General features: G+C 53.0%; 48 protein-coding genes and 1 pseudogene (1 of these 49 running past the window's edge). 23 read left to right on the top strand and 26 right to left on the bottom strand.

Features of this window, described 5'->3' with window-relative positions; all coding sequences use genetic code 11:
- Positions 1–145 precede the first annotated feature (145 nt).
- The 3 genes from ACYCZJ_RS07425 to ACYCZJ_RS07435 all read left to right on the top strand — a co-directional run bounded on the left by ACYCZJ_RS07425 (position 146) and on the right by ACYCZJ_RS07435 (position 2,049).
- Complete coding sequence (locus ACYCZJ_RS07425) at positions 146–295, top strand: lmo0937 family membrane protein (protein WP_461553594.1); 150 nt, start codon at positions 146–148, stop codon at positions 293–295.
- A gap of 142 nt (positions 296–437) precedes the next feature.
- Positions 438–1,085, top strand: coding sequence for a c-type cytochrome (locus tag ACYCZJ_RS07430; protein ID WP_461553595.1), 648 nt, complete (start codon positions 438–440; stop codon positions 1,083–1,085).
- 22 nt (positions 1,086–1,107) lie between these two features.
- A complete protein-coding gene (locus ACYCZJ_RS07435; RefSeq protein ID WP_461553596.1) occupies positions 1,108–2,049 on the top strand; it encodes a c-type cytochrome in 942 nt (313 codons plus the stop codon).
- 378 nt (positions 2,050–2,427) lie between these two features.
- On the opposite strand, the gene ACYCZJ_RS07440 is transcribed toward ACYCZJ_RS07435, so the two are convergent.
- Positions 2,428–2,682: a hypothetical protein gene (locus ACYCZJ_RS07440; RefSeq protein WP_461553678.1), complete on the bottom strand. Its 255-nt coding sequence runs from the start codon at positions 2,680–2,682 to the stop codon at positions 2,428–2,430.
- Between ACYCZJ_RS07440 and cls the strand changes: the two genes are divergently transcribed.
- From cls to ACYCZJ_RS07490, 10 genes and pseudogenes are all read left to right on the top strand, one after another.
- The gene (cls, locus tag ACYCZJ_RS07445) at positions 2,591–3,868 is read left to right on the top strand and encodes a cardiolipin synthase (protein ID WP_461553676.1); all 1,278 of its coding nucleotides are present in this window, start codon (positions 2,591–2,593) and stop codon (positions 3,866–3,868) included. The genes ACYCZJ_RS07440 and cls overlap by 92 nt on opposite strands.
- 202 nt (positions 3,869–4,070) lie before the next feature.
- A complete protein-coding gene (locus tag ACYCZJ_RS07450; RefSeq protein WP_461553597.1) occupies positions 4,071–4,229 on the top strand; it encodes an entericidin A/B family lipoprotein in 159 nt (52 codons plus the stop codon).
- A gap of 60 nt (positions 4,230–4,289) precedes the next feature.
- Positions 4,290–4,957: pseudogene (locus tag ACYCZJ_RS07455) on the top strand (IS5 family transposase).
- A 347-nt stretch (positions 4,958–5,304) separates the two neighbouring features.
- Positions 5,305–6,489: an AI-2E family transporter gene (locus tag ACYCZJ_RS07460; RefSeq protein ID WP_461553598.1), complete on the top strand. Its 1,185-nt coding sequence runs from the start codon at positions 5,305–5,307 to the stop codon at positions 6,487–6,489.
- 285 nt (positions 6,490–6,774) lie between these two features.
- Positions 6,775–6,972, top strand: a complete 198-nt coding sequence (locus ACYCZJ_RS07465) for a hypothetical protein (RefSeq protein WP_461553599.1) — start codon at positions 6,775–6,777, stop codon at positions 6,970–6,972.
- A gap of 94 nt (positions 6,973–7,066) precedes the next feature.
- Positions 7,067–7,408, top strand: coding sequence for an ElaB/YgaM/YqjD family protein (locus ACYCZJ_RS07470; RefSeq protein ID WP_461553600.1), 342 nt, complete (start codon positions 7,067–7,069; stop codon positions 7,406–7,408).
- Between the two features lie 247 nt (positions 7,409–7,655).
- A complete protein-coding gene (locus tag ACYCZJ_RS07475; protein ID WP_461553601.1) occupies positions 7,656–8,417 on the top strand; it encodes a Crp/Fnr family transcriptional regulator in 762 nt (253 codons plus the stop codon).
- A 255-nt stretch (positions 8,418–8,672) separates the two neighbouring features.
- Positions 8,673–12,497 (top strand): hybrid sensor histidine kinase/response regulator, encoded by a 3,825-nt coding sequence (locus ACYCZJ_RS07480; protein WP_461553602.1) that lies wholly within the window; start codon positions 8,673–8,675, stop codon positions 12,495–12,497.
- Between the two features lie 2 nt (positions 12,498–12,499).
- The gene (locus ACYCZJ_RS07485; protein WP_461553603.1) at positions 12,500–13,456 is read left to right on the top strand and encodes a diguanylate cyclase domain-containing protein; all 957 of its coding nucleotides are present in this window, start codon (positions 12,500–12,502) and stop codon (positions 13,454–13,456) included.
- A 53-nt stretch (positions 13,457–13,509) separates the two neighbouring features.
- Entirely contained in the window at positions 13,510–14,361 is an 852-nt protein-coding gene (locus tag ACYCZJ_RS07490) for a response regulator (protein WP_461553604.1), read from the top strand.
- Between the two features lie 76 nt (positions 14,362–14,437).
- Here the strand turns inward: ACYCZJ_RS07490 and galE are convergent, their stop codons facing one another.
- From galE to ACYCZJ_RS07610, 24 genes are all read right to left on the bottom strand, one after another.
- A complete protein-coding gene (gene galE / locus ACYCZJ_RS07495; protein ID WP_461553605.1) occupies positions 14,438–15,457 on the bottom strand; it encodes a UDP-glucose 4-epimerase GalE in 1,020 nt (339 codons plus the stop codon).
- Between the two features lie 61 nt (positions 15,458–15,518).
- Positions 15,519–18,626, bottom strand: a complete 3,108-nt coding sequence (locus ACYCZJ_RS07500; protein ID WP_461553606.1) for a DUF4838 domain-containing protein — start codon at positions 18,624–18,626, stop codon at positions 15,519–15,521.
- Between the two features lie 371 nt (positions 18,627–18,997).
- Positions 18,998–19,831, bottom strand: a complete 834-nt coding sequence (locus ACYCZJ_RS07505; protein ID WP_461553607.1) for a glycosyltransferase family 2 protein — start codon at positions 19,829–19,831, stop codon at positions 18,998–19,000.
- Between the two features lie 92 nt (positions 19,832–19,923).
- Complete coding sequence (locus ACYCZJ_RS07510) at positions 19,924–20,913, bottom strand: glycosyltransferase family 4 protein (protein ID WP_461553608.1); 990 nt, start codon at positions 20,911–20,913, stop codon at positions 19,924–19,926.
- 53 nt (positions 20,914–20,966) lie between these two features.
- Positions 20,967–21,803, bottom strand: coding sequence for a glycosyltransferase family 2 protein (locus ACYCZJ_RS07515; protein ID WP_461553609.1), 837 nt, complete (start codon positions 21,801–21,803; stop codon positions 20,967–20,969).
- Positions 21,800–22,825, bottom strand: coding sequence for a glycosyltransferase family 4 protein (locus ACYCZJ_RS07520; protein ID WP_461553610.1), 1,026 nt, complete (start codon positions 22,823–22,825; stop codon positions 21,800–21,802). Before ACYCZJ_RS07520 ends, ACYCZJ_RS07515 begins: the two co-directional genes overlap by 4 nt.
- On the bottom strand, positions 22,822–23,997 hold the full coding sequence (locus ACYCZJ_RS07525) for a hypothetical protein (protein WP_461553611.1): 1,176 nt from the start codon (positions 23,995–23,997) through the stop codon (positions 22,822–22,824). The genes ACYCZJ_RS07520 and ACYCZJ_RS07525 overlap by 4 nt, the downstream gene beginning before the upstream one ends.
- A complete protein-coding gene (locus tag ACYCZJ_RS07530; RefSeq protein ID WP_461553612.1) occupies positions 23,994–24,890 on the bottom strand; it encodes a hypothetical protein in 897 nt (298 codons plus the stop codon). Before ACYCZJ_RS07530 ends, ACYCZJ_RS07525 begins: the two co-directional genes overlap by 4 nt.
- Position 24,891: 1 nt before the next feature.
- Positions 24,892–25,989, bottom strand: a complete 1,098-nt coding sequence (locus ACYCZJ_RS07535) for a glycosyltransferase family 4 protein (RefSeq protein WP_461553613.1) — start codon at positions 25,987–25,989, stop codon at positions 24,892–24,894.
- Positions 25,990–26,676 (bottom strand): serine O-acetyltransferase, encoded by a 687-nt coding sequence (locus ACYCZJ_RS07540; protein ID WP_461553614.1) that lies wholly within the window; start codon positions 26,674–26,676, stop codon positions 25,990–25,992.
- On the bottom strand, positions 26,673–27,860 hold the full coding sequence (locus tag ACYCZJ_RS07545; protein WP_461553615.1) for a glycosyltransferase: 1,188 nt from the start codon (positions 27,858–27,860) through the stop codon (positions 26,673–26,675). Before ACYCZJ_RS07545 ends, ACYCZJ_RS07540 begins: the two co-directional genes overlap by 4 nt.
- Before the next feature lie 33 nt (positions 27,861–27,893).
- The gene (locus ACYCZJ_RS07550; RefSeq protein WP_461553616.1) at positions 27,894–28,505 is read right to left on the bottom strand and encodes a serine O-acetyltransferase; all 612 of its coding nucleotides are present in this window, start codon (positions 28,503–28,505) and stop codon (positions 27,894–27,896) included.
- Positions 28,506–28,831: 326 nt separating this feature from the next.
- Positions 28,832–29,977 carry an acyltransferase family protein gene (locus ACYCZJ_RS07555; RefSeq protein WP_461553617.1) on the bottom strand — a complete coding sequence of 382 codons (1,146 nt, stop codon included), beginning with the start codon at positions 29,975–29,977 and terminating at the stop codon, positions 28,832–28,834.
- On the bottom strand, positions 29,974–31,107 hold the full coding sequence (locus ACYCZJ_RS07560; protein WP_461553618.1) for a polysaccharide pyruvyl transferase family protein: 1,134 nt from the start codon (positions 31,105–31,107) through the stop codon (positions 29,974–29,976). Before ACYCZJ_RS07560 ends, ACYCZJ_RS07555 begins: the two co-directional genes overlap by 4 nt.
- A gap of 62 nt (positions 31,108–31,169) precedes the next feature.
- The gene (locus tag ACYCZJ_RS07565) at positions 31,170–32,618 is read right to left on the bottom strand and encodes an oligosaccharide flippase family protein (protein ID WP_461553619.1); all 1,449 of its coding nucleotides are present in this window, start codon (positions 32,616–32,618) and stop codon (positions 31,170–31,172) included.
- Positions 32,619–32,666: 48 nt separating this feature from the next.
- Positions 32,667–33,791, bottom strand: coding sequence for an acyltransferase family protein (locus ACYCZJ_RS07570; RefSeq protein WP_461553620.1), 1,125 nt, complete (start codon positions 33,789–33,791; stop codon positions 32,667–32,669).
- 67 nt (positions 33,792–33,858) lie between these two features.
- A complete protein-coding gene (gene epsG, locus ACYCZJ_RS07575) occupies positions 33,859–34,671 on the bottom strand; it encodes a chain length determinant protein tyrosine kinase EpsG (RefSeq protein WP_461553621.1) in 813 nt (270 codons plus the stop codon).
- A gap of 67 nt (positions 34,672–34,738) precedes the next feature.
- Positions 34,739–36,148, bottom strand: a complete 1,410-nt coding sequence (epsF, locus tag ACYCZJ_RS07580) for a chain length determinant protein EpsF (protein ID WP_461553622.1) — start codon at positions 36,146–36,148, stop codon at positions 34,739–34,741.
- Between the two features lie 13 nt (positions 36,149–36,161).
- Entirely contained in the window at positions 36,162–36,950 is a 789-nt protein-coding gene (gene epsE, locus ACYCZJ_RS07585; protein ID WP_461553623.1) for a polysaccharide export protein EpsE, read from the bottom strand.
- Positions 36,951–37,002: 52 nt separating this feature from the next.
- Positions 37,003–38,247: an XrtB/PEP-CTERM-associated polysaccharide biosynthesis outer membrane protein EpsL gene (epsL, locus tag ACYCZJ_RS07590; protein WP_461553624.1), complete on the bottom strand. Its 1,245-nt coding sequence runs from the start codon at positions 38,245–38,247 to the stop codon at positions 37,003–37,005.
- Positions 38,248–38,292: 45 nt separating this feature from the next.
- Positions 38,293–38,637, bottom strand: a complete 345-nt coding sequence (locus ACYCZJ_RS07595; protein WP_461553625.1) for a hypothetical protein — start codon at positions 38,635–38,637, stop codon at positions 38,293–38,295.
- Between the two features lie 92 nt (positions 38,638–38,729).
- Positions 38,730–40,091 carry an undecaprenyl-phosphate glucose phosphotransferase gene (locus tag ACYCZJ_RS07600; RefSeq protein WP_461553626.1) on the bottom strand — a complete coding sequence of 454 codons (1,362 nt, stop codon included), beginning with the start codon at positions 40,089–40,091 and terminating at the stop codon, positions 38,730–38,732.
- A 408-nt stretch (positions 40,092–40,499) separates the two neighbouring features.
- Positions 40,500–41,018, bottom strand: a complete 519-nt coding sequence (locus ACYCZJ_RS07605) for a hypothetical protein (RefSeq protein WP_461553627.1) — start codon at positions 41,016–41,018, stop codon at positions 40,500–40,502.
- Positions 41,019–41,543: 525 nt separating this feature from the next.
- Positions 41,544–41,927: a hypothetical protein gene (locus tag ACYCZJ_RS07610; RefSeq protein ID WP_461553628.1), complete on the bottom strand. Its 384-nt coding sequence runs from the start codon at positions 41,925–41,927 to the stop codon at positions 41,544–41,546.
- A gap of 386 nt (positions 41,928–42,313) precedes the next feature.
- On the opposite strand from ACYCZJ_RS07610, the gene ACYCZJ_RS07615 reads away from it, so the two are divergent.
- The 6 genes from ACYCZJ_RS07615 to ACYCZJ_RS07640 all read left to right on the top strand — a co-directional run bounded on the left by ACYCZJ_RS07615 (position 42,314) and on the right by ACYCZJ_RS07640 (position 50,793).
- A complete protein-coding gene (locus ACYCZJ_RS07615; protein ID WP_461553629.1) occupies positions 42,314–43,420 on the top strand; it encodes an S-(hydroxymethyl)glutathione dehydrogenase/class III alcohol dehydrogenase in 1,107 nt (368 codons plus the stop codon).
- A gap of 10 nt (positions 43,421–43,430) precedes the next feature.
- Positions 43,431–44,276, top strand: coding sequence for an S-formylglutathione hydrolase (gene fghA, locus ACYCZJ_RS07620; protein ID WP_461553630.1), 846 nt, complete (start codon positions 43,431–43,433; stop codon positions 44,274–44,276).
- A gap of 4 nt (positions 44,277–44,280) precedes the next feature.
- Entirely contained in the window at positions 44,281–44,916 is a 636-nt protein-coding gene (locus tag ACYCZJ_RS07625; protein WP_461553631.1) for a phosphatase PAP2 family protein, read from the top strand.
- Between the two features lie 327 nt (positions 44,917–45,243).
- Entirely contained in the window at positions 45,244–46,722 is a 1,479-nt protein-coding gene (locus ACYCZJ_RS07630; protein WP_461553632.1) for a glucan biosynthesis protein G, read from the top strand.
- Entirely contained in the window at positions 46,695–49,283 is a 2,589-nt protein-coding gene (gene mdoH / locus ACYCZJ_RS07635; protein ID WP_461553633.1) for a glucans biosynthesis glucosyltransferase MdoH, read from the top strand. Before ACYCZJ_RS07630 ends, mdoH begins: the two co-directional genes overlap by 28 nt.
- Positions 49,213–50,793 (top strand): OpgD/OpgG family glucan biosynthesis protein, encoded by a 1,581-nt coding sequence (locus ACYCZJ_RS07640; RefSeq protein ID WP_461553634.1) that lies wholly within the window; start codon positions 49,213–49,215, stop codon positions 50,791–50,793. The genes mdoH and ACYCZJ_RS07640 overlap by 71 nt, the downstream gene beginning before the upstream one ends.
- Positions 50,794–50,811: 18 nt before the next feature.
- Here ACYCZJ_RS07640 and ACYCZJ_RS07645 read toward each other — a convergent pair whose 3' ends face one another.
- Positions 50,812–51,444 (bottom strand): histidine phosphatase family protein, encoded by a 633-nt coding sequence (locus tag ACYCZJ_RS07645; RefSeq protein WP_461553635.1) that lies wholly within the window; start codon positions 51,442–51,444, stop codon positions 50,812–50,814.
- A gap of 65 nt (positions 51,445–51,509) precedes the next feature.
- Here ACYCZJ_RS07645 and recJ point away from each other — a divergent pair, with 65 nt between their 5' ends.
- From recJ to ACYCZJ_RS07665, 4 genes are all read left to right on the top strand, one after another.
- On the top strand, positions 51,510–53,201 hold the full coding sequence (gene recJ / locus ACYCZJ_RS07650; protein WP_461553636.1) for a single-stranded-DNA-specific exonuclease RecJ: 1,692 nt from the start codon (positions 51,510–51,512) through the stop codon (positions 53,199–53,201).
- 60 nt (positions 53,202–53,261) lie between these two features.
- Positions 53,262–54,473 (top strand): MgtC/SapB family protein, encoded by a 1,212-nt coding sequence (locus ACYCZJ_RS07655; RefSeq protein WP_461553677.1) that lies wholly within the window; start codon positions 53,262–53,264, stop codon positions 54,471–54,473.
- A 19-nt stretch (positions 54,474–54,492) separates the two neighbouring features.
- Positions 54,493–56,277 (top strand): ABC transporter ATP-binding protein, encoded by a 1,785-nt coding sequence (locus tag ACYCZJ_RS07660; protein ID WP_461553637.1) that lies wholly within the window; start codon positions 54,493–54,495, stop codon positions 56,275–56,277.
- Positions 56,278–56,570: 293 nt separating this feature from the next.
- Positions 56,571–57,671 carry the 5' portion of a sensor histidine kinase gene (locus tag ACYCZJ_RS07665; RefSeq protein ID WP_461553638.1) on the top strand. It continues 243 nt past the right edge of the window, so the window shows 1,101 of its 1,344 coding nt (coding positions 1–1,101); it begins with the start codon at positions 56,571–56,573; its stop codon lies beyond the right edge, outside the window.

The following is a 57,671-nucleotide window of genomic DNA, read 5'->3' on the forward strand; positions in this document are numbered from 1 at the left end:
AAAAAAATGGACCATGCCCATCCAGAACTGGCGCAATGCAATGAGCCGATTTATTATCGCCTTCGAGGATCGACTTCAAGGACATATTTAAACGCGGGGCAGTTACACAGAATTATTTACAGGCTCTTAATGAGGGAGCATTGTCATGCTATATACAATCGCAGTTGTGTTAATTATTTTATGGTTGCTGGGTATGGTCACATCCTACACATTAGGCGGATTCATTCACATTCTTCTTGTGATTGCTATAGTCGTAATATTGCTCAGAGTGATCAGTGGCCGGCCTCCGATATAACCGGCCGGCGGCGGAGATATTATGCATACAGGACCGGTAGTCAAACTGGTGCTGTCTCGCCATGTTTCCAAATAATCCGGCCATGCCTGGAACCTGCATGCGCGATATCTGGTGATATGAAGATGACAAAATGGTGAATGAAATGAAATTCGCGCGAGGCTTATCAGCCAGTGCCTTACTTGCTTTACTGATGTCGAGTCAGGCAAGTTTGAGCCACGCCGATGCGCAAGCAGGGGCGGCAATTGCAAAAAACGGAACGGGTGCCGTGTCGGCATGCATGCAATGTCATGGCGCAAACGGCGAGGGTCAGGCCGCCGCCGGTTTTCCTCGGCTGGCTGGGCAAAACAAGGATTACCTGGTCAAGCAGTTGACGGATTTCAAGGCAAAATTGCGTAAAAATCCATTGATGGGTCCCATTGCCAATACGTTGGGTCTTGCGCAGATAAATGATGTGGCGGATTACTATGCCAGCCTGCCCCCTTGGAAAGCTGGCTCAAATCCTGTTCCTGTAACACCTCAAACAACTCATGGCGCACAATTGGCGCATCAAGGAAACTGGGATAAAGGCATGCCGGCGTGTTTTGCCTGCCACGGAGTGGATGGTAGCGGAATACCGCCCCACTTCCCGAGTATCGCCGGACAGAATGCCACTTACATAGCAAACCAATTAAATGAATGGAAAGCCGGAACGCGGATTAACGACCCTGATGGATTAATGAAGGCTGTTGCGGACAAACTCAGCGCCGAAGATATCCGTGCGGTGAGTGCTTATCTGGCGAATCCGAAATAATGACTATTGATGGAGACATGCCATGAATCGATTGATTAATCGACTGACTCAAAATGGCAAATTTCATCCCATGTGGATTGTGCTGGCAGTTATCGGGGTATTGATTGTGGCATCTCTGCTCCTTATTCCTGCCCGCTATGAAGCTGCCAAGGAACCTGCAAGAAACATCGTTGCAACCACTAAAACACCTGCTGTTGCCAATCTGCCGGAACCGGATGCCGGGCAACACGATCCCAAACAAATGTCCGTCAGTACTCAGCCAGTTCATTTCACCCCACCCCCAGAAAGCGATATGCCTTCAGGTGAGATGGGCGACATGATCAAACTCGGCAAAAACATTTTTGTGCATACGCAGATCTATGCAAAAAACCTGGTCGGCAATGGTCTGAACTGCGTCAATTGCCATCTCGACGCAGGGCGCAAGGCTGATTCAGCCCCGCTATGGGCTGCGTATGTATCCTTCCCTGCATACCGAAGCAAGAATCACAAGGTAAACAGCTTTGAAGACCGTTTGGCAGGATGTTTCCGATTCAGTATGAATGGCACACCTCCCGCTTATAACAGCAAGGAGATGCTGGCCTTGACCAGTTATAGTTACTGGCTCGCAACAGGTGCTCCTACAGGCAAAAGCCTTGCCGGCCGTGGTTACCCGAAACTGGACAACCCACCGCAACCACCTGACACTCGGCGCGGCGCCAAGGTTTTTGCGCAAAACTGCGCAATTTGCCATGGGGCTGATGGGCTGGGCACGAAAGTAAACGAACAATATGCGTTCCCGCCACTATGGGGCAAAGATTCCTACAATGCGGGGGCAGGCATGCATAAAGTAAAAAATGCTGCTGCCTTTATCAAAGCCAATATGCCACTTGGCAAAGGGAATTCACTCTCCATACAGGAAGCTTGGGATGTGGCCCAGTTTGTAGACAGCCACGACAGACCTCCTGACCCAAGAACAAAAAAATAATATGTCTATTTCTCCGTGTATAGCAGCTCATGGATGAGCGCAAAATATCCCACGCCTTGCCGGAGAAACCCTCACTTCAGCTGAGGTGCCCGGCCTGCCCTGCGTGCGGCGGCTCGGTAGCCCGCATACATCGCAGGCTCATCGACCGTTTGTTCAGTTTCGTGGTATTGCGTCATCGTTACCGCTGCCTCACATTGGGATGCGGGTGGGTGGGCAATCTCCCGCCGGTTAAGAAATATGCGCCATGAATAATAGAACGCACCAAAAAATGAACCTTGGAAATACCACCAAGCATAATGAGTGATTCAATCGCTGATGCCAAAGGGTAACTGCCAGCCTGTTCATATTGAAACATGCACACACATAAAATGCTGTTTGCTACATGATGATGACTCCAGCGCCACCCAATTCTCGTTTTTTTTCTGGCTGGTTACAACTTAAAAAATTGCTGATCGCTGTCACGGCAGGTTTGCTGATATTGGCTGGCTGCACCAACCTGCCCAATACCAAAACCACCCTGGCCGTGCCAGCGGTCCACGCTGTGCAATTTGATAACGCCAGCGGTGCATTATCAGTAAAGAAAAGCCAAGCCATCCTTACCCAGTTAAAACAGAAAGCCGGCAGCTTGAACATATTGCAAAAACATCTCGAGCTGGAACAGGAAATCAACCCTGACAATCCGCTGGTATTGGGCAACCACGTAACTTTGTTGCAGGATGGGCCATCCACTTACATAGCCATGTTTGCTGCCATCCGCAATGCACAGAACACAATCAATCTGGAAACCTACATTTTTGAGGATGGCAAGGTTGGCGATGAATTTGCAGCGCTGCTACTGGATAGACAGGCGCATGGTGTACAAGTCAACCTGATTTATGACAGCGTGGGCTCACTCGGCACCCCCAAAGATTTTTTCAAGGCTATGGCCGATCGGGGCATCCACGTGGTGGAATTCAATCCCGTAAATCCACTCGCGCCCAATTCTAAAACCTGGCGGTTTAATAATCGTGATCATCGCAAGTTAATGGTGATAGACGGTGAAATCGCCTTTGTAGGCGGCATCAATATTAGCAATGCTTACTCAAGCGGATCTGTTTTACGCCGCAAAAAAAGGAAAAGCGATCCCTCATTCGGCTGGCGTGATACTCATGTCGAAATTAAAGGACCTGCGGTGGCTGAATTCCAGAAGCTGTTTCTGAACGCCTGGCAAAGACAGGATGGCGCGCCGCTTACTCAGAATGACTACTTTCCTCAGCTCCACACGCGGGGAAATGAAATCGTCCGTGCCATGGGCAGTACCGCCAATGACACCACCAATCCTATCTATCAGACCTTGCTCTCTGCCATTAATCATGCAGAACGGCGGATACATCTTACCAATGCCTATTTTGTGCCCGATCCTCAACTGCTTGCGGCCTTGATGAAAGCTGCTCAACGAGGCGTAGATGTGAGGCTGATATTACCGAGCCATAGTGATTCATGGATAGTCTTTAATGCCGGACGCTCTCACTACGACAAATTACTGCGTGCCGGAGTAAAAATCTATGAGCGTCGCGGTTCCGTAATGCATGCCAAAACGGCCACCATCGATGGCGTCTGGTCGACCATCGGTTCAACCAACCTGGATTGGCGCAGCTTTCTGCACAATGATGAAGTTAACGCAGTCATCCTGGGCAGCGACTTTGCCAACCAAATGGAAACCATGTTTACCAACGACCTGAATCAATCCAATCAGATCGATTTGACGGAATGGAAGCATCGGCCATTTACCTCTCGTTTCAAGGAATGGTTATCCAGACTCCCGGAATACTGGCTCTAAAGTCTTTTTCAACACCTATTGAATATCATGCCCTCATAAATATATTCCGCATGGGAAACGCAATGATATTCAGACGAATTCACATTATGTTCGACAGCGTACAGACCGCATTCCCGCCCATCCATATGATCTCCCCAAGCTTGAAATTCGAACATCAGGTTTCAGGGTTTTAACGATGACCAAATCATTCAGGAGATCAATCATGACCAGAAAAATTTTATCCACATTGGTATTGGCTGGCACATTGGGTATGTTACTCAGCGTTTCCGCCTGCAACACTGTCGCCGGTGCCGGCAAAGATATGGAACGTGCGGGTGATGCGATTCACGACAAAGCCAAAGACGTGCAAAACAACAATTAAGTCATCCACAGACATAAAGATTAAAAGGCTCTGTATGACCAATATGAACGAATTGCGAGCATGCTGCCTGCGCAGCCAGGAGATCCTGGCCGCGAATCGGACAACCGGCTATTCCTGAGCGGCGCGCCATGGCGCGGCCTACCACCGGAATTCGGCGTATGGAACACCGTGTACCAACGGTTTGGCCGATGGTCGAAGAAAGGCGTCCGGCACGCAGTATTTGCCGAACTTGCCCGTGATGCCGACTTCGAGGAGGCTTTCATTGACAGCACCATCATCAAAGCCCACCAGCATGCCGCCGGTGCCTCAAAAAAACGGGCGGACAAGTGCTTGGCCGCTCGCGTGGCGGACTGACCACCAAGATTCATGCGCTGATCGAGGGATTTGGCACGCTGGACATTGGCTGCTGGTCAGACACACGACAGCAAACAAGCCGTTCCCTTGCTTGGCGGTCTACTCCCGTCCGCGGTGGTTGCAGACAAGGCTTGCGACGCCGATGCGCTGATTGCGCACATCCAGGAGATGGCGCTACCGCCGTCATCCCTCCTCGCACCAACCGGCGCGACCAACGTCTTTTCGACAAACATCAGTACAAGCATCGCAACCTCATCAAACGATTCTTTCTTCGCATCAAACATTTTCGCCGCACCGCCTCCCGCTACGACAAACTCGCCGAACGGTTTTCATCGTTCATCGCTATCGTCGCGTCCTTCTTGTGGCTAATATGAATGTCAACAGGCTCTAGCCAGCTGATCCCGGTTATTTTAAATCAGCATTAGGCCAGATTCGGCACCCGTCTGGCCAAACCACCCTTCGGTGTTATCAAATCCAACGCCAGCCATTCAATGACTTCGGCAAAAATACCGTTACCAATTTTAAGCGGCACTCTGGCTACAAAACATCCAGTTCTGTGCGGTATCGTACAGAACTGGATGTAGCAGACCGAATAAACTTGATGTGGATATGGCACTTTATATTAAACGCGTTGCACCCTCCGCGTTACCACCTGTAAAGCCCATGAACTTTCCCAACCAATAACAAACCATCCGTCTCATTAATATTCGGCATCATAAATATGGAAACACAATCTCAAGTCGAGTCGGCAAAGATAGCGAACGATATGGCATCCCTTTCCGATGTCGAACATTTAACCCTGCTTCCCAAGCATGAAACAATCATCGCCCACAGCATTCCGCTCATCATTCTTTCGGTTATCGCGTTGATATTTGTGCTCGATTGGGCGCAGGTTTTTGCCATTTCCATATTGCTCGGTATTTTGTTTGCCTACACACTGAACCCGCTCGTGGCATGGCTTGAATGGATCAAAATCCCGCGTTTAATCGGCGCCACTATGGTGATGCTGGCAGTGGTAAGCATGGTATTGCTGTGCTCCTACGCTTTGCGAGGGCAAATGCAAACCATCCTGGATCAGTTGCCCAAGGCTGCCAGCAAGCTGTCATCCGTGGCCAGCCATTTACCGCGTGGCCAGCTCAGCAACATGCAAAAAGTACAGATCGCCGCAAATGAAATTGAAAAAGCCACCAACCAGGTTGCCGCTACACCCGAGTCCAACAAACGAACCAAGACCTATGTTGTCTTAGACCCGTCTCCGTTCAAGCTGAACAATCTATTATGGTCTGGCTGGCTGGGGGTGATGGCTTTTTTCGGACAAGCCGTCATGGTGTTGTTCCTTACCTATTTTTTACTGCTGTCGGGCGACACCTTTAAACGCAAACTTGTACGCCTGGCCGGGCCGACACTGACTCGAAGGAAAATCACGGTTCATATCCTGGACGATATTAACAACTCCATCCAGAGCTACATGTTCATGTTGTTGATCACCAATGCCCTGGTGGGTATTTTTACCTGGGCAGCCTTTACCTGGCTGGGTCTGGAAAATGCCGGCGCCTGGGCGGTCGCGGCCAGTCTGCTACATATCATTCCCTATTTCGGTCCAGCCGTTACTGCCATGATTACCGGCCTGGCAGCATTCATCCAATTCGATTCCATTTCATTGGCGCTGCAGGTCGCCGGTGCATCATTGCTGGTAGCGACCCTCATCGGCATCCTGGTTACCACCTGGATGACCGGCAGGTTTGCAAAAATGAATACAGCAGCCGTGTTTATTTCCCTGCTGTTCTGGACCTGGCTGTGGGGGATATGGGGCATTTTGCTGAGCATCCCCATCATCGTCATTGTCAGGGTCGTGTCGCAGCATATCGAACAATTACATCCAGTAGCGGAGTTGCTGGGTGACTAAGTGAATTAAATGAGTCGTAAATATTTATAGAAATAATCAGAAAATGTGCGGTTATGTTCGATATCGCACAGAATCATCAGGATAAGTACAAGTAGCATTGAATCAGGAACTATATCTTGCCCCGTTTTTCAGGTCAGAAAATGGCCTTAGTTTAATCTGGAGAATTCACCCTATAGCACTGTAGCCGCGTAGAACCATCTTGTAATGAGTGGTTGCTGGTTGCCAGTCCTCCCCTTCATCAATAAAAACATCGCTACAGGAAAAGACAAAATGAATGCAGTCAAAATGTTAGCAATTGTACTGATCATAGCCGGCGGCTTGGGGCTGGCGTATGGTGGCTTTACCTACACCAAGGAAACGCATCAGGCCAAGGTGGGCCCGATAGAGCTATCAGTCAAGGATACGCAGACTGTAAACATTCCCATCTGGGCTGGCATAGGCGCCATAGTGGCAGGCGTGTTCCTGCTGACCCTTCGCAAGTAGCATGGTGCCTGCCGCCAGTTTGAAAGATAGTTGACCGGTTTATTTCGTTAAGCAGCCAACCGTATCGTAAAAAAGACAGGAATTGACCATGAACATGCTGGAACTGGAAACAAAAGAAAATATGAATAAAACATCAGACCAAGTCACCAGGAAACAGTTAATCGCCGATTTCAAAGTGGTGATTGCCGATGCGGAGGCGCTGCTGAAAGCAACTGCCAGCCAAGGCGGTGAAAAACTGCTTGAATTGCGGGCCAGGGCGGAAGAATCCATCAGAGTTGCGAAAATCAGCATGGTGGAAACCCAGGCAGCACTACTTGTCAAAGCCAAAGTAGCTGCCAAGGCGACTGACGCTTATGTCCACGAATATCCCTGGCAAGCCATCGGAGCAGTCGCTGGTGTCAGTCTGGTAATCGGCATACTTATCGGTCGCCGGTAACTGTTTCATTCTGACCGAGCCGCCTGACACGGGGCAATGGATCGACTTGTGGTTAAGCTGAGTTGGCGCAGTTCAACTGGAAGCTACACACATCCGAAAACGCGGGTGCAACTGAGGAACATGGCACATGCAGCGTCAACTGCGCGCAAGCTACCTCTAATCAAGTCCAACAGGCTTTTAGGGTGCAAAACCTGTATGCTGTCCACGTGATAGTCGAGCTTTCCGGCCGATTATTCGGAGACCACATATGAATACCCCGCAGAGCCCCAATCAAAATCATCTGCTCGCTGCCCTGCCTACCGCCGAATTCGAGCGCATCCTGCCTCATCTTGAATTGGTCGCGATGCCACTGGGTGATGTTCTTTATGAATCCGGCGGCCAGTTGCAGCACGTCTATTTTCCAACGACCGCAATCGTATCCCTGCACTATGTGACCGAGAGCGGTGCATCTTCTGAAATCGCTGGCGTAGGCAATGAAGGTGTACTCGGCATTTCGCTTTTCATGGGTGGGAATACCACACCGAGCCGGGCCATTGTGCAGACAGCAGGCCACGGTTACCAGCTCAAGGCACAGTTACTGATGAAAGAATTCAATCGTGTCGGGGGGCGGCGCGCCGGTATCATGCAGCACTTGTTGTTGCGCTATACGCAGGCGCTGATTACACAAATATCCCAAACCGCAGTCTGCAACCGCCATCACTCGGTGGAGCAGCAGCTGTGCAGGTGGCTGTTACTGACCCTTGATCGACTACCCACCAATGAACTGACCATGACGCAGGAACTCATTGCCAGCATGCTCGGCGTGCGGCGCGAAGGGATCACCGAGGCCGCCGGGCATTTGCAACAGGCTGGATTTATTAGCTACCGGCGTGGTCATATCACTGTGGTCAATCGATCTGGCTTGGCATCGCGCGTATGCGAATGCTATGCGGTAGTCAAGAAAGAGCATGATCGACTACTGTGTGACGTGCGCAATCGCCAGGAATTTTCTTTAGCTGGTCATACTTAGCGCTTCGTATCCATCCAGGATTTACATAAACCCCGGCCAACTGTGCGATAACGCACGGATAACGACAGGCCCACCCACTATGATGAAAGCTGATCTCACGTAACCCATTCACGCATTCGGTTACTCATTCATGGCTCCTGATGCAAAAGCATGCATTCTTTTCCTCCATATAAGCGTATAAGTAGATCGGGTGCTGCTTGCATCTTCGGGCACGCGATCCGCCAAACCAATTCGCGCTTTAATATGAGGACGGCCATGCCCGAAAAGATTCATGATTCCAACATACACAGCCCAGCCACAGGACTGACGGAAGGTATCATCGAGCTCCGCCGCCAGGAGGTTTTGCTTAAAACCGGGGCCTTGCAGAAAGCGATTTTCAACAGCGCCAATTTCTCGAGCATCGCCACCGATGCGAAGGGCGTGATTCAAATATTCAACGTCGGCGCCGAGCGCATGCTGGGTTACAGCGCCGCCGACGTGATGAACAAGATCACCCCGGCCGACATTTCCGATCCGCAGGAAGTCATCGCGCGCGCCAAGGCATTGAGCGTCGAAATCGGAACCTCTATTGAGCCGGGTTTCGAGGCCTTGGTGTTCAAGGCCTCACGCGGCATCGAGGATATTTATGAGCTGACCTACATCCGCAAGGACGGCAGCCGCTTTCCGGCTGTCGTGTCGGTCACCGCGCTGCGCGACGATGAAAACGCCATCATCGGCTACCTGCTGATCGGCACGGATAACACCGCGCGCAAACAGGCAGAAGAAGCGCTGCTCAAGGCAGGCGCGTTGCAGAAAGCGATTTTCGACAGTGCCAACTTCTCCAGTATCGCGACGGATGCGAAGGGCGTGATCCAGATTTTCAACGTCGGCGCCGAGCGCATGCTGGGTTACACCGCCGCCGACGTGATGAACAAGATCACCCCGGCCGACATTTCCGATCCGCAGGAAGTAATCGCGCGCGCCAAGGCATTGAGCGTCGAACTCGGAACCTCTATTGAGCCGGGCTTTGAAGCATTGGTGTTCAAGGCCTCACGCGGCATCGAGGACATCTACGAGCTGACCTACATCCGCAAGGACGGTAGCCGTTTCCCGGCGGTCGTGTCGGTCACGGCGCTGCGCGACGATCAAAACGCCATCATCGGCTACCTGCTGATCGGCACGGATAACACCGCGCGCAAACAGGTCGAGGCAGAGCGACAGCATTTGCTCGATATTCAGGAGGAGACGCATAAACAACTGCAGCAGGCCAACGTCACCTTGCAGGTCAGCGAAGAAAAGCTCGCGGTTACGCTCAACTCCATCGGCGATGCTGTGATCGCCACCGATGCTAGCGCGCGCGTGACACTCCTGAACCCCCTTGCCGAACAGCTTACCGGTTGGACGCAGGCGGGAGCCAGTGGTCGCCCGGTGGACGAGATTTTTCACATCATCAACAAAGAAACCCGTCAACCCGCCACTATCCCGGTACTGGAAACCTTGGCACATGGCACGATACAGGGCCTGGCCAACCACACCGTATTGATTGCACGCGCTGGGCGCGAGTGCGATATCGCCGACAGTTGCGCACCGATTCGCGACCGCGACGGTCAGGTGATCGGTGCCGTGCTGGTGTTCCGCGATGTCACCGGGGAATATGCGATACAGCAGACCTTGCGCGACAGTACCGCGCAGATCCAGACGATACTCAATACCGTGGTTGACGGCATCATCACCCTCCATGCCATCGGCGGCATCGTCGAGACAGTTAACCCGGCCGCCGAGCGAATGTTTGGCTATACCGCCGCAGAACTCATCGGACAAAACTTCAGCCTGCTGATACCCGAGCTTGATCGAGACCAGAGCAATGGTAATGGTTCCCTCGAGTATTACAGTGCTAGCGATGAGGCGCGCGCCAGCGGCCTCGGACGCGAGGTCGTGGGCCGGCGCAAGGATGACAGCATTTTTCCAATGGAGATGGCGGTAAGCGAGATGTGGCTGCGCGGCCAGCGTTACTTCACCGGCATTTTACGTGATATCACCGTGCGCAAGCAGGCGGAAGAGGCGCTGCTCAAGGCAGGTGCCCTGCAGAGCGCGATTTTCAACAGCGCCAATTTCTCGAGCATCGCCACCGATGCGAAGGGCGTGATTCAAATATTCAACGTCGGCGCCGAGCGCATGTTGGGCTACACGGCCGCCGACGTGATGAACAAGATCACCCCGGCCGACATTTCCGATCCGCAGGAAGTCATCGCGCGCGCCAAGGCATTGAGCGTCGAACTCGGAACCTCTATTGAGCCGGGCTTTGAGGCATTGGTGTTCAAGGCCTCACGCGGCATCGAGGACATCTACGAGCTGACCTACATCCGCAAGGACGGTAGCCGTTTCCCGGCGGTCGTGTCGGTCACGGCGCTGCGCGACGATGACAACGCCATCATCGGTTACCTGCTGATCGGCACCGACAACACCGCGCGCAAGCAGGTCGAAGCCGATCAGAAAAAGCTCGATCAGCGCCTGCGCGACCAGCAGTTCTATACGCGCTCTCTGATCGAATCCAACATCGATGCGCTGATGGCTACCGATCCGGCCGGGATCATTACAGACGTCAACAAGCAGATGGAGGCGCTCACCGGTTGCACGCGTGACGAGTTGATCGGCGCGCCGTTCAAGAATTACTTCATCGATTCGGAGCGGGCCGAGGCAGCTATCAAGCGGGTGCTGAGCGAAAAAAAGGTCACCGATTACGAGCTCACCGTGCTCGCCAGGGACGGTCAGGAAACGGTGGTGTCCTACAATGCGACCACCTTCTACGACCGGGATAGAACGCTACAGGGTGTGTTCGCCGCAGCGCGCGACGTCACCGAACGCAAACGCCTGGATCAGGCGCTACAGGAAACGAACGCCGAGTTGGTGAGCGCCAAGTTCGTGGCGGAAAAAGCCAACCTCGCCAAATCGGATTTCCTTTCCAGCATGAGCCATGAGTTGCGCTCCCCGCTCAATGCGATCCTCGGTTTCGCCCAATTAATGGAGGCGGGTTCGCCGCTGCCAACGCCCACCCAAAAATCCAGCATCGACCAGATTCTCCATGCGGGATGGTATTTGCTGGAGTTGATTAACGAAATCCTCGATCTCGCGTTGATCGAGTCCGGCAAGCTGTCGCTGTCGCTGGAACCCATATCGCTGCCCGAAGTGCTGCTCGATTGCCAAGCCATGATCGAACCGCAGGCACAAAAAAGCGGCATCCGCATGATCTTTCCTCAGTTTGATAGCCCTTACTTTGTCAATGCCGATCGGACCCGGGTGAAGCAGGTTCTCATCAATCTGCTTTCCAACGCGATCAAATACAACCGCGCGGAGGGAACGGTCGAAGTGACGTGCAGCGCGCGCACCGCGGAGCGCATCCGTATCAGTGTGCTGGATACCGGCGAAGGATTGTCCCCCGAAAAACTCGCACAACTGTTCCAGCCGTTCAATCGCCTCGGACAAGAGGCCAGCGCCGAGGAAGGCACCGGCATCGGCCTGGTGGTGAGCAAGCGGTTGGTCGAATTGATGGGGGGCGAAATCGGCGCGGAAAGCACGGTTGGGGTGGGCAGTGTGTTCTGGATCGAATTGGACTTGGCGGGTACACCACAAGTTGTCATCGGCGCGGACGAACCGCTTGCGCTGCTTCAAGCGCGCGTTCAGCATGGCACAGCGCTGCGCACCCTGCTATATGTAGAAGACAATCGGGCGAACATGCAACTGGTCGAGCAAATCATCGCGCGTCGTCCCGATATGCGCTTGTTAAGTGCAGGGGATGGCATGCGCGGCATCACGCTGGCGCGCATCCATCAGCCGGAGGTGATTCTGATGGACATCAACCTGCCTGGCATCAGCGGTACCCAGGCGCTGAAACTCCTGCGTGAAGATCCGGAAACGGCGCACATCCCGGTGCTTGCCATCAGTGCCAACGCCATGCCACGCGATATCGAGAAAGGTCTGGCGGCGGGATTCTTCCGCTATCTCACCAAGCCGATCAAGGTCAACGAGTTCATGGAGGCGCTGAGCCTGGCGCTGGAATTCGCGGAAACAGGGATAGATAACGCAACGCAACTAATAACCTAGCAATGATAAGTGCCGCTGATATTCTTGCCGCCAGCATTCTGATCGTAGATGACAAGCAAGCCAATGTACTGCTGCTGGAACAAATGCTGCAAGAAGCCGGCTATAGCCGCGTAGCGTCGACGATGGATCCGCATTCCGTCTACGCGCTGCATCGCGACCACCATTACGACCTGATTCTGCTTGATCTGCAGATGCCCGGGATGGATGGTTTTCAGGTAATGGAAAACCTGAAGGAATGCGAAATGGACGGCTATGTTCCAATAATCGTGATTACGGCTCAACCGGGCCACAAGCTGCGTGCATTGACCTCCGGCGCGAGGGATTTCATCGCCAAACCCTTTGATCTGATCGAGGTCAAAACGCGCATTCACAACATGCTGGAAGTGCGCTTGTTGTATAAACAACTCGAGGATTACAGCCGTGCGCTGGAATCTCTGGCGCTGCATGACCCGCTGACCGGGCTACCGAACAGGCGGCTGTTAATGGATAGACTTTCATTAGCCATCGCCCATGCGCACAGAAACAATCGCATCATGGCTGTGATGTATCTGGACCTGGACGGGTTCAAATTGATTAACGATACTTTAGGCCACGATGCAGGTGACATCTTGCTGCAGATGGTCGCCGACCGCCTGGTGGCCGCAGTGCGCCAAGAGGACACTGTATCGCGCCTGGGTGGAGACGAATTTGTAATCGGATTGGCGGAATTGAATCATGCCGACGGCGTGGTCAATCTGGTATCAAAAGTAATAGAAGCCGTAGCTCAGCCGTATAGCATTCAGGGCCGCAATGTGAACATCACCGCCAGCGTCGGTGTCGGCATTTATCCCGCGCATGGCGAGCAGGTGGAGGCCTTGATGAAAAGCGCAGATATTGCCTTGTATGAGGCCAAGCGTGCCGGCAAAAATGCCTATCGTATCGCCGCACACACCAACTTGGTGGCGATGACAGGTAGTTAATGTGTAGTCCCCATGGACATGGGCAGTAATACAAATTAAGGAAAGTGGATTTTATGGTGCTTCCCACCGATATTCTGAATGCCAACATCCTGATCGTGGACGACCAGGAAGCCAATGTGATGTTGCTGGAGCAAATGCTGCGTGAAGCCGGCTATGGCTGCATCACGTCGACGATGGATCCGCACACCGTCAGTGCATTGCATCGCGACCATCATTACGACCTGATTTTGCTTGATTTGCAGATGCCGGAAATGGATGGTTTTGAAGTGATGGAGAACCTGAAAAAACTCGAAATTGACGGTTATGTTCCTATCCTCGTACTCACCGCCCAACCGGGCCACAAGTTGCGGGCATTGGCCTCCGGCGCAAAGGATTTCGTCGCCAAACCGTTTGACCTGATCGAGGTCAAGACGCGTATTCACAACATGCTGGAAGTACGCTTGCTGTATAAGCAACTCGATCATTTGAATCAGCAGCTGGAACAGACCGTGCTGGAACGCACAGCCGAATTACGCGAAAGTGAAGCACGCTTTCGCCGTTTGACCGAGCTGTCATCCGACTGGTATTGGGAACAGGACGAGCACGGCCATTTCACCAATGTTTACGGCCCGGTACTGGAAATGCTCAGCACGCCCCAAGCTGATTCTTTACCCGGCCAGACCACGCAAACACCAACCGCGCGCTGGAATGAAACCGAGCGCGCGGAACTCGCAGCGAACATCGCAGCACGTCGGCCATTCCTGAATTTCATTTACAGCCGGATTCATACCGATGGCGCGCAACAATATTTTCAGGTGAGTGGTGAACCAAAATTTGACGCCATCGGACGCTTTACCGGTTACCGTGGTGTAGGTAGAGACGTTACCGAAATCATGCTCGATATTGCCGCGCCAAATGCGGCGTAGTCCGGCAACCTGCACGCTTCAATAATCTGATCGGCATCATCTGCCCAAACTTCGAAAAACCAGAATGAGCACCTGACTATTCCTCATATCCCTGCGGATTTTGTGACTGCCAGCGCCACGCATCGGCACACATGACATTTACATCACGTTGCGCCTGCCAGCCGAACAGCTGTAGTGCAAGCGCAGGATCAGCGTAACAACTGGCGATATCTCCTACCCTTCGATCGACTATCTGATAAGGTATTTCACGCCCGCTGGCCGCTGCAAAAGCCCGCACCATATCCAGAACACTATAGCCGTGACCCGTACCCAGATTTACCGTCACCAAACCCTCGTGATTTTCCAGATAACGCAGCGCCGCTACATGTCCAAGCGCCAGATCGACCACGTGGATATAATCCCGCACACCGGTGCCATCCGGCGTCGAATAATCGCCGCCGAATGCCCTCAGGAAGGACAGCCTGCCTACAGCCACCTGGGAGATGTAAGGCATCAAATTGTTGGGGATGCCATTCGGATCTTCACCAATCAATCCGCTTTCATGCGCCCCAACCGGATTGAAATAGCGCAGCAAACCAATGCGCCAGTCTGGATCGGCAAGATGCAGATCACGCAGGATTTCTTCCACAATAAATTTGCTGCGGCCATAGGGATTGGTGGTGGCGCCCACCGGAAAGTCTTCCTGGATGGGTACCGCATGAGGGTCGCCGTAAACTGTCGCAGATGAACTGAACACGAGATTTTTCACCCCCGCCTCGGCCATTGCCTGGCACAAGGTTACCGTGCCACCAACATTGTTCTCATAGTATCGTAGCGGTTGTTCTACCGATTCACCCACCGCCTTGAGTCCGGCGAAATGAATCACAGCCTGGATAGCATGTTTTACAAAGATTTGATTCAGCGCCTCGCGATCACGCACATCCGCATGATAAAAAACAGGCTTTTTACCGGTAATTTTTTCTACCCGTTTCAGGGCAACCTGTTTGCTGTTACTCAAGTTATCGACGACCACGACTTCGAATCCTGCGTTCAGCAACTCCACGCAGGTATGGGAACCAATGTAGCCGGCTCCGCCGGTGATCAAAATAGTTGTCATGTTGTTTTCTCTATTATCAAATGGATTGTGCGCATTCATTTCCACCATGAAAATGGCGATTTCAATGTTTATCAGGTACCCGCACCGCAATGAACCGATCCACATAAATGTATTTCACATATTTTGAACCGGACGCCTGGACATAGATACCCTTGCTTTGATCGGTATCATAATGAAAGGGGCCGCCAGCTGCCTTGACCAGATGATACTGGCCATCATTCAAAGCGCCGACCAAACCTGAATTGAATAAACCCATCGGCGGAGATGAACCTACCCTCACACCTGCCTCCTGGTCATGGTTTGCAGCAGCATTTACACGAACACTTGCGTACAATTCCCAGCTCCCCTGTTTGGGCAGTTTGTTCAGTTTCAATTGCACCGCCCAGGTTGAGGAGTTTCCGTTCATTCTGGCTGCAGCCCCATCGGACGCCGCGTTATCCGGAACGATTAGCGCGGTATCGTAGAGATTGAAACTCAGGTCCTGATAATCCATCCAGTCCGGCTTGGGCATGTCACGCACCAATGCCGGCGGCGCTGGTGTATGCCGTTCTATTGCCAGCAATTCGTCCAGTTGCTTGATGCTACCCCCCTGACGATACTCGGTGACTTTCGCAGTACGGATGGTTTGATTGAGACGCGCCAGACGCTGCGCCGTATCCGGTTGCCAGTTGATACCTCGCCGTGCGGCTTCATCTGAATACTCTTTGCGGCGTACCAGAATGACATAATCCACCGGCATGCGCGCTTCTTTCACATGCTCCAGCAACACCGGGTTATTTGCCACTGCCGCTTCTGCTTTCTCGAACAGCTGGTCTGACTCGCGCACAAAATCCAGATTCAGCATCGCAATATCAACCTGGGTTTTCTCGCTGAGCATATCGCCGCTCTTTGCAATGGCCGCATGCATCAGATCGATATATTGAAGCAGATATGGACTCGCCGCACCAAAATAGTACCGGCTATATTCGGCGACAAGGGCGCGGACATCCTGCTTCGGATTCCATAGCAGCCGCGCAATCATCCACACGCGCAGACTGGCAAACTCGGCTGCCGGCGTATTCCAGCTGCCTTCGGCAAAGTAACCGTGGACATTGGGTAACGTAGCCAGCCATTGCAGACTGTAGCCGATCGGATAGATGTTGGGCGTGGGCTGGAGGAAACCGCTGAAATTGGTGATGTGATCCCATACCAGTATATGCTTCGCGATGGCATTCCAGCCGGCGATATCCTGGCCCAGTTTTTCGTTCCGTCCTTTGTTCAACGGAGAGCTGTAATCCACCTGTATGGTCATCGGGAATACCATGACATAGTCAGGCACCGTCATGCCCTTGGGTGGCGTAAAGCTCCAATGATAGGCATTGAACGCCAGCCGCGCGCCGGGCAGAACCTTGCGCACCCGATTGGCGATGTCGATGACCATATCGAGCCGGGGGGCGGATGGATCGCCACCATGCTTATTGGCAAACGCCCGGCTGGCCGGATCCATATCCCAGCCCCAATCCATATCGTGTAAATCAAACCAGGTTTTTTTGTAATCCGGCAACTGCTTCAATCGATTGATAATCGCGTCCGCCATGACCTGGCGCACTTCCGGATTCATCATCGCCACTTGTCCACCAGCATACCAGTCAGGATGCGCCTTGGCATATTTATTCTGCGGCATCAGCTCGTAGAAACTGGCTTCACCGCCCTTTGCATCCCAGCTGTGATCCCAGCTATCAATTTCGGCAGGTGATGCGCTGAATGATGGCCCGTGTGATTCGCCATTCAGCAAATTGTGCGCACGATAGGCTTTGTCCTGACCTTCATAGCTGAGCACTTCCCGATAGCTGAAGCGCGGCACTTGCAACTCATTCAGTGGCGCAACCTGCAGTTTTCGTGCAACAGGTACATAAGTGAAGGAAGGGCTCAGCCATTTGACACCGAGCTTGTGGTCAAGAAACCAATTGACGCCATACATGGTGCCGCGTGGCGTGGCACCGGCAATGACCAGATTCGGGCCCACTGTGCGAATAACAAAACCATCATCACCCAGCTTGTCATAGGGAATATCAGGGCATAGCCGTTGCGTCAGTACATTGTCTCTTCCGACTATCAGTAAAGGACCGGCCAGCGGATGTTCATCATCGGAATAAGAGGTAAAGCTGGCGTCACTGATCCGCTTCAGATAATCAGCCAGCGTGCTGGCTGCACCCAAAGTAATGGTGTCGGCATTGCGGGCCACATGGATGTGGTAGCGTGGCTTGCCATTGTCAGCCAGAACCAACATCTTGGACGGTTTTGCAGCACCTGCAGTGACAACTGCAGCGATGATTTTCTCCGCATTGCCGGTTTTCGCCACTGGCGCAAACATGGTCGCCGCCATCTTTTTCTGCTCCATGACGGCGGCAGTCATCACCGGATCATCCGTCTGGCTGATTTTGACCGCATCGAAATCGGCCGTACCCGGCGTACCTGCTTTCTTTCGCAAATACAGCAGTACCTCTTTCGCGCCTGGCGGTGCCCCAACCACGACCGAATAGGATTTCCATCCATGCGTCCCGCCGGTTACAAACAATACCGGCTCTGACGCAGCACCTGTATTGACCTGCTCTGGCCCACGCCATCCACCATCCACACCGGCACCACGAAAACTCAGCTGGGCGAATATCGAATTATCGGCAGCGTCGTTGGAGCGTATCTGCAAACTCACCCGATAGTGCTTGCCACCTTCAACAGGCCGCTTATCCTGAGCGGCAAACCCACCGGCAATTCTCAAAGCCTGGCGCCCTTCGGCCGCACCTTCCCTGATGATATTTCCGTCACCCCACCAGGGAGCCTTGCCTGTTTCAAATCCGCCATTCAGAATAATCTGGTCCGGCGCAACCGTTCCTGCCGGCAGTTGTTCGACGGATAAATCGTCGAAATAAGCTGTACCTTTGGGGGCTGACCCGGCATCGTGACGCAAATATATCTGCAAGGCTCTGGCATCGGATGCTATTTGCGACACAGGAATATCCACTGAATATGCCTTCCAGCCTACCGTACCGCCGAGTGACAGCAATGCCGGCGATTTCCCGCCATCCAGAACAAACGCGGGCTTTGTGCCCTCCAGCCAGCTACCGAGTATCCGCCCGAAGCTTCCGCTGTTCGCGGCATTGAAACCATCGCCATGAAACAATGCGCTCACTGCCACATCCTGCGCATTACAACCATCGCACCTGATCCAGATGTGAAGCCGGTAATCAAAACCCGGTTTGATCGGTATCATTCCGGCCGGCGACTGATATGCATAGCCGGATCCAAGCGCCAGTGAATATTTTCCTGCGTGTGGGTCAGTGCTGACTATATTTCCGCCGACCCAGGCACTTTGATCACCCTCGAACCCACCATCGACAACCGGTAAGAATTCACCTTGAACAGCCCATGCACGTGTGCATAAAAATAACGCAAACAACCCCGCTGTCAAGAAGTAAACCAGTCGATTCATGCTCCGTTCGGCACCATTACGCATGTTCAGCGTTCTCCATCAAAACCGGCACCATAAGCGGCTGATTGAATTCATCGCCAAAGTCCTGAAATGCCGGGTTGCCGAAACAACGGCACATGAAATTTTCTTCTGAATCGCATCAAGCTCTGCAGATGCAGTCGCCCGGCCCAACTGAGCGGTCCGGCCGCACTGGTGCGCTGGTGATCATGCACCAGTTTCACACCCGGAACACATACAACACGGAAACCGGCCTGCCAAACCCGTGCGCACAGATCGACATCTTCCATGTACAGAAAATAAGCTTCATCCATGCCGCCAATATCATTAAAGAGTGCACGTCGGACAATAAACCCCGTCCCCATCACCCATTCGGCATCGAAAGGCTGATCAGCATCCCATGCGGATCGCATCATATGCCGGTCGATACGCGGTTTGAACGGCCAGTACTGTCCGATCGGCAGCCGGCGCCCCGCCACATCCAGCAGACTGTAGAAACGTCTGGCGGAAAACTGCCGCGCCCCACCAGGATAGACCAGGTCGAGTCCGACGATTCCCACATCAGGTTCCTCGTCAAACAGGGCGATGATCCGTTGGATACTGAGATCTTCAAAGTAGGTATCCGGATTAAGCACCAGGACAAACTCGTGATTGCAGGCAGCCGCGCCAAGATTCACACCGGCACCAAACCCGCCGTTGGTAGCAGAGCGCACCAAGCGGATGCCCTGCATCAATTCACGGCTGAGCCGCTCATAAGAGTTATCCGGCGAAGCGTTTTCAACCACCACGATATCCTGCGGGGCCGCGATGCCCAAACGCACGATCGACTCTACACATTTCAGGGTGAGGTCTGGTGTGCGGTAGTTCACAATCACCGGATTAAAGACACCCAAATAGTTCGCTGGCAATTTATTTACCCCTCAAAATAAATGCATCGATCTGCAATCCGTAAGTTTTGTTGTCATGAGCCTCGCCAACTCCCAAACCTGATTCCGGTATCTCATGCCGATTCATACACGCGGCCGACAATATCCCAGAGTTCCTTTGCCGAGCGGTCCCAATCGAAACGTGTCACCTGCTCCCGCCCTTTGCCTACCAACTCCTGACGCAGTACCTCATCACTGGCCAGATCATTCAGGCCCTCCGCAATGGCGCCTATCGAGTACGGATCGACAATCAGCGCTGCATTGCCTGCCACCTCGGGCATGGCCGATACATCCGACGTCAATACCGGCACTCCTGATGCCATCGCCTCTACTATCGGCAGGCCGAACCCCTCGTAAAGCGAAACGAAGGCAACCAGCAAAGCGCCCTTATAAAGCTTTGGCAAATCCTCATCCTTGACGCGTCCCAAAAAATGCAGCCTGGATACCACACCCTGTCGCATGGCATGCTCAACCAGGGATTGATTGACAGAGCCGGTCATCACCAGATGAATATCCTGTTGCGGTAACGCCGAAGCCGCGAAGGCCGAGATCAAACGTTCCAGATTCTTGTAGCCGCGATGATTACCCGGATATAGCACATAACGATACGAAAGCTGGGCCGCTTCCTGGTTTTCCAGATACGCCTGATCCACGCTGTTATATACAACAGATACCTTGTCTGGCGGCATGCCTGACCAGTCAAGAAACTCCCTGCGTGTGTAATCCGAAACACAAACAATAGCGCTACAACGCCGATACAAAGGCTTGAGATAGTGGTTGTAATAAGCCGCATGAAAACGGCTGTAAAAATGCAGATGGGTCAGATCATGCACCGTCACGACACTGGGTATATTCATCAAGGCGGGCGGCACGAATCCCGCACTCCAGTAAACGCCATCACGGTCCGCTGCTGAACGCCGTAGGGCATGACTGATCGCAAAAGGTGAAAACGGGCTGCCGATACTTCCCTTTACTTCCAGGCCAATCAAATCCATACGCGAAGGTTTGCGTTCTATCATCGCTGCCATGACATTGCCGATACCGGTCTTGAGGGGCCAACGCATATCCGAATAAACGCTCAGATGTTTTCCCTGGGATGAATTCGCCATATGCATCGTCAATCGATCCAGCCGAGAAAACGCTGGGAAGCGGCAATCCAGTAATATCTGGCGCGCCTGTAATCCATTTTAAGCAAGGACAAAAAACCGCCGGCTACCGACCTGAAAATCAGATACAAAACAAAATAAAATGGATAACCGGATAGCCCGAGAACGCGTCCGAATCCGCGATTATATAAACGTGCGCGTGAAAACGCCTTCTCATCCATTTCCGTCAAGGGCTCAGGATGGAATATGCGCAGGCTTGGGTCATAACGCACATACATGGGTGCCTGGATTACCCGCAGCAGAAAGTTCACTTCCTCGCCTGCACCCCAACGCGTGCCGGCCCCTACACCCAGCGCCTCGTTGAACTGTCCGGCACGAATGACTGCCTCGGCGCGCAGGAAAATCGTATATGACGTAGCGCATTTCCAGACGTTGAACCGGTCCACCGTTAATATCCGATCCGACCAGCGTCCCTGTGACGACGCACCATTTCCATCCACGCTGCAGCCTGTCAAACCTTGCAGGCGAGAATCGGCCTGAAATTGTTTGACCACAAACTCCAGTACGTCCGACTTGTACCAGCAGTCATCATCAGGGAAGGCGACCAGTTCACCACGAACATGTTGCAAGCCGACATTTCTGGCTCGTGACAAGCCTTTTTCCGAGCGCAAATATACAAACTCGAGCCGATCGCGAAACTGCTCTACCAGCTTGATCACCCGGTCATCCTCATTCTGGTCAACCACGATCACTTCGAAATTTTTATATGACTGATCCGCGAGCGAGTTGAACAAGCGTTCAATCTCCACACTGCGACCCAATGTCGCCATTACGAGAGAAAACTTCATGATCTGTCTCCATCAGCGACCGAATCAACAATACTCCACAGCTGTGCCGCCGATTTTTTCCAATCGAACAGACGAACACGTTCAGTGCCGCGCGCAATCATCTGGCGACGCGCAGCTTCGTCCAGCGCCAAGGTATTGAGGCCTTCGGTGATTTCAGCTATCGAATAAGGGTCAACCAGCAATGCGGCATCGCCGGCAACTTCAGGCATTGAAGAGACATTGGAAGTCATTACCGGCACCTCCGATGCCATGGCTTCGACTATAGGCAAACCGAATCCCTCATATAAGGAAATGTAGGCGACGCCCAAGGCACCCCGGTAGAGCTTTGGCAACTCCGGCACATCCAGCCAGCCACAAAAATGCACCTTGTCGGCGATTCCCAAGACCGTCGACAGTGAATGCAGTCCTGCGTCAATATTGCCGGTCAATACCAGATGAATTCCATTCAGTGGCAACCGCGAACGGGCGTAAGCCTCCAGCAGTCTTGTCAGATTCTTATAGGTTCGGTGATTGCCCGGATAAAGCACATAGGGATAAGACAGTTCCAGTGTTTCGGTATTGGCCGCGTAATGCGGGCAAACACCATTCAAAACCACGTGTACCTTATTCGCGGCCATTTTTGACCAGTCCAGAAAAGTATCGCGAGTGTATTCAGACACGCAGATAATTGCAGCACAACGCCGGTAAAGCGGTTTCAGCACCAGGTCGTAATAGGCGCGATGCAGGTTGCTATAAAACAGGCGATGGGTTAAATCGTGCACAGTAACAATCGAAGGTATATGCGCCAATAGCGGCGGCACGAAACCCGGGTTCCAGAACACACCATCACGCAGAGGTTGCAATGCCCGAGTCAATTTCACAGGAGCAACAGGACTTCCCAAACTACCGGTCAAATCCAAATCGACAAGGTGAATATGCGGTGGTGCGGCGGCGCAGCAGGCCGCCTGTACTTTGGCAATACCGGTCATACGCGGCCAGCGTAAATCCGCATAGACCCGATAATCGGCGTGGGCAGGCCTCATGAGCTGCTGCCTCTGTTATCAAGTTTTGTGTTAGCCATTCGATTCTGTAGCCCCTGTGCAATCAGAAACCCCAAGAACAAATAAGTAATTTCGGATTGATGTAGTGGATTGATCAGTGACCATGCGGCAATGGGCAGTAACAGGCCGATGGAACGCAGACCGATTCCAAGAAAAAAAACACCCCAGAAAATCAGTCCTGGTATACCTGCGATCAGCAATAAATCGAGAGGCGCGGAAAATACGGAATTAACACCTGCACCCAAGCCCTTGATGACAAACCACAGATTGGTAAAATGCGCCTCTACAAAGCCGAAGCCGTAGCCCAACCAGTTGTCCGATAGCAATTGCACACTTTGCACAAAGGCCAGGCCACGTTCATCCTGCAGACGCACTTGCAGCAAGTGACCAGACAACTCACTGCCGAAAAGCCAGATATACAAGCCGGTCCCGGCGGCAACCAGCGATATCTTCAACCCCAGGCGACCAGGTACTTGCAGGAGCAAGACCATACCCACCGGTATCAGTATCGATTTGGATCCGGATAACACTGCCACACCTACCCCGATCGCAGCAAAATAAAGCACATCACGCGGCGTGCGTGTTGATTTCAGGAACAGTAGATAGGAAGTCAAAAAGAAATATATCGCCAGCCAGTTACGCTCTTTGAATGTGCCATAGAGCACGTCTTGCATAAAGCCCACCGGATGGTAGATAAACGGTACCTGGAAGTACTGCACGGCATACTGAAATATCAGCCAACCCCACAAAAATATATAGCCGTATGGCAGTTTGCGCTGCAGGTAGTGCATACCCAGTGCCCGCCCCACCAGATAAAATGCCGGGTATAGAAAACCGAATTTCATGATCTGCTCGGCCATCTTGATGTGCGGATAGCCGGAAAAAAACGTCGCTACAAGCGCAAATCCAAGGAACATGGCAAACATCAATGTTTCGGTCACGCCCGCGCGGATTTCTGCCCGCTGGATCAACACTACCAGTGCCAGTACCGCCCATAATTGCTGAAATTGCACGATGCTGACCTGCACCCATTGCAACGACATCAGCACCAGTCCCGCCAGAAACAGGCGGTTCCAATTCGTGTCACTAAGTGGTGTCACCCGCCATGACAATGCGGAATACGGGCCGCGTGTGTCTGCGCTGGATGAATTCATCTCCCTACGACACTTTCTTTAAGGCGTTTGACTCGACGGATAATGCGTATGGCCGCGTGTCCAAGGCGGCCGATTTCACCGCCATAACGCAGCGACTCAAAGGTATCGTGCGGCAAGGTTTGCGGCCGCAGCAGCGTCCGTGCCTCAATCTGATCGAACAGTTCTGCCAGATAGCTGCCTTCACATGGCAGCATGTTTTTAGGCACGTGCCAGCGACGCAGGAATTCATTCCACAGATGTACGCACACTGCATTCTGCGTGTCATTCCGGCAGCCAGCCTTATCTTCCGGACGGAAAAAACGTGCCACATCAAGATAGTGTATCGGGTAAAAATAATGCTGCGCCAATGCGGTAACTTGTTCTGGGTGGGCTGCCCGGTATTCAGTGACCAGCCCTGGACCGATGGCACCCCACTCAAACTGCCTGCCTTTGGCATTGGCGAGTTGTTCCAGCCTGCATGCAAGCTTGGTGTCCGAAATGTACATCACCGCACCATTCACTTTTCCGGTTTCTTCGAAACCGATCAGCAGCCCTTTGGACTGACGTTCCAGCGCGGCATAATGCAATGCATCTTTCAGACAGAACACGTCCGTATCGAACCACCAGCCTGGCTCCTGTCCCAGCACCCGATAGCGAAAAATATCAGTGAACGCCGCGATGGAGGCGACATGCCCACCCTGGGTATAGGCCAATACCTCATCCTGATGCGCCAATGCGCTGGCATCGACCAGTTCCACACCTTCCGGCACGGCAAGCTGCAAGTTAAATGTATGCAGCCGCACTGATAAGCCGTGGCGCACAAACGAAGACAGGCAAGCCGATTCGTATAGACTCAAAGTAGGGCCATGCCAGAAAAAATTTGCCTTGATCACGTCGTACTTCTCCTCACTCATTTCAGATGGCCCCCAACAGTTCAGCCAGGCGCGCGGCGATGACCGGCCAGGCCAGTTGCGATACGGTGCGGGTTCTGGCACGTTCAGAACGGGTCACGCATTCCACGTAGTTGTCCACGCTCCACGCCAGTTTATCGACGGCGTGCTGGCCATGTTTGGCCGTTAAAAATACCGCATCGTCCTCGTTAACGTAGTCCACCACACCGCCAATACGGGATACCACCATCGGCAGGCCGCATGCCATTGCCTCCAGCACCGAATTGTTGGCTGTGGCATCAATAAGTGGCAAAAACAGCAGGTGTGCGCGCCGATATAAGTCACGTAACTCGGCATCTGTCACGCCGGCATACCAATGCACGTTATCGTGTTGCGCGAGGCGATAATGCTGTTCGAAATTACGCGCAAATCTTGGCACCACAAGATGAAATACATAGCGCCTCGGCGCGCTTTCCAGCACCTCCAGCGTTTCGCTCAATTGCTGGAAATCACGCAGCCATTGGCCGCAAAACAACACCTCGACAGGCGCGTCTACCGCCAGTTCGCGCGGTGTGTTCATGGTAAAAAATTCGGCATCGACACCATGTGGCACAAACTGCACATTGGCATGTCCGGCCTGCTGCAGATATGCCTGGGCAGGGCGTGATAGCGCAATGACCATATCGACGGCGGCAAAAACGCTACTGCGACTGGCATACAGGCGCCACCAGGCCGGGGGCTGATGGGATACACCTGCCACCTGCGTACGCTTTAACCATTGGCGCGCATCGGCAAAGGCATCGAAGTGATCTTCCAGCGCCTCAAAGAAAATCACATCGAAATGCTGTGCCTGCGCCATACGCCGCGCGGCGGTTTCCAGCAGCAAACCATGGCGGTTATAAAATGGATTCCAGCCACGCCGCCTAGGTGTGCCAAACAGGCGCTCGCGTAACATTCCCCACGCGATTTGCATATTCACTCGAATTTTGTCGATCACATTCGGCACCACACGCCGCACCTCAAAGTGCTGCTCCAAATGCTTGCCCAGTGGTGCCAGCCCGCTGTGCCCACCGAGGTGATCCCAGCGCGCACTTACCAGTAATAGTTTTTGTTGTGCGCCCATTTATTTGGAATGCTTTCGAATCAGTATTGGCATTTCCGTGTGGTTTGATTTGGCCGCACTATCATGAGTCTCTTTATTCTGCGGTGCCGTATTATCAAGCGGTGCTGTCCCACTCAAATAAATGAACCCGGGTGCGGCAACCTTGGCGCCTTCCGCCAGACTGCAATGCACCACGGCATTAGCACCCACCTTGACACCATCGCCCACCATGATTCGGCCAAATAATTTGCAGCCAGCACCAAGATAAACATTGTCGCCCAGTACCGGCACGCCGCGCTTGTTTCCCGAACCGCCAACGCCGATAGTCACGCCTTGCGAAATGAAACAATTACGCCCGATAACCGCATGCGCGCTGACAAAAATTCCACTGAAATGGCCGATGTAGAAACCCGGCCCGATACGCGCGCTGCGCGGAATATCGATACCCCAAAGTATCTTGATCAGTTCGTTAAGCACCATATAAATCGGCGTCAGCAGCCAGCGTAATGGCATCACTTGTTTTGCAGCCCATTGCCCGAAGCGCAATACCGTCACCGCATGAATGCCGGGCGCGCGCAGGCAATCGAACAGCCGCCGCACGCGCGAGCCTTCACACACGTGATAATACTGTGCCCAGTCGGCGCGCAACGGCGTGCCGTTGTCATCGGTCTGGCGTCCAGTCAACACCTCACCTGGTTTGGTTGTCATACGCGGGCGGCTTTCTGGATTGCCCAAGGTGAAGACGGTTGCAAAGTGGTAGCCAGATTGGCAAGTTGCGCGGCGTTCCACTCACGGGCGGCGGCAAGTGCCTCATGCACCAGGCTGGCACGCAACTCCGGATCACGCAGCACGCGGATCACCCCTGCCGCCATGGCCGCCGCGTCGTTATCCGCCACAGCCAAAAAAGCACGCCCACGAAGATTTTCCAGGCCGCGGCTGCCTGATTCGGTTGCGACCAGCGGCACTCCCAAGGCCAGACATTCCATGGTCTTGATATTCAAACCTGTTCCCATACGCACCGGATTCACTGCCAACATCCCCTGCGCGTAGGTTTGCGCTACTGAATCCACGCGTCCCATTTTGTGCACACCGGGTGCATCCAGCGCGTCTAGACACACATCACCCGCCAGCCACAATTCAAAATCCGGCAAGTCGGCCAGAATTAAAGGCAAAGCGTCCGCAATAAAGCTATTGGCGGCATCGACATTGATACTGTTAGCCGAGGCGACGAAGATCGCCCGTGGTACATTCACCATCAGTACTGACTGCGACATATCGAGCAGATGACCCACCGTCGTCACCCGCGTATGTCCGGCTAATGCGGCCGCAAACATGCGTGCTTCACTTTCCTGTATCGCCACTACCACATCCGCACGTGCCAGGCCTTTACGCTCACCCGCCTGCGTAGTGGCAAACCATTCCGGCTGTTTCCCTGCCCTCAAGTAGTGCAGATGCCGATCCGCGAAGCGATCATGCGTATCAATGACTTTCACCACCTCTGCCGGGAATATCTCCAGTGCTTTGGACATAAAAACGTATTCCACGAATACAGCCTCAAACTTGTGTTGCGCTTGCAGCACCCTCAGCTGATCCGTCAATCCTGAGTCGTACCAATCATCCACGCCCCACACATGCGCCGATGCATGCCTCATTCGCCGCAAAACTCCACGCCGCCAACGTGCCGCTACACCATTCACGGTTTTTGGCGTGCGGTACATTAACTCGATAAAACGGCCATCGAAATACTCCATCATCGCAATGCAATCACCGTCTTCCAGCGCAGCCCAAGCAAAATGCAGTTCATGCCCCGCCGCCATCAGGCCATTCGCCAGCGTGAGAATTCGCGCCCGATTGCCTGCAATCGGGGGATGGGTAGGGACGGGGGAAACCATCAAAATCTTCATGTTTCCGATAAATACCCTTTCTTAAAGGGGCTCCTTTAGTTTCACGCCATTTTTCCTGACGATATATGCAGGCACGCCGACAACCGTGCAGTTTGGCGGCACGTTCTTGACGACCACTGCATTGGCACCCACTTTGGAATTCGATCCAATAACGATATTTCCGATAACCTTTGCCCCTGCATTAATGGTCACGTTATCCTCGATTACGGGGCCTCCGGTCTTATCTGCCCAACCTATCGTCACCTGCTGATTGATCCAACAATTGCTTCCAATTTCTTCCGCCCCGATGATGGTTGCGAATCCATGTTGAATGAATAAACCAGGACCGATTTTTCCGGCCTGAATGTACAGCGTTGGTAGAGGCCTACATAATGGGCTAAACAGCTTCCCCGCCATCCCGGAGCGGTAATAAAACAGATTTCTGAATTCTTCGTAAAAAGTCATCAAGAATAAAAATGCATACAGTTCCTTCAGCGCAGAAATCGGCACGGCTCCCAAATATATTTGAGCCCAACGGGCCACATCTTGTGCAATAACAGATTTGCCGCTACCCAATTTCATTACCATGGAATGCGGAACAAGCCGTAGCGTACTCAATGGGAAAACAAGCCAAAAAACAGCTTTGTTCATCATTGTTCGTTCCAATATTTATCGAACTGATCCATTTTTTTGCATTATTCCTATCATGCAATCACCATCGGCCATTGCATCAACACATTCCGGGTCTCTTGAAATTGACCGGGCCATCACGCAGCAACACGCCGTCTATCAGGGCTCGCCATGTCACGCTTAAATAATTCACGATCCTGCATTTTTATCTGGATCCAGTTTCTTACAGGGATCAAAACCGTGTCGAATATGTTGGCCAGCCGCAACCAGGCTATTCACCAACGTGAGAATATGCGCCCCAATGCCCGCAATCGGAGGATGTGTGAGAACAGGGGAGAGCATAAGAATTTTCATGGTGTTACCCTTGCAACTAGCTCTGCCCTCACAAATTTTCGTTTATTCACAAGCTGACGGCCAAACTCTATTGCCGGAATTTCAATGTAGCGCGACAAGAGTGCAGAAAACACAAGTGCGAGAGCAAGGCTTCCCAGGATTAGCTCTGGAATAAAATAAAATCGGTCCCGCACCCCTGCTACCTCAATGAGTAACCAAGCACACAAAAATATCGCCACCATGTGGCTGCAGTAAAATCCATATGAAATTTTGCCCAGCCACATCGCAATGCGATTCGCAAGAACGTGGTGCGAGAAGCTGTGCACGAAGCTGCCGTATGGGCAGGTAATCGCCCACAAAGAAACACCGAACAAAACCACAGAGACCATCATCGCGCCTTTCATTGCCGCAGTTATGGCAGAAAAAAGCACAATAGCCCCCAGCAAACGCCAACGCGAAGCACCTCCTTCCAGATTCTGCGTATAAATATGTGCGAGCACGCCTCCGGTTGCAAATAGCCAAAGGTATGACAGCAAGAATGAAGATTGCTGAGACTTGCGCGACATGACAATCAGAGCGAGCACAATGACGATTTTAGGCAAAAGGCCGGACTTTATCCGCGTCATAAACCAGAACAATAACGGGGCCACCAGGTAATACTGCCATTCAAGCGTCAAACTCCAGGCTTGCCCCATAAAAGCATACGAAGAGGAAGGAAGTATTCGATCTGGTATCAATCCGTGAAGAAGAAAAACATGTGCCAATAAATGCGGGACCAGATATTCTCTGCTGTTTTGCAGATAATTAATCCGGTCCATCAAACGTGGGGCATTCCACGGGAATTCAATCAGAACATGAATCGATAAATCCAGGATAAGAACGCTCGCAATCAAGCAAATCCAGTAGACTGGAAATAACCGTAGAATCCGACGGATGTAGAAATCGCCCGCATTTCTCTCTTTCTGCAAGTTGAGCGTAATGACAAATCCGCTTAAAACGATGAACACACCGACCGCAAATTCGCCATTCGCAAAGAACATCCCTAATCCATCGTATTTCTGTAATTGTATTGTCGCCATCGTGGTGACATGCGTGACAAATACCCAAAGCGCCATATACCCACGCAACCCATCCAGCGCGTCAATTTTCCCGATCCTGGTCATGGCATTGCTCCTTGAATACCAGATAATTTGTGTCTCGTGAGTAGTGCGGATGCATTCTCGTGCTGCAGAGTTCTAAAATAATTGCATTCGGTAACAATCGCATTACCTACTCGTTCCCTGGACTGAACAAGCCACTCAAACCGCTCAATCAAACCCATCGCTGTTAACTCTTCGGTCGGCAATGCAAGTTGTGATTGTTTGATCGATTCAAGAAAATCGAGACATTTCGGCTGATAGCTCAGCGACAAGTTTGGTACACCCTGGGCACAGGCCAGGATCGTCGCATGCAGGCGTTGTCCGACCACATAGTCGAACCCAGCCAGCTGACGCATGGTCTCGGTCACTGATGCGCTGAAAGGCAACAACTCAAATCCACTGGATGCGACTACAGCCTGCAATACACGTCCAATCTCAGCATCTATTGTATGCAGCGAAAAATACTGCACTTTGAATCCTCGTTGTAGTGCGTGACGAATCAGCGCTACGACAGCAGCAAATACATTCTCATCACCTCCCGAAACCGGATCATGGCTGCCTAGGTTAATCCCGAGAACACCTGTATCCGCTGGCGTTTTCTTTGCTGCTGGCTGAATCGACAACGCCGGATCACCGAGCACATTGACCCCCGGCACCCCATTTTCAGCTAACCAGGCAGCAGATCGGGGGCCGCGCACACCAATATATTGGGCATCACGCAGAATGCTCAACCAGCGTTCTGAATTGCCTCGATCCGAATGTTCAGGATGCTTGGACCAATAACCCAGGTCGGCAACGCCCGTTCCCCAAACGACATAGCGCTCACCTCGTGCACGAATTTTCTCCAGTGCCAATAAATACGGATTAACATTAATCAGGGTACCGCCTCCCAGCACATTCAAGCGCTCATTCGAGAATCCTGACAAGCAACTTAATGCGGAGAAATCGTCGTATGGCTGCAACAATGCATCAGGGAATAGTTCATCTCTGAATGCCAGATATAGCGCTTCATCTCCCACATTTTGAAAGCCTAGCCAGCCAATGTATTTAAGTATGGGTTTGGTGCGCAGAAATGCAGCACGATAATCGTCTGCTCTGCGCAGATAGCGATACCGATTTAGCCTGTCCCACTTCAATCTAAGTCCAAATCCCATCTATTTATTCCTTGATGCCGTACAGAGGCACAAATATTATTGAAAGAACTGGCACCGCTATATCACGCCGGACGTCGAATTAATTTCACTGTTTCGTGAACAGAGGCTCTTGCCATCACCATAATCAGCCCTAAATACACTGCCAAATAGAGCGTTCCGAAGACCAGCAATTGAACGATGCCATTCATGCTGTGTTCGACAGTCATGCCACGAGCAATCCAGACGCTGCCATAGGCAACGCTCGCACTGAACAAACCCGGTGCAATCCACAGCAAAATGTCGCGAAACCGGATGCCTAATTCTTTTGCTATCAAGCCAAAACTGAATGGCGTAACCACCAGCAAAGCAAGCGCATACACATTCACCAATTGCGCGACATTGCCGGACGGGATAAAAAAGATAGCAGGCAAAACTGCGCTGAGTTTGATTAAGGTCAACCATAAGGTCAGGTGTGGTCTACCTATCGCGGAAAGATAGGAGCCATTGGCAAACTGTATGCATTGCACGCCACCAATCAACATCAATGGCGCCATGACTGCGGCGCTGCCTGTCCATTTATTGCCGAAGAGCAAGTGAGTTATCTCCGGACTCAATGCCGCCATTGCAAAAAAAACCGGTGTACCTAGCAGCGAACTGGTAGAAACAACATGCCGGTAGGTCTGCACCAGACGGACACGATCATGCGCCAGTTTCGACAGTGCACTGAGCGATACCTCCATGAAAGCGCGGGACAACAATTCCATAGCGGTCTGGTAGAGTTTTGCACCGATACTGTAAATCCCAAGTGCAGCAGCGCCGTGCAGGGTTACGATCACGATGTCGATGGACCGTGTCGCACCAAAATCAATCAGGCGGGTAGAAAATACGCTCGCACCAAATTTTCCAAGCACGCGAAATGAGGCTACATCGTGACGACGTGTCGGCACCCAGCGTGGCTTGCGCCACAACCAGACCATACCGACGATGGAATACGTCACTGATTGCGCAATCAAGCTCCAGGCACCCAGTCCGGAAAATGCACAACTCACTCCAACGATGCCGGAAACGATCAAAGCTACGAATTGACGTATCGCCAGCGGCTTGAAATCAAGCTCGCGTTTGTACATTGACTCTTGAAAAGCCGTAGCAGTCGCCAGCGGTGCAAACAGGCTTGCCACGACCAGATACGGCGCCAAATCGGGCACGTTTAAAAGCTGCTCAATCTGTTTGGCAAACACTGCCACAATCAGCGAAAGTAAAATCGATGCGCTGACCGCCACCAGAAATGGCAGCGTAACGTCGTGTTTTAAAAGATTGGGACGCTGAATCAACGCCTCACCAAAACCGAACTCGGCGACGAGCTGTTGTAATAGCAGGACGAGGGCAACAGCCGCCGCTATACCAAATTCCGTCGGGCTCAGCAGCCGCGCCAAAATCAGATACAACAGCAAATTCAGTCCCTTAACGCCCCAGCTTTGCGCCACCGACCAGATCAAGCCAGACCTGATCTTGCTATGCAGCGTATCGCTCATGGCGTCGTCACCAAGGTAGCCATCCCTGTCATACGCTGATGAGTTTCCTTAACCCTCATTTTTGACCACCACATAATGCGACGACTTGCGCAAAAATGGCTTTTCCACCCAATGCCAGAGCAGAAATGCCGTGCTCAATACCAATGCCGCAGCCAGCAACAAGCCACTCCACGGCTCATGGCGGAAAAAACCATAGGCAATCAACAATTGCAGAATCGGGAAATGTGCTATGTACATGCCATACGAAAAATCGCCGTATTTGGCAAAGTCCCCGAAATGGGGCAACAGGCAGGCAAAGCCGATCACCAGTACCGCCAATGCCAACGGTTCGACCGCGAGCCAGGGCAGCCAGTCCTGCAAAGCAAATGCAACCAAACCCAGTGGCACCAGCCAGACCGCGTAGCGGGTCACCCTGTCAAAATAGTAATAGGTGGCAGCACCCGCAATGAAAAAGGCAATCTGACCCGGTAATTGACGTTGCAGCTCAAGATAAATCGGCGAACCGGTCTGATTTGCGAAATGCAGCATGATCATCGAATAAAGGACTGATCCAACAAAGAACAACGCCATCATCGGTAGCCGGCCAAACTGGCGGAAAGCCAATACCGCCAGCGGCACAAACAGGTAGAACATGACCTCGATTTTCAGGGTCCACAAGGCACCGTTGATGGCCTGCAGGTGGTTCCCCTCGAACAGACCCGGCACACTGGGTTGGAGCACATTCAGGAACACCAGATTGCTGGCCACATATTTCAATAGCTGGGTAAAGAAAAACCCATCACGGGCATGGCTGGTGAAAATCAACCCCAGCGTTGCGCCCGCCAGAATCATGAAAAAATAGGCCGGATAGATGCGCTTGGCGCGCTTGACGAAATAGCTGCGGATATCGCGCGAATTTTCATAACTCATGAAAATCAGGAAACCGCTCACGATAAAGAAGGATTTCACAGCCAGATCAGCCGACAGGATTTGGTTGAAAATGGACAACGCGGGCGCATCTGACAACACATAACTGTGGTACAAAAAAACCGTCAACGCCAGCAAAAACCGTAGCAGATCGAAGTTATTGCGGCGCAGGCGGACATGGGCCGGCAAAGTGTAACCGGCCTTGCGCCCTGCCATATCCAATAGCATCAGCAGCGGTTTTTTAATGGATGAATCAATCAATGCCATAACAAACTCGCTTTGGCAGGACCACGAAGCAGTTCCGACATTTCCATGAATATGCCACCAAACTGCCTCAAAATTCCACCAGAACCGAGCCAATGACTTTGGCACCACTGCGCCCAAGTTGCTCATTCATCTCGTTCAAATCAGCCAGTCGCGTCTTGTTCTTGCGCGCGACCAACAACACCCCTCCGGACAACGAGGCAATCGCCAAGGCATCCGTGCCGGTCGAATAGGCCGATACGTCATACAAAATCACATCGAAGCTGCTTGATAATCCATCATTGATTGCCTTGAATGCGGGCCGGCCCAACAGCTCTTGCGGATTGGGCGCAATCGTCCCTGCCGGCAATACCGATAGATTCAGGAAAGAATCCACCTTGCACAAGGTTTCCAGCCCTGCCCGACCAGCCAGAATATCTGACAGCCCCGGCCGGTTACCGAGTCTGAATAGCTCATGCTGCAACGGGCTGCGCAGGTTGCCATCCACCAGCACGGTATGTTCACCGAGCTGGGAAAACACCACCGCCAGATTGGCGGCAAACATACTCGATTCTTCAGGATTGGCGCTGACCAGAGCAAGCGCTTTATGACCAGCGGAAAACCATTGCATCATGAGCTGGCTGCGAATCGCACGCAGGGTTTCCACCTGTTTGCTGAATGGCTGGTAAGCCGCCACCAACTGCGACGGAAAATTAATTTCTCCTGGCTGCAGATAAGGATAATCAAACTGCTGTGCCAGCACCTGCTGTATATCGGATTCCGAGATGAAACCGAGCACCTGCGCAGCCTCGCCAAAACGCATGCCGCGTTCTTGCTGCAGTTGTACGACCTGTTCAGCTTGTGCCAAGGTAAGTTTGCCCTTGTCCAGCAGGATGCGTCCCATTCTGGATTCTCGGCCACCAACACCCAAGGGGGGGACAGGCTTACTTAACTTCATATCCATAGCCCTTTCAGCTCGAAAACAAACGATGTTTTAATGGGGTTGGCAGTAACCCGATGCGCTGGTGTTGTGCAATTCCCCAGCCGATCTCTCCCAGTACGGGAACATGCAGCAGCTGGATCAAATCATTGGCGGATCGCACTCGTCGATCCAGCATTTCAGCCAGTAGTGCCAGACCCAGGCCCAGCATGGCGCCCAAGACTACCGACGCCATAGTAAAGAAGAGGACCTTGGGGCCGGATGGGTAAGTCGGCACGGTCGCCGGATTGAGCACTGCCACGTCGGACTGGGTAGACTGGCCTTGCAACTGCACCTGCGAATAGCGCTGTGCGGCGGCCTGGTACGCCAACTGCGCGTTTTCCACTTCCTTGCTCAACACCGCCATTTCATCGCGGGCACGATTCATGGTCAGCACTTTGTTTTTTTGTGCGGCCAGTGCGGCGCGCACTTCATTTTCATGTTGCTGCAAAATACGCGCGTTGTTGCCAACACTACTGGATGTAATGTGAATTTGCCGATTGAGCTCGGCGCGCAGTTGATCAACTTCTGCCTTTGCCGCCTGATACTGTGGATGATTTTTATCCAGCCGCTGGGATATTTCTGAAAATTTTGATTCGGCATTGCCGAGATTTATTTTCAGGCTTTGAATGAGCGGATTGCCTGCCACGTCGGGGGATTCGTTCGCATTGCTTCCTTGCGCCATGCGCTGGCGCGACCCTGCTTCCATCGCCTGACCCTGTGTGGTCACCAACTGGTTCGACAAATCATTCAACCGCGCCGTCTCCACATCAAGCTGGCTATCTACACTGACAATGCCCTTGCTCTGCTGGTAACTGGAAAGTTTGCGTTGCGCGGTCTCAAGATTGCCCTGCAGCGTCTTCAGCTGCTGGGTAAAAAATCCGGAAGCCTGTTGCAAAGGCGCGACGGTGAGCTGTACTACAAGGGCCTGGTATTGAGCAGCAAACGCGTTGGCGACTGTCGCTGCCAGCACGGGATCGGTGCTGGTGTAGGTGATATTCAACACACTGCTGCTACGCACCGGAGTGACGTCCAGACCATGCAGCAAGCGTTTGGCAAGCCAGTTGCGGATATCACCCTTGCCACCTGTTTCAGCTTCGAATTGCTGTTTGGCTGATGCCTGCTGATCCATTTTTAGGGCAGCCACTACTTTCATCGCCGCGTTTTCACTTTCGACAATGTTGACTTGCGTTGCCATGTAATTGTCCATGACCTGTGCCGGCGGTGCCTGCCCGGTGAGCGGATCGGTGCCTTTGTAATTCAGCACCAGGGTATTCGTTGCCTTATAGGTTTTTGGCAATAGCAGACTGATGACAAATACGGATATCACGGTAATCAGCAAAGCAGCCAGAACCAGCTTGTAACGAGCACGCAGAATAATCCAGAACTGATTAAAACTCATGGCTGCGTCCTCATTAAAACAGGCTTTCCTGGATATACACGACGTCATTCGGCTGGACCAGATCATCAAGCCGTGCTTTCAGCGACTCCAGTTTCCCGTCGGGCATTTTGCGCTTGATACGTACATTGCGCTCGGTACCTCGCTGGGTGAGGCCACCCCCGGCCGACAGCGCCTGTAGCACTGTCATGTTGGGTTCGAGCCTGTAAGTGCCGGGCTTTTGTACTTCGCCATAGATGTAAAACACCGGTGCACGTTCGACGTAGATGAGGTCTCCGCCGGCCAAATCATAATCCTGATTAAGTGAGCCGTTGCGTACCATGTCCACAATATCGATTCTCGTTTTGGTTGTTTTGCCATCGCGGGTACGAATCAGGTCCACGGTATCTGCCCCCTGCGTATTAACGCCACCGGCCAGCGCCAGCATGTCCGTCAAATTGCGCTTGCCTTCGATTGGATAACGACCAGGCTGCTTGACTTGGCCCAGAACGGATACCATTTGCCCCTGAAATTGCGTGACCAGGATATTCACCTGGGCCTTGCGCAAAAAACCACCGGCTTGCAGACGGCTGGCTATCAACTTTTCCGCGGCGGCCGGGGTTAATCCTCCTACTGCTACCTCACCGATCAAAGGAAATGAAATACTGCCGGATTCGCTTACTCTGGTTTCCAAGCTGAGATCGGGACTGCCGTAGACTGAAATTTTGAGCACGTCACCTGGACCCAGCGGAATGTCTGTCGCATGGGCAAAACCCATCCATGTAATGATCAGCAGCCCAAAAATTATCTTTATATATCTATTCATCGATTACCTCTTTCGTGAAAAATATCTGTTTGCCTCAAATTAATGATCTCAATCAAAATACACTGCGCAAATTCAGCATCACACTGTTAAACCTGTAACTCAGCAAATCCTGGTTTGATTGGTTGACACCGCGCTGCAATAGCACGCCCAGACTGGTATTGCGCAAAACCGCATAATTCACTCCGGCTTGCAAAGTTGATAATTTATCCTCTCTGGCTGGTCCGGTTGACAGCACAAATCCCGGGTCGCCGGTGTAGGCAATACGGCTCTGCGCAACGTTTAAATTGAATGCCACTTTGTCTGTCGCCTTCCAGGAAGCTGTTAACGCCACGCCACGATTCACCGAGTAACTGGCGGTGGTGTTTTCGACCACGCCAATGTCCCGATAAACCAGCAGGCCAAGTCCGGTTTTTTCTGTGACCTGCCAGTTAGCTGAGATCAAACCGGTGAAGCCGGAAAAATTTCGTTGAGGTACGTCAGCGTAACGTCGCTGGGTATAATTCAGGTGGCCCAGCAACCTGGTTTTTCCGCTGGGTTCCCACGTGGCCTGAATGCCGTTATCCCACTGCTTATAACCATTATCGATGGGCGCCAAACCAACAATTTGACGATTCGGATACCGGCCATCACTCACCTGACTAGTCAGTTCTAGCAGACTGCCTTTTCTTGTTTGATACTGCAGACCGGTTTTATAAGTATCGACTGTTGAGTCCAGCGTTTTCTGACTGGTCAGGCTATTGGTAGATTCGTTTTTTTCCACTCCAAATTTCACTTTCCACGGCGCACCCAGTTTGATGCCACCATGAAAGAAAGCCTGCTTCAGCGTAATGAGGTTATTGATTGGCTGCTGAATATTCACAAAACTGCCTTGAGCCGTCTTTTCGCTGGCACCTACGTCTCCACTCAGTGCACTGCCAATCAGCCAATCCCATTGCAGTAAAGTGTCGTGCCCGTCAAAATCCAGTACTTTGTATTTATTGAAACGCGTCCGGTTAACCTCTGCCTTGGCCTTGATCAGTTGGCGGCTGAGGTGCCAGTTCACGTTTGCCCCTGCAGCAAACTGAAGATATGACTCTGCCATGTTGCTTGTGCCCAGCCTTGCCATTGCAGCCTGATCATTTTGCAGACGAAAAAAGTTGCTATCGTAATTGTATGAGCCTGTCACATACGGACTGAAAAAACCGTCAGGATCTGCGTTAGCTGCTGTCGAAACCATCGTAAACACCATCAACAAAAAAATATTTCTCGACACAACTAATTCGTACGCCTCAATTAAGTTTGCAGGTATCTTCATCATCGCAATTCGAACGATCCAACTGGATTGGGCTATTGTGCCGGGGGATCAGTTGATTGCCGGAAAATGTTTTTTTCCGCCATGCCACAACCGCAGTGTGATCAACCCGAATATCGCTACAAGCATGGTCCAGATGTTTACTTCGGACACTGAAGACACAGTTAATTTATCCGCGGATACCTCAGTATCCTGTCCAGAGCGCGTGTAATCTGAAAAAGCTGCTACTCCATATGCGGCAGCAACAAAATCGGGTTGACTCGTACTACCCACAGCGGACGTTCCCGGATTCGTCACCTGCGCAGAGGCAGCTCCGGCTTCACTCGACAAAGGGCCTATCAGACCAGCCAGCAGCAATGCCATCACACTGATGAAACTTTTTATTTTCAATTGCATAACAAATTTACCTCTTAAGATAGTTTGTGTTTCTAGTTAAGCATGTTTCAGGCCATCGCCTCGGAACGAAGGGCTTTCACTTCATTACCTGATCAGTAAGCATGACTATCTTTCAGCACCAACTTCATGGTTCTGAAAATAATGGTCATATCCAGCCATACAGACCAGCTTTTCAAATACGCAATATCGTAAATAACCCGTCCTTCCATTTTGTCGATGGTGTCAGTCTCACCCCGATAACCATTGATCTGCGCCCAGCCGGTAATGCCAGGCTTGACCTTGTGCCGCCACATATAACCATGAATCAGTTTGCGATAATGCTCGTTATGCGCAACTGCGTGCGGGCGCGGCCCTACGATGCTCATCGTCCCTTGCAAGACATTGAAAAATTGCGGCAATTCGTCCAGCGAAGTTCTGCGCAAAATGGCACCAATCCGGGTCACTCGCGCATCATTTTGGGTCGCCTGCGTGACAATCTGGCTATCCTCGCAAACGCACATTGACCGGAATTTGTAGACCATGATTTCATCGCCATCCATTCCATAACGACGCTGTTTGAAAATTACCGGGCCTTTTGAGGTGGCTTTTACCAATAGCGCGATCACTGCGAGCAGCGGCGCAATGGCACATAAAATCAGGCTCGCAGCAACCATATCAAAAGTCCGTTTATGCACTGCGTTAATACCGGTCAGCGGTGTTTCGAATACCGAGATGACCGGAATACCATTGACGTTATCAAGCCGCGCCTGCACCAGATCGAACATGAATACGTCCGGTACAAAATAGATCGAGGCAGTTGTGTTTCTGAGTGAATTCACCAAATCAATCACGCGCGGATGATTAAGGATTGGCAACGTGATGTAGACCAGATCGATTTCATGCTGGGCAACATAATCCGCAACATCCTCGATACCCCCAAATACAACGTTTTTAAGCTCGTCTTCGCAACGGTCGCCCGCTCTATCATCGAAAAAGGCTTCAACTTTGGTCATCAGGCTGCGCTGCTGATAAATTCTGTCGGCAAGCTTGTGGCCTAAATCATTTGCACCAACGATTACTGAACGTCTGACGCTGCTGCCTTCGCTACGTAATAGCTCCAGATAGCTGCGCACAAGCGAATGTCCAATGAACAGCAACACGGGAGTAATCAGACCCCACATCAGCAAAACCCGTCGATTGTAGTCGCCGACTATCCCGCTGAATGATCCGATTGCAGCCAATATGACCAGCACCAGAGCCCAGGCAAACAGGAGATTTCGTGCATGGGTAAAAATGCGGTCACCATGCCCAATAGGCTTCTCAAAAAAATCGAAACCATCGAACACTTGTGATGCAACCAGAAATGCCATGACTCCCAACAGCAAATACAGGCCATCAAACTTCTGGTGCACAATCTCTACTGAAATAATCAGAGAAATAAAAATAACCAGCGGATTAACCAGCCGTTTAGCCAAACTTAAAACTGGATGTTCATAGCCACCAAACATTCGGACCCTCACATTTATATTGTTGTATCAACCAGCCTGCCTGCCAGAGAACCGTAAACATTCGGGCAATTCACGCTGATTTTTCCGGTTTCCCCGGAATGAGAAAGTACCTATGACTACGAGGCCAAATAGTGACCCTTACAATTAACAGCGTTCGAAAGACAGTGAGGATATAGCGACTCTTTCTCACGGTATGTACGTTGGAGCACACAGAAAACTAAAAACTTGAGGCCTGTGCCTGCCACAATCGCAAATCAGCTTGGGACAAGCTTCAAACTTCGCCTGCCCGGTTCTATAAGCAAAAACCATGCTGCAAACACAGCCCCCTTTAGTTCGCCCATACTGGCTCCAGTATGCGTGAATCACTTTGCACTATTATTGCGCTTCGCTTTTAGCCTTTGATTTCACCTTGTGATGGGATTTCGCAGACTCTTTTGTTTTAGCTCCGGCATCCGTTGCCTGTTCATGTTCGTTGCCCATTCCGCTCATGCGTTCGTGCGCCCGTTCCATGCCTTTAGTTGATTCGGGGGACATTTGGGAATTTTGATTGGCGTTGCCCTCCGTACTCATATGACTTGAGCCCTGCGTGTTCGCGCCAGCCGATCCTACTGCGTGAACATCTGCACCTGCCCCTGCTGGCGCCTCCATGCCCGCATTACCTCGCGCGCCTGTACCTACATTTGCATCCAGCCCGGCACCTACCCCCACGGCCGATGCGCTACCAGCTACAGCAAAGATGGCTGCGCCGCTTAAGAGACTACAAAATATTCTTTTCATGGTGAGTGGATTCTGGTTAGTCATCAATTTGATCATCCTTAATTTATCCATAGGGTTGTCAATACTTACTTGTACAGATGGCGTAAAGATTAAACTTGCCACCAACCACCAAAGCAAGCCCTATGCCATTAACATAATTTTGCTTTAATTCAATTGTTTGCAATATTTTATGTGACTGTCTTAGTTGATTAATGTCTCCGATTCCAGACAGATTGATGGCGGGATACGAAGTGCACGCGGAACACTGGAACATTCAAAGCGTAAAACCCGGGCACGAAATTGATGCAGCTGAAATTGCTTAGGGCAATAAAATCACAGGAAGGCAGCGGATACTTGAATGGAAAGAGACAGGACTGACTTTGTCTCTTGTTGGAGACACTATATCAATAAGGTTTTTATTAACCGGACAAAATCAGAGGCCTGGCGACTTTCATCAATGTTGCTAAGTGGCGACGTGAAGCCTCTGTAGCAGATGTGGCTTATTTGCTCCTGGAATATGAAGCATCTCTATGCTTCATACAATACCATGCAGTTTCAAGCGCATACCCCAAGCCCATGGTGGAATGGTGCTGATCAGGGTTTGGTTCTACGAGATAAGCAAGTTTCTGGAAGTCGATTGCAAGCCCAGCATAACCTTGTGAATCATCTATTTTTCGCAAATTCGACGAGCTGAAACTCCCCGCTCCACTTGCCACGCTGATAATCAATGCAAAGATATTTTGGAACAAATGCGGAAGGATTTTTAATCGGGAAGTCGGTTAATGGTGTTTCTCCGCCATCCAGATCACTGATGCGACAGGCCTTTGTCATCACGGGACGGAAACGCACTTTCAGTTGAGGGGTAACCGATACAAAATTTTCAGGATGATCATCCTGCCTGAACCGGACTGCTTTACGTATCAAACAGCTAAACAACAGTTCCATTTCCACCAAAAGCGGGCTACTCAGTTTATTCAGCGCTTTTTCAGCGGTTTTACTCCATTGAATCTGTACGCTTTTACCCATAATTTCGATAGTGGCGATCATGGCATCCATCCCGGCTAGTAATGAAACATCAGCTTATTGTCACTTACAAATCAAATTGCCTATGGCTAAAGTTCAGGCGCAGCTACGTAGATGTAGATAATGACCAGCTCGAACCCTCAGCCCGATCAATGGCGTAACTGAGCACCGATAATTTCGGGCAGCGAAATCTGTTCGACTACAGGTGATTGATGCGCATTGATAGAACTCATACTAAAGTTTCGGCCATATTCTGCAAAACTTTACCGAAAAACAGGACTCTACCAACGAGTTGATTGATCGTGACTAGCTTGCACATCATTTGCAACCGCTATACTCGTGCATGAATTAAACTTGCCAGGCCCGGATTCGCTGGATTCAACCCATATCAAAATAAAGGAAAAGTGATTATGAAAACCAGAGCTGCTGTCGCATGGAAAGCCGGACAACCGCTAACGATCGAGGAGGTTGAACTGGGGGGGCCACGTGCCGGTGAAGTCCTTGTGGAAATCAAGGCAACCGGTATTTGCCATACCGATTACTACACTTTGTCCGGCGCCGACCCAGAGGGTATTTTCCCGGCCATCCTGGGCCACGAAGGTGCCGGCGTAGTGGTGGATGTCGGCCCGGATGTCAAAAGTCTGAAAAAAGACGATCACGTCATTCCGCTGTACACGCCGGAATGCCGGCAGTGCAAGTTCTGCCTGTCGCAGAAGACCAATCTGTGCCAGGCCATCCGCTCCACCCAGGGGCGCGGCCTGATGCCGGATGCAACCAGCCGTTTTTCCATCGACGGCAAACCCATTTTTCACTACATGGGCACCTCCACCTTTTCCAATTACATCGTGGTGCCGGAAATCGCGCTGGCGAAGATTCGCGCAGACGCGCCGTTCGACAAGGTGTGCTATATCGGTTGCGGCGTGACCACAGGCGTCGGTGCGGTGATTTTTACCGCCAAGGTCGAAGCCGGCGCGAATGTGGTGGTATTCGGCCTGGGCGGGATCGGGCTGAATGTGATCCAGGCCGCGCGCATGGTGGGCGCCAACAAGATCATCGGCGTCGACATCAACCCGGCACGCGAAGCAATGGCGCGCCAATTCGGCATGACCGATTTCGTGAACCCCAGGGAAGTGGACAACGTGGTGGATCGCATCGTCGCGCTGACCGACGGCGGCGCCGATTACAGCTTCGAATGCATCGGCAACGTCACCACCATGCGCCAGGCGCTGGAGTGCTGCCACAAGGGCTGGGGGCAATCCATCATCATCGGCGTGGCCGCCGGCGGCGAGGAAATCAGCACGCGCCCGTTCCAGCTGGTGACCGGACGCGTATGGAAAGGCTCCGCGTTCGGTGGCGCGCGCGGGCGCACCGACGTACCCAAAATCGTCGACTGGTACATGGACGGCAAGCTGAATATCGACGACCTGATTACCCATCGCCTGACGCTGGATCAGATCAACGACGGCTTCGACCTGATGAAGCGCGGCGAATCGATTCGTTCCGTTGTGATTTATTGAGACGCCGACCATGCTCGAATGCATCAGCGAACACGCCTGCTTCGGCGGCGTACAGAGTTTCTATCGCCACGACTCGGCTGCCATCGGCCTGCCGATGCGCTTTTCTGTGTATCAACCGCCGCAGGCCCAGCACCATCCGGTGCCGGTTCTGTTCTACCTGGCCGGGCTCACCTGCAGCGAGGAAACCTTCATGATCAAGGCCGGTGCACAGCGTTTTGCCGCGCAGCACGGCATCATGCTGGTGGCGCCCGATACCAGCCCGCGCGATACCGGCATCACAGGCGCAACCGACAATTGGGATTTCGGCGAGGGCGCCGGGTTTTATCTGGATGCGACCCAGGCGCCGTGGAACCAGCACTTCAACATGGATACTTACATCACGCAGGAATTGCGCCAGCTGGTCCTGGCTTCCTTCCCTGCGAGTGCGGATCGTATCGGCGTGTTTGGTCATTCCATGGGGGGGCATGGTGCGCTGGCACTGGCGTTGCGCAATCCCGATATCTATCATTCAGTGTCGGCATTTTCACCTGTCGTTGCGCCTACACAGTGCCCATGGGGGCAAAAAGCCTTCAACCACTATCTCGGTTCTGAACAATCCGACTGGCGGCAATACGATGCCACTGAATTAATGAAAAAACGCGTGACGCCATTCCCGAACGGCATCCTGATTGACCAGGGGCTAAGCGACAAATTTCTACAGGAACAACTATTGCCGGATAAATTTGAGGCGGCCTGCGCGGCCGCACAACAGCCGCTTACCCTGCGACGACATGCCGGTTACGACCACAGTTATTATTTTATTACTTCATTTATCGAAGATCATCTCGCATTTCATCAGCACATTCTCGGTACTTAACAATATGATTTCCTGGCTAAAACTGACCAGCTTCGGCGGCATTGTCGTCACTGCGCCTGCAGCAGCCGCAATCACTGCCTGGCTGATGTTGGGACGCTCGTGGCGGCTGGCTGCCTGGTGGTGCGCACTATTTATGGGCGGCATGGCCATCGTCGTCGTAACCAAAATCGCATTCATAGGTTGGGGGCTGGGCATCCAGTCGCTGGATTTTACTGGTATCAGTGGTCACGCGATGCGTGCAACAGCGGTATATCCTGTGTTGCTTTATCTGTTGATGCTGCGCAGTACCACACCATCCGTACGCCTGTTGGGTCTAATAACCGGGTGGAGCATCGCCATTGCCATCGACATATCACGCGTGGTAATCCATGCTCACTCCATTTCCGAGGCGGTGACAGGTTTTATTTTAGGGGGCTTGATCAGCGTCATTTTTCTGCATAGTGCAGCCTCGCTCAAGGCTTTTCGCATTAACCGCTGGGCCCTTGCTGCCGGATTGCTGGCTGTGGTGGCGGCCACTTATTTGAAGCCAGCTCCGACCGAGCGCTGGATTGAAGATGTGGCTCTTGCCATATCGGGACATGACCAGCCTTACACGCGTATCAGCTGGAAACCACGGTCAGCCCACTACCTTTCTTATTAACTTTCCATGCTGTCGGCAATATATCAAGCATACTGGTACTCAAGATATGAGATTAGCAGTATCGATTTCTGTATATATTGCTGATAACTTCGCAGGATGACATTAAGAATTGCCAGACTGAATCAGGAACTTTCCATCGTTCGAATTATTCAGATATCCAGTCTGCATTGACTCAGTCTCCATTGAACCAAAATTGATAGGGTAATAATGACGACTCAGTGTTTTTCCTTCATTTTTTTACCGAAAATTTTCTCAATCAATCCATTTTTATTTCTCAAAACTGTCGCCATTCGCAGACAGTTTTCATGCTTCGCATGCGCCATCGGCTTGTTTTTTGGATTGCTATCAGCGCCGGTCTCGGCATTTGATTTTCATGATGTCGAACATCGTGCCCGCCAATTAGCGAACCAATCATTCAAGAAGCCGGATGTCACGCTGCCGCAGGAATTACGCAGTCTGGACTCCGAACATTACAGCCAGATTCACTACAAAAAAGAACGCATTCTGTGGCGTGATGCCAAGCTTCCTTTCGAAGTGGATTTCTATCCGCCAGGCTGGCACTTCGACCTGCCGGTCAGGATCAACGAAGTCACGGCCCAAGGGGTTCGCGAGATTCATTTCAATCCAAAGGATTTCGACTATGGAACAAACAAAGTCGACCTGGACAAACTACACGGCCCGGGCTTCGCGGGCTTGCGCATACGCTATCCGGTCAATTCGACCACGCGCAAGGATGAGGTATTGTCCTTCCTGGGCGCAAGCTATTTTCGCGCACTCGGGAAAGATCAACGCTACGGTCTGTCGGCCCGTGGCTTGGCGATCGACACCGCACTGGGTACTGGCGAAGAGTTTCCGCGTTTTGTGGAATTCTGGCTGTTAAGACCCCAGGCTTCGGACAAGCGCCTGATCATCTACGGGCTGCTTGATTCCCCGCGGGCGACCGGCGCCTATCGCTTCGTGCTGCAGCCAGGCGTCGATACGGTAATGGATGTCAGCGCCCGCCTGTACCTGCGCAGTACCGTCGGCAAACTGGGTCTGGCACCACTCACCAGCATGTTTTATTTTGGCCTGGGCCAACATCCTGAGAAAGACGATTTCCGCCCTGCAGTGCACGACTCCGACGGGCTTTCGATCCACATGGGTAATGACCAATGGATATGGCGTCCTTTGGTCAATCCCAAGCGTCTTCTGGTGACCTCATTCAGCACCACCCACCCGCTTGGCTTCGGACTGATGCAGCGCCAGCGCGACTTCAGCGATTATGAAGATCCGGTTTTGCGTTACGAACTGCGTCCCAGCGCATGGGTGGAGCCCAAAGGCAACTGGGGCGCCGGCAGAGTCGAACTGGTGCAGATACCTACCCCGGATGAAACCAACGACAACATCGTTGCCTACTGGGTGCCTGACAAACTGCCAGCACTCAAAACCGCCTATGATTTTTCCTACCGGATATTGTGGCAGAAAGACAAAGGCACTCGTCCGCCCGAATTATGGGTGGCACAAACATTGCTTGGTAGAGGATATACGCATACGTCCGACGGAAGTATTTCGCTGGCAATTGATTTTGAAGGCAAGCTGTCCGGTAAGGATTCTGTTGAATCGAAACCCGAGGGATTGGTGTCCGTTGATGCCAACGGCAAGCTGCTTGAACAAAAGCTGATTCACAACGAAGCGACGGGCGGATGGCGTCTCACATTGCGTTTGCAAAGACTGGACGCAAATAAACCGGTGGAGTTGCGCGCATCCCTACGCAGCGGAGATAAAGGAATATCAGAAATATGGAGCTACATCCTGCCACCCGATTAAAACATAACCATCCGGGCCAAGCCCTTTGCGAACGCTATCTCGATCGTCTGCCCCTGGCGCCAGCGCAACGCCAAAGACTGTTAAAGCAGGTAGCTGAACAGGGCGCATTAAATTCGCGTGAAGCAATGACAGACTTGCATATTGCGCTCGCCAGCCCGGATCACCCTGTAGATGCAGACAACCCTGCACTCGCTTCAGTATGTAGCCGTCTCACCATCAGCCAAAATAGCCTGCCGACATCTGTCGAATCCCTTGCTCTGACCGCCACGCCAGCGCAGACATGTTTACCTGCCGGCCCGACCATCAAGCGTCACTCCATGGCGCCACTAAACTGGCCTCCCAAGTCCAGTTTTCGCTTATTCAAATCGCGTCGATTGCGTTCCAACCAAAGTGCCTCTGCGCAGGGCGAGCACCAGGAAAACCTTGACCCGTCCACGTCAGATGGCTGGCAAGCAGCTGCCACCGTACGTCGCATGGTCTTGCTGGTATTGATCATTGCCCAGGTCTATTTTTCTACCAGCGTCATGGCTTCCGTGCTGCCTTATCACGGTCATCGGTTGCTGGAGATCGCCATCCTGATCCTGTTCGCAATTTTGTCGGGCTGGGTTTCAGTCGGTTTCTGGACCGCGATGATGGGTTTCGTACTGAAACTCAAGGGTGGGGACCGCTATGCCATTTCCGCCACCACCGCCGCCGATGTGCCTATCGGTAAACTCGCGCGCACTGCGGTCATCATGCCGATCTGCAACGAGAACGTGGCGCGTGTATTTGCCGGGCTACGCGCCACCTATGAATCACTCGCGCGCAGCGGCGAATTGCAACACTTTGACTTCTTCATACTCAGCGACAGCAGCAGTGCCGACAATCGTGTCGCCGAGGTCCATGCCTGGCTCGCCTTGTGTGGTGCGGTGCAGGGATTTGGCCGCATGTTCTACCGCTGGCGCCAGCATCGGGTCAAGCGCAAAAGCGGTAACGTCGCCGATTTCTGCCGGCGCTGGGGTGCCAGCTACCGTTACATGGTGGTACTCGATGCCGACAGCGTAATGAGTGGCGCGTGCCTGACCAGCCTGGTGCGCCTGATGGAAGCCAATCCCGGCGCCGGCATCATCCAGTCCGCACCACAGGTCGCCGGACGTGACACCCTTTATGCGCGCATGCAGCAATTTGCCAGCCATGTCTACGGACCCATATTCGTCGCCGGACTGCATTTCTGGCAACTCGGCGAATCGCATTACTGGGGACATAACGCTATCCTCCGGGTGGCGCCCTTTATGCGCCACTGCGCGCTCGGCCGCTTATCCGGACGTGGGCCATTGTCCGGTGAAATTCTGTCACACGACTTTGTGGAAGCTGCGCTGATGCGGCGTGCCGGCTGGACGGTATGGATTGCCTATGACCTGCCCGGCAGTTACGAGGAGGTTCCACCCAACCTGGTCGATGAGCTCAAACGCGACCGGCGCTGGTGTCAGGGCAATCTGATGAATTTCAGATTGTTCCTGGCAAATGGAGTGCATCCCGCGCATCGCGCAGTGTTCATGACCGGCGTCGCGGCATATGTGTCGGCACCATTGTGGTTTCTGTTTCTGCTGCTGTCCACCGCTCAACTGGCTGTACACGCGCTGGTCGTACCGGAATACTTCACGCACCCGTTTCAGCTGTTCCCGGTATGGCCTGAATGGGATCCGCAGCGGGCCATTGCGCTATTCTCGGCAACCGCCGCCTTACTGTTTCTACCCAAGATTCTCAGTGTCATGCTGATCTGGATTCAAGGCGCAAAAAATTTTGGCGGAAGATTAAATCTTGGTCTGAGCATGCTGATGGAGCTGGTGTTTTCGGCGTTGCTCGCCCCGATTCGCATGCTATTCCATACCGGCTTTGTCATTGCGCCCCTACTGGGACGCGGTATCCAATGGAAATCACCTCCGCGCGAAAATGCCGAAACCAGTTGGGGTGAGGCACTACAGCGGCATGGCCGGCATACGCTATTGGGGGTAGTTTGGGCTGCAGGTGTATTTTGGCTCAAACCTTCCTACCTGTTCTGGTTATTACCCATTGTGGGCGCGCTGATACTTTCGATACCCATATCGGTGTTTTCCAGCCGCATTTCTCTGGGACAATATTTACGCAAGAGAAATTTGTTCCTGATCCCCGAGGAATTGAGCATGCCGGATGAATTGCGCGACACTCAGGAACATGCCGCCCATGCCCCTGCCCCACCCGGCTTTCGGGATGCTGTGCTCAACCCGGCGACCAATGCCATGATCTGCGCGGTTTCCGCTCCGCGCTTCCGCACACTTCGCGTTGCGGACAGTCGTATGCGAATGGTACGCAAGGCACTCCTGGAAGGCCCCGATAAGCTCGACCCCAGCCATAAGATGCACTTGCTTAATGACCCCGTTGCACTTTCACGTCTGCATTTCGACGTATGGGCATCGGAGGATGCCCATCCTGCATGGCGCAATTATCCACTTAAACCAAAGGTACCCAGTCATGCATCGACGCGCCTTCCTGAAAGCATCTTCAGCACTGAGCCTGGGAATACTGCCACAGTTAGGGCATAGCGCTACCGCGCACAACCTGCTGAAAAGCCTGGGCAAGCCTCAACGCTTCGATTATGCATCGCTCAAGGGCCATGCCAAAGCTTTGGCGGCCAGCGCCTATCATGCACCAGACGATGTTCTCCCGGACAGCGTACAAAAGCTCAACTGGGACCAGTTTCAGGCAATACACTACCGCCCAGACCATGCCTTGTGGGCTAAGGATCGGCTACGTTTCCAGATCCGATTTTTTCATCCGGGCCTGTCTTTCAAGACGCCCGTCCGTATGTATGAAATAACAGACGGGCAGGCACAGGAAATCGCCTATAACCCGGCCATGTTCGACTATGGAAAGAGTGGTCTGCAGGGTGAGAATTTGCCCGCAAATCTGGGTTTCGCCGGCTTTCAGTTGTTCTATCACACCGATGAAAAACGCGACATCGCCGCCTTTCTGGGCGCGAGTTATTTCCGGGCAGTCGATGCGGAGATGCAATATGGTCTGTCTGCCCGTGGTCTGGCAATCGACAGCGGCATGGCGCGCAGTGAAGAGTTTCCTCGCTTTACCGCTTTCTGGTTTGAACAGCCCGCACCGGCATCTGGCCTGCTTACAGTGTACGCATTGATGGATTCGCCCAGCATCACCGGCGCCTATCGTTTCATCATTCATCCGGGCACGCAGATGGTCATGGATGTCGATGCCGCGCTGTACCCGCGCAAGCCCATTGAACGGCTGGGTGTGGCACCGCTGACCAGCATGTTCCTGTTTGGCGAGAATGATCATCGCATCAACAACGACTGGCGGCCGGAAATCCACGATTCAGATGGTCTGGCAATTTGGCGCGGAAATGGAGAATGGATCTGGCGGCCGCTGACCAATCCTGAGAATCTGCGTTTCAATGCTTATGCCGACGAGAATCCGCGCGGCTTCGGCCTGCTCCAGCGCGACCGCAATTTCGACCATTATCAGGATGACGGCGCCTTCTATAATCGGCGTCCCAGTCTATGGGTCGAGCCACGCTCGGACTGGGGAAAGGGCTCGATTCAACTGATTGAACTACCGGCCGCGGACGAAACCTCAGACAACATCGTCGCTTTCTGGAATCCGGACAAACCCACCTATGCCGGACAGGAACTGCTGTTCGCCTATCGTCTCTACTGGAGTGCCAAACCACCGGTTGCTTCACCCCTTGCCAGGGTAGTTGCCACACGTACCGGACTGGGTGGCGTCATCGGGCAGAAACGCACCTATTTCTCCTGGCGGTTCGTGGTCGATTTTGCTGGCGGCGCACTCCATATGCTCGGCAAGGATACGGTGGTCGAACCGGTGATTACGGTGTCACGCGGAAAAACCGAAATTGCTTCCGTACGTCCGCTGGCGTCGATTCATGGACTACGCGCAATGTTCGATCTGCATCCGACCGACGATTCAACCGAACCAATCAATCTTCGCTTGTATTTACGTGCAGACGGCCAGGCATTGAGCGAAACCTGGCTGTATCAGTGGACACCACCGAAACAGCATCCGGCCTTGTGATAGCCGGGAAACACACGGTTATTCGGGCTGATATCCCTTGCTTGGATTTTCCGGCAATACGCCATCGTGAAACAGCAACGTCGCCAGTTGTTGTCCATGCCTTTCCTCCACCACAATGCGAGACACGGCTGCACTGCCCACCTGAATGCGATAGGCATTATGGACGGGCATGTCCAGCACACCGGCCAGCAGCATGCGAATCACCCCGGCGTGGCACACCACCAGCACATGTTCACCGGCATGCGCCGCCAGCATGGCATGCCAGCCCGCCATCACGCGCGCGTGAAAATCCGTCAGCAGTTCCGCGCCTTCCGGGCGATGCGCAACCGGGTCCCATCTGAAGTCAAATAGCCGATCGGGATGATGGGCGGTCAGTTGTCCGGGCGTCTGTCCTTCCCACTCACCAAAAATAACTTCCTTGAAACGCCCTTCCACACCGGCGGGGATACCGTGTTTGTCGGCCAGTGCGTCGGCAAACGCCTGGCAACGACTTAACGGAGAGGTGATGATGCGCTGCCACCCGGCATAATCCCCCACCACCTTCCACATCTGTGCCCAGCCTTTTTCCGACAGCGGGTCATCGGTTTGGCCGCGGTATTTACGGCCGCCCACGGGTTCGCCATGACGGATCAAGTCGATAGTAGTCAACATGCTGCCTCCCGAATCAAAGCGCGATTATAGCGGCTGGGGCACAAGGTTAAAGGTAAACTGCACACATGGTAAAAATCATCCCCCGCCCTTACCCTGAAGCCATCGCCAACACCCTCGCCGATGCCGGCCTGCATCCCGTGCTGGCACGCGTTTATGCGGCCCGGCAAATTACCCGTATGGCGCAACTGGAAACCCGGCTTGCCGGCCTGCTGCCTTTTGATACGCTCAAAAACATACATGCCGCCGCACAAAGACTGGCTGATGCCTTCATCCGCAAAGAACGTATCCTCGTAGTAGCCGACTATGATGCCGATGGCGCCACCGCCTGCGCAGTCGCGTTACGCGGCCTGGGGTTGCTGGGCGGCAGCGCGGATTTTCTGGTACCGAACCGGTTTGAGTATGGCTATGGGCTCACCCCGGAAATTGTGCGTCTGGCGGCCGGACGCCATCCCGATCTGATTGTCACCGTAGACAATGGTATCGCCAGTGTAGCCGGTGTCGCCGAGGCGAAACGGCTCGGCATCGAAGTGCTGATCACCGATCACCACTTGCCTGGCGATGAGTTGCCCGAGGCGCTGATCGTCAACCCCAATCAACCAGGCTGCACTTTCCCGAGTAAAAATCTGGCCGGGGTCGGCGTCATGTTTTATGTGTTGCTGGCGTTACGCGCCGAGTTGCGTGCGCGCGGCGTATTTACTGCCGGGACCTTGCCCAATCTCGCGCAACTGCTCGATATTGTCGCTTTGGGTACGGTGGCGGATGTCGTGCGGCTCGACGACAATAACCGCATTCTGGTTGAACAGGGTTTGCGCCGCATGCGTGCGGGCCGGTCGTGTGCCGGAATCCGCGCCTTGTTTCAGGCCGCTGGACGCGACCCTGCACGCGCCTCGGCATTCGACCTCGGCTTCATGGTGGGTCCACGCCTGAATGCGGCAGGCCGGCTGGAAGACATGTCGCTGGGCATCGCCTGCCTGCTCACCGACGACGATACTGCCGCCCTCACTATCGCCCAGCGCCTGCATGCACTCAATGCCGAGCGTCGCACTATCGAGGCCGGCATGCAGGAAACCGCGCTGGCCTCTCTCGATAGTATCGAAACAACCGACAGCTACAGTCTGGCCCTGTTCGATCCGGACTGGCATCAGGGCGTCATCGGCATTCTCGCTTCGCGCCTCAAGGACAAATACCATCGCCCCGCCATTTGCTTTGCACGTGGCAATGATGGCGAGATCAAAGGCTCGGGCCGCTCCATCGGCGCCCTGCATTTGCGCGATGCGCTGGATATCGTATCCAAGCGCTCACCCGATCTGATTCTCAAGTTTGGTGGCCATGCGGCAGCCGCCGGCTTATCCATCCGCGAAGCCGATTTTGCGCGTTTTGCCACGCAGTTCGAACAAACCGTTCAAGGATTGCTGTCGCCCGGGGATTTGTCCAAAGTGATCGAAATCGACGGCGAACTGCCATTGCAAACCCTGAATCTGGAGCTCGCCCAGGCGCTCGACGGCCAAGTGTGGGGGCAAGGTTTCCCCGCACCGAGTTTCAGCGGCGTGTTCCGCGTTGCCCAGCAACGCGTGGTGGGCGAAAAGCATCTCAAGCTGCGCCTGGAAATGTCGGGGCAGCTATTCGAGAGCATCCTGTTTTTTCGCGACCAGCCCCTGCCAGAGCGCATTCAGGCGGTATACCGGCCCGAGACCAATACCTACAATGGCGTGACCAGCCTACAATTAAAGCTTGAACACTGGATCGAGGAGACCTGAATCAATACCGGATTCGTTACTGTTGAAGGCCTGGAACATCTACCCGCCTTCGCCATCAGCCTGGCCATTGGCATGCTGATCGGCCTGGAGCGCGAGCGTACACCCAGCGCCAAAGCCGGGCTGCGCACCTTCACGCTGGTTGCGCTGTTCGGCACACTGGCGGCCTTATTGTCGGAACAGACGCACGCCGCCTGGGTGCTGGCAGGCGGCCTGCTGGTGGTCGGTGGAATGATGGTGGCGGCTTATGCGCGTGCACCGTATCTGGGTGATGACCCCGGCACCACCACGGTGGCGGCCATCATCCTTTGTTACGGGTTGGGTGCAATGGTCTGGTATGGCTACCATCAACTGGCAGTAATGCTCGCCATCGTCGCCACCGTGCTGCTCTACTTCAAGACCGAACTGCATGGCATCACCCGCAGCCTTACGCGTCGCGACCTGCTTTCCTTCCTGCAATTCGCAGTGTTGTCGCTGGTGATCCTGCCATTGCTGCCGAATCAGGATTATGGCCCCTACCACGCGCTCAACCCTTATCAGATCTGGTGGATGGTAGTGCTGATTTCCGGTGTCAGTCTGGCCGGCTATGCCGCGCTGCGCATCGCCGGGCAGCGCCATGGCATCCCTTTGATGGGACTGCTCGGCGGACTGGTGTCGAGTACTGCCACTACCCTGGTATTCTCTCGTCACGCACGTGACAATGCCGCGCTGACGCCGCTCGCCACGGTAGTGATACTGCTCGCCAATCTGGTGGTGCTGGTGCGCCTCGGCGTGATTGCAGCAGTGGTGTCACCGCGCCTGCTGCCTGCACTGTTACCGGTGCTGGGTGGTGGACTGATTGCAGGACTGTTGGGCACCGCCCTGTTGTGGCGGGGATTGCGTGGTACTAACGAGCTACCTGATCTTGAACTTGGCAACCCCACCGAAATACGCACGGCGCTGGGATTCGGCCTGCTCTATGCGGCAGTATTGTTCGCGGCTGCCTGGCTGTCCGACTATGCGGGCAGCCGGGGCCTGTACGCTGTGGCGCTGGCCTCGGGCCTCACCGATGTCGACCCCATCACCCTTTCCAGTCTGCACCTGTTCGAGTTGGGCAAGTTCACGCAAAATCATGTGGTAACCGCAATCACCCTGGCATTCATTGCCAACATGGTATTCAAATTCAGCCTGACGCTATTCGTTGGCAGTCAATTGCTGGCGCGCAAAACCGCCGTCGGCATGTTTGCCATGCTGCTGGGCGTTGCGGCCGGCTGGCTGATCTTGCAGACCGGATAAACCAAACAATACTACCTACGTGAGTACACCTTCTTCCTATACGTGGCCGTTTGTGATTGGCCTCGCACGCGCGCACAAACGCAAACTGCTGTTCGCCAATCTGGTCGCACTGTTTGCGGCGGCTGCCAGCGTGCCGATCCCGCTGTTGCTGCCGTTGTTGGTGGATCAGGTGTTGCTGCATCAACCCGGCGCACTCACCCGCTTTATTGATCAGTACGCCCCTGTTACCTGGCATGGGGCCACCCTGTATATCGGCACGGTACTGGCCGCCACCCTGCTCCTGCGGCTGATCGCCATGCTCGCGGGTGTATGGCAGAGCCGCCAATTCACCCTGATCGCCAAAGACGTGACTTATCGCCTGCGCCGCCAGATGCTGGCGCGGCTGTCGCATATCGCATTGTCCGAATATGAAACTCTGGGTAGCGGTACCGTGACGTCGCATTTTGTTACCGACCTGAATGCGGTGGATGATTTCATTGGTGCGGCAGTAGCCAAATTCATAGTGGCCGCATTCATGCTGATCGGCATGACGGCAGTGTTGTTGTGGATGCATTGGCAACTGGCCTTGTTCATTCTGCTGCTCAATCCGCTGGTGATTTATTTCACCATGCTGCTTGGGAAAAAAGTGAAGGACCTCAAGCGCGTCGAGAACAGCGCATTCGAGTTATTTCAGCAAGCCCTCACCGAAACCCTGGACTCGATTCAGCAAATTCGCGCCCTCAACCGCGAGCGCCATTACCTGGCAAGGGTAATGGACCGGGCGCAGGACATCCGTACCCACACCGCTGCGTTTTCATGGAAAAGCGATGCGGCGAACCGGGCATCGTTTCTGATATTCCTGTTCGGTTTTGATATTTTTCGCGGCGTGAGCATGCTGATGGTGGTTTACTCGGGTCTGAGCATCGGCGAGATGATGGCGGTATTCGGCTACCTGTGGTTCATGATCGGACCGGTTCAGGATATTCTCGGCATCCAGTATGCGTGGTTCGGCGCCAAGGCTGCACTGGCGCGCATTAACCACCTGCTTGCCCTCAAGGACGAACCCCAATATCCGCATCTCCATAATCCCTTCACGGGCAAGCACACAGTCGGGCTGGCCGTGCAGGATGTGTTCTTCCAGTATGGTGAAAACGAGGTACTGAACGGCGTCAGCCTGAACATCCATGCTGGTGAAAAAGTCGCGCTGGTCGGCGCCTCCGGCGGTGGAAAATCCACGCTGGTGCAGATCATTCTTGGCTTGTACCAGCCGCAGTCGGGCAGCATATCTTTCAATGGCATTCCCACCACCGAAATTGGCTTCGACGTAGTACGCGAGAATGTCGCCACCGTACTGCAACATCCGGCCCTGTTTAACGACACTGTGCGCATGAATCTGAGCCTGGGATGCGAGATGGACGAAGCTGCCTTATGGCGGGCGCTCGAAATGGCCCAGTTGGCCGATACCATCCAGGCCATGCCGAATGGATTGAATACCCTTGTCGGCCGCCAGGGTGTACGCCTGTCGGGCGGACAACGTCAGCGTCTGGCCATCGCACGCATGATTCTGGCTGATCCCAGGGTGGTGATTCTGGACGAAGCCACCTCCGCGTTGGACACCGCTACCGAAGCCCGGCTGCATGCGGCATTGCATGATTTTCTGAAAGACCGTACGACGCTGATCATTGCGCATCGGTTGTCGGCGGTAAAACAGGCCGACCGTGTTTACGTGTTCGACGGTGGACAGATCATCGAGGAAGGTGTGCATACCGAACTGATACGCAACGACGGGCTGTACGCCAAACTGTATGGCACGCTGCAGCACTGACACATGCCGAACACTGCGAAGATTCAGCAACAATCGGTAGCAATCGGATCAGGGTTTGCCATCTGCGCTATCGGCATAAGCGATAATGAAGTATATTTAAATTCAATATGTTGAAAAAATAACAAACGTTTTTTCGTGGTTATTGCCGAGGAGCATGAGTAGCAGATGGCTTCACCTCCACGCCCCATACCATCCCCGCACGGAACATCACTCCGATGGAACATGACGCAATGATATATTCGACCCTGCGCATTGTTTTATTATATTTATTGCTTTCCAGCTTATGGATACTTTTGTCCGACCAATTCCTGCAGCAGTATATTACTGATCCCGGTTTCACAGAACGCCTGGAATCATTGAGGGAATGGAGTTGGGTTCTGGCCAGTACGCTCGTCCTGTTTTTCCTGTTACGCCGCCAAAATACCACCGCATGGCGTGCCAGCGAAATCCTCTCGGAACGGGAAAGAAATTTCCGCATGCTTACCGAAACCATTGCTACCGCAATTTTTCTCCATCGTGGCGGACGCTTGTGTTTCGTCAATCCAAAAGCGGTCGCCTATAGTGGCTACACCCGTGAAGAATTGCTGACCATGGATTTGTGGCAATTGGTAGCCCCGGAGTATCAGGAAATCGTCAAAGAGCGCGCTTTGGCACGCCAGAAAGGCATCAGCGGCGCCGCCAGTTACGAATTCAAAATCATTACCAAACAGGGCGATGATCGCTGGCTGGAAGTAACCGCCGATTCCATTGAATTCGAAGGTACGCCAGTCGGTCTGGCTACCGCTTATGACATCACCCAGCGCAAGCTGGCGGAGCAAAAAATCAATTTACTCAATGCCGAACTTGAGCACCGTGTCATCGAACGGACCACAGAACTGGAAACGGCCAATACCCAATTACGCACCTCGCAAGCCAGCATCCGTGAATTGAATGAGGAACTGCAGGCATCGGTGCAGGAAATGCAAGCGTTCAGTTACTCGGTTTCGCATGACTTGCGCGCCCCTCTACGCGCCATTCAGGGTTTTACCCAGGCGCTACAGGAAGATTACGCAAGCCAGCTCGACCCGGCAGGCCGGGATTTCGCGCAACGCATCGTCACCGCAGCCAACCGCATGGATATCCTTATTCAGGATCTGCTGGCATATAGCCAGTTGAGCCGCGGCGAACTCAGCCCGAAAACTGTGAGCTTGGCCAAAATTGTGGCTGAGGCCAGCGCCCAGCTTCAGACGCAGATCGCCGAACATCACGCCAGCATTTCAATTATTGGATCGTTGCCGGATGCTTTCGGTCATCGCCCAACCCTGGTACAGGTTATCGCCAATCTGCTATCCAATGCCATCAAATTTGTCGCGTCCGATACACCGCCATTGGTATATATCTCGGCAGAAACATTT

This window comes from Sulfuriferula sp., from assembly GCF_054605375.1.

Bases quoted from the DNA above. Each gene is read 5' to 3' on its own strand.
- epsE (WP_461553623.1), bottom strand. From the start codon at position 36,950: ATGAATAGATATATAAAGATAATTTTTGGGCTGCTGATCATTACATGG.
- epsF (WP_461553622.1), bottom strand. From the start codon at position 36,148: ATGAGTTTTAATCAGTTCTGGATTATTCTGCGTGCTCGTTACAAGCTG.
- ACYCZJ_RS07515 (WP_461553609.1), bottom strand. From the start codon at position 21,803: ATGAAGTTTTCTCTCGTAATGGCGACATTGGGTCGCAGTGTGGAGATT.
- ACYCZJ_RS07640 (WP_461553634.1), top strand. From the start codon at position 49,213: ATGCATCGACGCGCCTTCCTGAAAGCATCTTCAGCACTGAGCCTGGGA.
- ACYCZJ_RS07490 (WP_461553604.1), top strand. From the start codon at position 13,510: ATGGTGCTTCCCACCGATATTCTGAATGCCAACATCCTGATCGTGGAC.
- ACYCZJ_RS07530 (WP_461553612.1), bottom strand. From the start codon at position 24,890: ATGAGTGAGGAGAAGTACGACGTGATCAAGGCAAATTTTTTCTGGCAT.
- ACYCZJ_RS07460 (WP_461553598.1), top strand. From the start codon at position 5,305: ATGGAAACACAATCTCAAGTCGAGTCGGCAAAGATAGCGAACGATATG.
- epsL (WP_461553624.1), bottom strand. From the start codon at position 38,247: ATGATGAAGATACCTGCAAACTTAATTGAGGCGTACGAATTAGTTGTG.
- ACYCZJ_RS07625 (WP_461553631.1), top strand. From the start codon at position 44,281: ATGATTTCCTGGCTAAAACTGACCAGCTTCGGCGGCATTGTCGTCACT.
- mdoH (WP_461553633.1), top strand. From the start codon at position 46,695: ATGGAGCTACATCCTGCCACCCGATTAAAACATAACCATCCGGGCCAA.
- ACYCZJ_RS07550 (WP_461553616.1), bottom strand. From the start codon at position 28,505: ATGATGAACAAAGCTGTTTTTTGGCTTGTTTTCCCATTGAGTACGCTA.
- ACYCZJ_RS07465 (WP_461553599.1), top strand. From the start codon at position 6,775: ATGTTAGCAATTGTACTGATCATAGCCGGCGGCTTGGGGCTGGCGTAT.
- epsG (WP_461553621.1), bottom strand. From the start codon at position 34,671: ATGGGACGCATCCTGCTGGACAAGGGCAAACTTACCTTGGCACAAGCT.
- ACYCZJ_RS07520 (WP_461553610.1), bottom strand. From the start codon at position 22,825: ATGAGGCCTGCCCACGCCGATTATCGGGTCTATGCGGATTTACGCTGG.
- ACYCZJ_RS07570 (WP_461553620.1), bottom strand. From the start codon at position 33,791: ATGGCATTGATTGATTCATCCATTAAAAAACCGCTGCTGATGCTATTG.
- ACYCZJ_RS07610 (WP_461553628.1), bottom strand. From the start codon at position 41,927: ATGATCGCCACTATCGAAATTATGGGTAAAAGCGTACAGATTCAATGG.
- ACYCZJ_RS07645 (WP_461553635.1), bottom strand. From the start codon at position 51,444: ATGTTGACTACTATCGACTTGATCCGTCATGGCGAACCCGTGGGCGGC.
- ACYCZJ_RS07430 (WP_461553595.1), top strand. From the start codon at position 438: ATGAAATTCGCGCGAGGCTTATCAGCCAGTGCCTTACTTGCTTTACTG.
- ACYCZJ_RS07535 (WP_461553613.1), bottom strand. From the start codon at position 25,989: ATGGGCGCACAACAAAAACTATTACTGGTAAGTGCGCGCTGGGATCAC.
- ACYCZJ_RS07435 (WP_461553596.1), top strand. From the start codon at position 1,108: ATGAATCGATTGATTAATCGACTGACTCAAAATGGCAAATTTCATCCC.
- ACYCZJ_RS07425 (WP_461553594.1), top strand. From the start codon at position 146: ATGCTATATACAATCGCAGTTGTGTTAATTATTTTATGGTTGCTGGGT.
- ACYCZJ_RS07565 (WP_461553619.1), bottom strand. From the start codon at position 32,618: ATGAGCGATACGCTGCATAGCAAGATCAGGTCTGGCTTGATCTGGTCG.
- ACYCZJ_RS07525 (WP_461553611.1), bottom strand. From the start codon at position 23,997: ATGAATTCATCCAGCGCAGACACACGCGGCCCGTATTCCGCATTGTCA.
- ACYCZJ_RS07595 (WP_461553625.1), bottom strand. From the start codon at position 38,637: ATGCAATTGAAAATAAAAAGTTTCATCAGTGTGATGGCATTGCTGCTG.
- ACYCZJ_RS07615 (WP_461553629.1), top strand. From the start codon at position 42,314: ATGAAAACCAGAGCTGCTGTCGCATGGAAAGCCGGACAACCGCTAACG.
- ACYCZJ_RS07440 (WP_461553678.1), bottom strand. From the start codon at position 2,682: ATGTTCAAGCTGCCGGCTTTCTGTTTTAACTGGGTAAGGATGGCTTGG.
- galE (WP_461553605.1), bottom strand. From the start codon at position 15,457: ATGACAACTATTTTGATCACCGGCGGAGCCGGCTACATTGGTTCCCAT.
- ACYCZJ_RS07510 (WP_461553608.1), bottom strand. From the start codon at position 20,913: ATGCGTTGGCCCCTCAAGACCGGTATCGGCAATGTCATGGCAGCGATG.
- ACYCZJ_RS07480 (WP_461553602.1), top strand. From the start codon at position 8,673: ATGCCCGAAAAGATTCATGATTCCAACATACACAGCCCAGCCACAGGA.
- ACYCZJ_RS07555 (WP_461553617.1), bottom strand. From the start codon at position 29,977: ATGACCAGGATCGGGAAAATTGACGCGCTGGATGGGTTGCGTGGGTAT.
- ACYCZJ_RS07540 (WP_461553614.1), bottom strand. From the start codon at position 26,676: ATGACAACCAAACCAGGTGAGGTGTTGACTGGACGCCAGACCGATGAC.
- ACYCZJ_RS07470 (WP_461553600.1), top strand. From the start codon at position 7,067: ATGCTGGAACTGGAAACAAAAGAAAATATGAATAAAACATCAGACCAA.
- ACYCZJ_RS07485 (WP_461553603.1), top strand. From the start codon at position 12,500: ATGATAAGTGCCGCTGATATTCTTGCCGCCAGCATTCTGATCGTAGAT.
- ACYCZJ_RS07475 (WP_461553601.1), top strand. From the start codon at position 7,656: ATGAATACCCCGCAGAGCCCCAATCAAAATCATCTGCTCGCTGCCCTG.
- fghA (WP_461553630.1), top strand. From the start codon at position 43,431: ATGCTCGAATGCATCAGCGAACACGCCTGCTTCGGCGGCGTACAGAGT.
- ACYCZJ_RS07560 (WP_461553618.1), bottom strand. From the start codon at position 31,107: ATGGGATTTGGACTTAGATTGAAGTGGGACAGGCTAAATCGGTATCGC.
- ACYCZJ_RS07450 (WP_461553597.1), top strand. From the start codon at position 4,071: ATGACCAGAAAAATTTTATCCACATTGGTATTGGCTGGCACATTGGGT.
- recJ (WP_461553636.1), top strand. From the start codon at position 51,510: ATGGTAAAAATCATCCCCCGCCCTTACCCTGAAGCCATCGCCAACACC.
- ACYCZJ_RS07545 (WP_461553615.1), bottom strand. From the start codon at position 27,860: ATGGTTTCCCCCGTCCCTACCCATCCCCCGATTGCAGGCAATCGGGCG.